This window comes from Mucilaginibacter gracilis, assembly GCF_003633615.1.
Classification (GTDB): Bacteria; Bacteroidota; Bacteroidia; order Sphingobacteriales; family Sphingobacteriaceae; genus Mucilaginibacter; species Mucilaginibacter gracilis.
The window spans coordinates 1,730,142-1,787,812 of sequence record NZ_RBKU01000001.1 but is presented as its reverse complement, the minus strand read 5'-3'; the positions used below and the strand labels follow the sequence as shown (position 1 = coordinate 1,787,812).

At 41.6% G+C, this 57,671-nt stretch carries 58 protein-coding genes (2 of these 58 cut by a window edge); 31 read left to right on the top strand and 27 right to left on the bottom strand.

All coding sequences use genetic code 11. The features are described from left to right. The 20 genes from BDD43_RS07740 to BDD43_RS07645 all read right to left on the bottom strand — a co-directional run. Positions 1–820, bottom strand: partial view of an OmpA family protein gene (locus tag BDD43_RS07740; RefSeq protein WP_121197139.1) — the 5' portion only. Its footprint begins 50 nt before the window's first position; the window shows 820 of its 870 coding nt (coding positions 1–820); its start codon is at positions 818–820; the stop codon falls past the left edge of the window. Between the two features lie 31 nt (positions 821–851). Further along, entirely contained in the window at positions 852–1,514 is a 663-nt protein-coding gene (locus BDD43_RS07735; RefSeq protein WP_121197138.1) for a DUF2461 domain-containing protein, read from the bottom strand. Continuing rightward, complete coding sequence (locus BDD43_RS07730; protein WP_246001492.1) at positions 1,492–1,767, bottom strand: hypothetical protein; 276 nt, start codon at positions 1,765–1,767, stop codon at positions 1,492–1,494. The genes BDD43_RS07735 and BDD43_RS07730 overlap by 23 nt, the downstream gene beginning before the upstream one ends. Positions 1,768–1,944: 177 nt before the next feature. After that, entirely contained in the window at positions 1,945–2,220 is a 276-nt protein-coding gene (locus tag BDD43_RS07725; protein ID WP_121197136.1) for a hypothetical protein, read from the bottom strand. 25 nt (positions 2,221–2,245) lie between these two features. Then, positions 2,246–2,818, bottom strand: a complete 573-nt coding sequence (locus BDD43_RS07720; protein WP_121197135.1) for a DUF420 domain-containing protein — start codon at positions 2,816–2,818, stop codon at positions 2,246–2,248. Between the two features lie 18 nt (positions 2,819–2,836). Then, positions 2,837–3,535 (bottom strand): SCO family protein, encoded by a 699-nt coding sequence (locus BDD43_RS07715; RefSeq protein WP_246001491.1) that lies wholly within the window; start codon positions 3,533–3,535, stop codon positions 2,837–2,839. Beyond that, positions 3,535–3,876 (bottom strand): cytochrome C oxidase subunit IV family protein, encoded by a 342-nt coding sequence (locus BDD43_RS07710; RefSeq protein WP_121197134.1) that lies wholly within the window; start codon positions 3,874–3,876, stop codon positions 3,535–3,537. Before BDD43_RS07710 ends, BDD43_RS07715 begins: the two co-directional genes overlap by 1 nt. 20 nt (positions 3,877–3,896) lie before the next feature. Next, complete coding sequence (locus tag BDD43_RS07705; protein WP_121197133.1) at positions 3,897–4,610, bottom strand: cytochrome c oxidase subunit 3; 714 nt, start codon at positions 4,608–4,610, stop codon at positions 3,897–3,899. An 18-nt stretch (positions 4,611–4,628) separates the two neighbouring features. Continuing rightward, the gene (locus BDD43_RS07700; RefSeq protein WP_246001490.1) at positions 4,629–5,219 is read right to left on the bottom strand and encodes a cytochrome c oxidase subunit 3; all 591 of its coding nucleotides are present in this window, start codon (positions 5,217–5,219) and stop codon (positions 4,629–4,631) included. 3 nt (positions 5,220–5,222) lie between these two features. Continuing rightward, positions 5,223–6,083 (bottom strand): heme o synthase, encoded by an 861-nt coding sequence (gene cyoE / locus BDD43_RS07695; protein ID WP_121197132.1) that lies wholly within the window; start codon positions 6,081–6,083, stop codon positions 5,223–5,225. Next, a complete protein-coding gene (locus tag BDD43_RS07690) occupies positions 6,083–7,144 on the bottom strand; it encodes a COX15/CtaA family protein (protein WP_121197131.1) in 1,062 nt (353 codons plus the stop codon). The genes cyoE and BDD43_RS07690 overlap by 1 nt, the downstream gene beginning before the upstream one ends. Positions 7,145–7,311: 167 nt before the next feature. Further along, positions 7,312–9,195: a cytochrome c oxidase subunit I gene (locus BDD43_RS07685; protein WP_211339663.1), complete on the bottom strand. Its 1,884-nt coding sequence runs from the start codon at positions 9,193–9,195 to the stop codon at positions 7,312–7,314. Between the two features lie 19 nt (positions 9,196–9,214). Further along, positions 9,215–10,405 (bottom strand): cytochrome c oxidase subunit II, encoded by a 1,191-nt coding sequence (locus tag BDD43_RS07680; RefSeq protein WP_121197130.1) that lies wholly within the window; start codon positions 10,403–10,405, stop codon positions 9,215–9,217. A 55-nt stretch (positions 10,406–10,460) separates the two neighbouring features. Then, on the bottom strand, positions 10,461–11,729 hold the full coding sequence (locus BDD43_RS07675; RefSeq protein ID WP_121197129.1) for a quinol:cytochrome C oxidoreductase: 1,269 nt from the start codon (positions 11,727–11,729) through the stop codon (positions 10,461–10,463). Between the two features lie 15 nt (positions 11,730–11,744). Then, positions 11,745–12,326 carry a c-type cytochrome gene (locus tag BDD43_RS07670; RefSeq protein WP_121197128.1) on the bottom strand — a complete coding sequence of 194 codons (582 nt, stop codon included), beginning with the start codon at positions 12,324–12,326 and terminating at the stop codon, positions 11,745–11,747. Next, positions 12,310–12,846: a DUF3341 domain-containing protein gene (locus tag BDD43_RS07665; RefSeq protein ID WP_121197127.1), complete on the bottom strand. Its 537-nt coding sequence runs from the start codon at positions 12,844–12,846 to the stop codon at positions 12,310–12,312. The genes BDD43_RS07670 and BDD43_RS07665 overlap by 17 nt, the downstream gene beginning before the upstream one ends. A 2-nt stretch (positions 12,847–12,848) precedes the next feature. Beyond that, positions 12,849–14,318 (bottom strand): NrfD/PsrC family molybdoenzyme membrane anchor subunit, encoded by a 1,470-nt coding sequence (gene nrfD / locus BDD43_RS07660; protein WP_121197126.1) that lies wholly within the window; start codon positions 14,316–14,318, stop codon positions 12,849–12,851. 31 nt (positions 14,319–14,349) lie between these two features. Then, a complete protein-coding gene (locus BDD43_RS07655) occupies positions 14,350–17,448 on the bottom strand; it encodes a TAT-variant-translocated molybdopterin oxidoreductase (protein WP_121197125.1) in 3,099 nt (1,032 codons plus the stop codon). 39 nt (positions 17,449–17,487) lie between these two features. Then, positions 17,488–18,828 carry a cytochrome c3 family protein gene (locus BDD43_RS07650; RefSeq protein ID WP_121197124.1) on the bottom strand — a complete coding sequence of 447 codons (1,341 nt, stop codon included), beginning with the start codon at positions 18,826–18,828 and terminating at the stop codon, positions 17,488–17,490. Positions 18,829–19,103: 275 nt separating this feature from the next. Continuing rightward, a complete protein-coding gene (locus BDD43_RS07645) occupies positions 19,104–20,087 on the bottom strand; it encodes a deoxyhypusine synthase family protein (RefSeq protein WP_121197123.1) in 984 nt (327 codons plus the stop codon). Between the two features lie 276 nt (positions 20,088–20,363). Between BDD43_RS07645 and BDD43_RS07640 the strand changes: the two genes are divergently transcribed. From BDD43_RS07640 to BDD43_RS07620, 4 genes are all read left to right on the top strand, one after another. Next, positions 20,364–21,278, top strand: a complete 915-nt coding sequence (locus tag BDD43_RS07640; protein WP_121197122.1) for an alpha/beta hydrolase — start codon at positions 20,364–20,366, stop codon at positions 21,276–21,278. Between the two features lie 403 nt (positions 21,279–21,681). Further along, positions 21,682–22,263 (top strand): TMEM175 family protein, encoded by a 582-nt coding sequence (locus tag BDD43_RS07630; RefSeq protein ID WP_121197121.1) that lies wholly within the window; start codon positions 21,682–21,684, stop codon positions 22,261–22,263. Positions 22,264–22,364: 101 nt separating this feature from the next. After that, a complete protein-coding gene (locus BDD43_RS07625; RefSeq protein ID WP_121197120.1) occupies positions 22,365–24,020 on the top strand; it encodes a glutamine--tRNA ligase/YqeY domain fusion protein in 1,656 nt (551 codons plus the stop codon). 373 nt (positions 24,021–24,393) lie between these two features. Beyond that, on the top strand, positions 24,394–24,957 hold the full coding sequence (locus BDD43_RS07620) for a hypothetical protein (protein WP_121197119.1): 564 nt from the start codon (positions 24,394–24,396) through the stop codon (positions 24,955–24,957). Between the two features lie 293 nt (positions 24,958–25,250). Here the strand turns inward: BDD43_RS07620 and pgi are convergent, their stop codons facing one another. Further along, positions 25,251–26,897: a glucose-6-phosphate isomerase gene (gene pgi / locus BDD43_RS07615; RefSeq protein ID WP_121197118.1), complete on the bottom strand. Its 1,647-nt coding sequence runs from the start codon at positions 26,895–26,897 to the stop codon at positions 25,251–25,253. A gap of 264 nt (positions 26,898–27,161) precedes the next feature. On the opposite strand from pgi, the gene BDD43_RS07610 reads away from it, so the two are divergent. The 5 genes from BDD43_RS07610 (at position 27,162) to BDD43_RS07590 (ending at position 32,621) form a co-directional block, all read left to right on the top strand. After that, positions 27,162–27,599, top strand: coding sequence for a hypothetical protein (locus BDD43_RS07610; protein WP_121197117.1), 438 nt, complete (start codon positions 27,162–27,164; stop codon positions 27,597–27,599). Positions 27,600–27,791: 192 nt separating this feature from the next. Further along, positions 27,792–28,881 (top strand): peptide chain release factor 2 gene (gene prfB, locus BDD43_RS07605; RefSeq protein ID WP_121197116.1). Its coding sequence is split into 2 segments (ribosomal slippage): positions 27,792–27,851 and positions 27,853–28,881, totalling 1,089 coding nucleotides; the frame shifts between segments, so codons are not numbered across the junction. A 98-nt stretch (positions 28,882–28,979) separates the two neighbouring features. Beyond that, a complete protein-coding gene (locus BDD43_RS07600; RefSeq protein WP_121197115.1) occupies positions 28,980–30,119 on the top strand; it encodes a BamA/TamA family outer membrane protein in 1,140 nt (379 codons plus the stop codon). 228 nt (positions 30,120–30,347) lie between these two features. After that, entirely contained in the window at positions 30,348–31,265 is a 918-nt protein-coding gene (locus tag BDD43_RS07595; protein WP_121197114.1) for a PIG-L family deacetylase, read from the top strand. Positions 31,266–31,271: 6 nt separating this feature from the next. Further along, entirely contained in the window at positions 31,272–32,621 is a 1,350-nt protein-coding gene (locus BDD43_RS07590; RefSeq protein WP_121197113.1) for an APC family permease, read from the top strand. 30 nt (positions 32,622–32,651) lie between these two features. Here the strand turns inward: BDD43_RS07590 and BDD43_RS07585 are convergent, their stop codons facing one another. Then, positions 32,652–33,272 carry an O-methyltransferase gene (locus BDD43_RS07585; RefSeq protein ID WP_121197112.1) on the bottom strand — a complete coding sequence of 207 codons (621 nt, stop codon included), beginning with the start codon at positions 33,270–33,272 and terminating at the stop codon, positions 32,652–32,654. A 63-nt stretch (positions 33,273–33,335) separates the two neighbouring features. Here BDD43_RS07585 and BDD43_RS07580 point away from each other — a divergent pair, with 63 nt between their 5' ends. From BDD43_RS07580 to BDD43_RS07525, 12 genes are all read left to right on the top strand, one after another. Beyond that, complete coding sequence (locus tag BDD43_RS07580; RefSeq protein ID WP_121197111.1) at positions 33,336–34,205, top strand: transglutaminase-like domain-containing protein; 870 nt, start codon at positions 33,336–33,338, stop codon at positions 34,203–34,205. A 138-nt stretch (positions 34,206–34,343) separates the two neighbouring features. Then, on the top strand, positions 34,344–34,766 hold the full coding sequence (locus tag BDD43_RS07575; protein WP_121197110.1) for a cobalamin B12-binding domain-containing protein: 423 nt from the start codon (positions 34,344–34,346) through the stop codon (positions 34,764–34,766). A 129-nt stretch (positions 34,767–34,895) separates the two neighbouring features. Continuing rightward, on the top strand, positions 34,896–35,459 hold the full coding sequence (locus BDD43_RS07570) for a carboxymuconolactone decarboxylase family protein (RefSeq protein WP_121197109.1): 564 nt from the start codon (positions 34,896–34,898) through the stop codon (positions 35,457–35,459). 5 nt (positions 35,460–35,464) lie between these two features. Next, positions 35,465–36,757, top strand: coding sequence for a sensor histidine kinase (locus tag BDD43_RS07565; RefSeq protein WP_121197108.1), 1,293 nt, complete (start codon positions 35,465–35,467; stop codon positions 36,755–36,757). Between the two features lie 12 nt (positions 36,758–36,769). After that, complete coding sequence (locus tag BDD43_RS07560) at positions 36,770–37,552, top strand: enoyl-CoA hydratase/isomerase family protein (protein ID WP_121197107.1); 783 nt, start codon at positions 36,770–36,772, stop codon at positions 37,550–37,552. Between the two features lie 262 nt (positions 37,553–37,814). Further along, entirely contained in the window at positions 37,815–38,462 is a 648-nt protein-coding gene (locus BDD43_RS07555; protein WP_121197106.1) for a hypothetical protein, read from the top strand. Positions 38,463–38,647: 185 nt separating this feature from the next. After that, entirely contained in the window at positions 38,648–40,078 is a 1,431-nt protein-coding gene (locus BDD43_RS07550) for a sigma-54-dependent transcriptional regulator (protein ID WP_121197105.1), read from the top strand. A gap of 1 nt (position 40,079) precedes the next feature. Beyond that, positions 40,080–40,277: a hypothetical protein gene (locus BDD43_RS07545; protein ID WP_121197104.1), complete on the top strand. Its 198-nt coding sequence runs from the start codon at positions 40,080–40,082 to the stop codon at positions 40,275–40,277. Positions 40,278–40,350: 73 nt separating this feature from the next. Next, a complete protein-coding gene (locus BDD43_RS07540; RefSeq protein WP_121197103.1) occupies positions 40,351–41,403 on the top strand; it encodes an AI-2E family transporter in 1,053 nt (350 codons plus the stop codon). Between the two features lie 76 nt (positions 41,404–41,479). Then, entirely contained in the window at positions 41,480–41,746 is a 267-nt protein-coding gene (locus BDD43_RS07535; RefSeq protein WP_121197102.1) for a YtxH domain-containing protein, read from the top strand. Between the two features lie 106 nt (positions 41,747–41,852). After that, complete coding sequence (locus tag BDD43_RS07530) at positions 41,853–42,203, top strand: phage holin family protein (protein ID WP_121197101.1); 351 nt, start codon at positions 41,853–41,855, stop codon at positions 42,201–42,203. Next, positions 42,200–42,649 (top strand): hypothetical protein, encoded by a 450-nt coding sequence (locus BDD43_RS07525; protein WP_246001489.1) that lies wholly within the window; start codon positions 42,200–42,202, stop codon positions 42,647–42,649. The genes BDD43_RS07530 and BDD43_RS07525 overlap by 4 nt, the downstream gene beginning before the upstream one ends. Before the next feature lie 199 nt (positions 42,650–42,848). Here BDD43_RS07525 and fcl read toward each other — a convergent pair whose 3' ends face one another. Next, complete coding sequence (gene fcl / locus BDD43_RS07520) at positions 42,849–43,790, bottom strand: GDP-L-fucose synthase (RefSeq protein WP_121201915.1); 942 nt, start codon at positions 43,788–43,790, stop codon at positions 42,849–42,851. Positions 43,791–43,874: 84 nt separating this feature from the next. On the opposite strand from fcl, the gene trmB reads away from it, so the two are divergent. From trmB to BDD43_RS07480, 8 genes are all read left to right on the top strand, one after another. Beyond that, positions 43,875–44,525: a tRNA (guanosine(46)-N7)-methyltransferase TrmB gene (gene trmB, locus BDD43_RS07515; protein WP_121197100.1), complete on the top strand. Its 651-nt coding sequence runs from the start codon at positions 43,875–43,877 to the stop codon at positions 44,523–44,525. Positions 44,526–44,530: 5 nt separating this feature from the next. Continuing rightward, entirely contained in the window at positions 44,531–44,872 is a 342-nt protein-coding gene (locus tag BDD43_RS07510) for an MGMT family protein (protein WP_121197099.1), read from the top strand. 102 nt (positions 44,873–44,974) lie between these two features. Further along, a complete protein-coding gene (locus BDD43_RS07505; RefSeq protein WP_121197098.1) occupies positions 44,975–45,589 on the top strand; it encodes an ExbD/TolR family protein in 615 nt (204 codons plus the stop codon). 68 nt (positions 45,590–45,657) lie between these two features. After that, entirely contained in the window at positions 45,658–46,236 is a 579-nt protein-coding gene (locus tag BDD43_RS07500; RefSeq protein WP_121197097.1) for a DNA-3-methyladenine glycosylase I, read from the top strand. Between the two features lie 205 nt (positions 46,237–46,441). After that, positions 46,442–49,252: a DNA polymerase I gene (polA, locus tag BDD43_RS07495; RefSeq protein WP_121201914.1), complete on the top strand. Its 2,811-nt coding sequence runs from the start codon at positions 46,442–46,444 to the stop codon at positions 49,250–49,252. A 76-nt stretch (positions 49,253–49,328) separates the two neighbouring features. Next, the gene (locus tag BDD43_RS07490) at positions 49,329–49,856 is read left to right on the top strand and encodes a Uma2 family endonuclease (protein WP_121197096.1); all 528 of its coding nucleotides are present in this window, start codon (positions 49,329–49,331) and stop codon (positions 49,854–49,856) included. A 292-nt stretch (positions 49,857–50,148) separates the two neighbouring features. Further along, positions 50,149–51,576, top strand: a complete 1,428-nt coding sequence (locus BDD43_RS07485) for a glycogen synthase (RefSeq protein ID WP_121197095.1) — start codon at positions 50,149–50,151, stop codon at positions 51,574–51,576. Beyond that, positions 51,573–52,835, top strand: a complete 1,263-nt coding sequence (locus tag BDD43_RS07480) for a glucose-1-phosphate adenylyltransferase (RefSeq protein ID WP_121197094.1) — start codon at positions 51,573–51,575, stop codon at positions 52,833–52,835. The genes BDD43_RS07485 and BDD43_RS07480 overlap by 4 nt, the downstream gene beginning before the upstream one ends. A gap of 68 nt (positions 52,836–52,903) precedes the next feature. Here the strand turns inward: BDD43_RS07480 and BDD43_RS07475 are convergent, their stop codons facing one another. The 4 genes from BDD43_RS07475 to BDD43_RS07460 all read right to left on the bottom strand — a co-directional run bounded on the left by BDD43_RS07475 (position 52,904) and on the right by BDD43_RS07460 (position 56,183). Further along, positions 52,904–53,581, bottom strand: coding sequence for a metal-dependent hydrolase (locus BDD43_RS07475; RefSeq protein WP_121197093.1), 678 nt, complete (start codon positions 53,579–53,581; stop codon positions 52,904–52,906). A 129-nt stretch (positions 53,582–53,710) separates the two neighbouring features. Then, entirely contained in the window at positions 53,711–54,016 is a 306-nt protein-coding gene (locus BDD43_RS07470) for a YbaB/EbfC family nucleoid-associated protein (protein ID WP_121197092.1), read from the bottom strand. A 44-nt stretch (positions 54,017–54,060) separates the two neighbouring features. Then, complete coding sequence (locus BDD43_RS07465; RefSeq protein WP_121201913.1) at positions 54,061–55,272, bottom strand: serine hydrolase domain-containing protein; 1,212 nt, start codon at positions 55,270–55,272, stop codon at positions 54,061–54,063. Positions 55,273–55,385: 113 nt separating this feature from the next. Further along, the gene (locus BDD43_RS07460) at positions 55,386–56,183 is read right to left on the bottom strand and encodes a hypothetical protein (protein WP_121197091.1); all 798 of its coding nucleotides are present in this window, start codon (positions 56,181–56,183) and stop codon (positions 55,386–55,388) included. 94 nt (positions 56,184–56,277) lie between these two features. On the opposite strand from BDD43_RS07460, the gene pepT reads away from it, so the two are divergent. Further along, the gene (gene pepT / locus BDD43_RS07455; RefSeq protein ID WP_121197090.1) at positions 56,278–57,552 is read left to right on the top strand and encodes a peptidase T; all 1,275 of its coding nucleotides are present in this window, start codon (positions 56,278–56,280) and stop codon (positions 57,550–57,552) included. Between the two features lie 102 nt (positions 57,553–57,654). Then, on the top strand, positions 57,655–57,671 hold the start of the coding sequence (locus BDD43_RS07450; RefSeq protein WP_121197089.1) for a nucleoside phosphorylase. Its footprint extends 862 nt past the window's final position; the window shows 17 of its 879 coding nt (coding positions 1–17); the start codon lies at positions 57,655–57,657; the stop codon falls past the right edge of the window.

Genomic DNA, 57,671 nt, shown 5'->3' with positions numbered 1-57,671 from the left:
TTTCAATTCTCCGGTTTTTTGCCCGCGCTTCGGTGGTTGGCGCAGTATCAATCGGTTGAAACTGGCCCTTGCCTGTAGCAGTTAAGCGTACCGGGTCAATCTTCTCGGTTTCGGTTAAGTAACGGGTAACCGATGTTGCGCGCATTACGCTCAAATCCCAGTTATCTTTTATCTGGCCAAGGTTAATTATCTTTTTATCGTCGGTATGCCCTTCAACGGCGATGTTAATATCGGGTTCTTTGTTTAGTACTACAGCCAATTGTTTTAAAGCAACTTTTCCTTTTTGGTCGATAGTTATACTTCCCGATGGGAAAAGCAATTTATCGGCTAACGAAACATATACTTTACCATTACGGATGTCAACCGTTAAGCCGCTTTCCTGGAAACCTAAAAGTGCTTTCTGTAGTTTTTCTTTCAGGGCATTGGTTGCCTCGTCGCGCTTGCGTAAAATATCCTCAACCTCCTTTAAACGAGCTTCCCGCTTTTGCAGATCAGTAGAAAGCTGACTAACCTTTGAGGTAGTTGCCGAATAATTGCTATTTAACGAAGTGTACTTTTCGTTTAGCGCACTATATCGGTCGTTTAAGCCATTATACCGGTCGTTAAGGCCCCCCAGGTTAGATTGCAGTTCGGCTATCTGCCGATGCAAACGCGCTGTATCGCCTTTTAAACTGGCCACAATACCCTCCAGGGTAACGGTACGGTTTGTAAGCGAATCTTGCGTTGCCAATAGAGCCTTATATTTTTTGTTCGACATTACCTGGCACGAATGCAGAGCTACGCATATTGCCAACAGCAAGAGTAAATATTTTATTTTCATATCTTAACGATAAGGGTATTTGTGTACTAATTTAAGCAATTGCATTATTTAAAAAAACTGTAAGCGGATAAATACTGCCCAATACCCCGGCAACAAGTTTTGGCGAGTTTGGCTTCATTATCTCTTCGTCGGTAAACTGGTGTATGGCCGCAAAGCTTTTCAGCTTAAGTAAGTCAATATTTTCACCGTTGGCATCGTAACCCCGGGGAATGCTTTTTAATTGTTCCTGGCTACGGAAATCGCCAAACAGCTTTACAAAATGAGGCTCATCAATAATCTCTCGCAGGCCGCTGGCATTGTAGTCAATCTCTTGCCTTATGGCCTTCAAATGCTCGGCCTGGGGCATCCAATAGCCGCCACCTGCAAACGAATTGCCGGGCTGTATTTGCACATAATACCCAATTTCATCGGTTTTTGTTCCCGATAAAAGTTTACTGATGCCAAAGTTATTTTTGTATGGTGTTTTATTGAGGCTAAAGCGAATATCCCGGTAAATGCGCATGATGCACTTTTTTGGCTCAATATCGGCATTAAAGGAGGGGTCGGCCTTTTTGAGTTCCTTGAGTAACTCGCCTGTAAAAGCAATTACATTTTCTTTTGCCTCCTCATAGCGGGGTTTATTATCCTGAAACCATTCGCGATTGTTATTTTTGGCGAGGTCTTTCAGAAAATCAAGGGTGGCTGATTTTATCATCTGTATCTAAATGTGGCTGGTAATGTACCTTTGGCGACAACCAATATAACAAAAACACACGCGAGTACCTAAAGTTTACAGGCGAGAGCAAAAAACAACCGCCCAATATAACACTTATATATAGCCAGGGCGATGTTGTATTATGGGTTAACATGTAAGTTGTAAGCCAAAAAAACCCGGCCTGCATTACATTGAGGGTATAGCTTACATACATGGCGGCGTAAAAATAACCGGGCTCTATTTCAAAAAGCATATTGCAATGCGGGCAATGCTCGTTTATACGGTTTGAGCTAAAACTGTATAAAGCACCATTAAACATATTACCACGCCGGCAACGCGGACACTTGCAATGCAACATAGCCCACAATTTTGGAGTTTCGGCCATAGTAAAGTTTAGTAATTTATCCTGTTGCCAGGAGGGTGTGTTTAATTAATTGAGGTTTAGCTTTTCGCTACCCATATTGATGTTTACATCTTTACGGCGGTATTTTTTATACCAAATAAAGCCAAGCACAGCAACCGCCAAATATGGGGCAGCAAGTAAATACATAACACCTTTATTTAGCCCATTACCTTGTATGCCGCCGTTTTTTGCATTAGTTTCTACATTGGTTGAGCAAACAGCGCATTGAGCCTTAACAGCCTCAACACTGCACACCGCTGTGGCTATTACTAACAAAATAACTAAAATCCTTAAGTATTTCATAAACACAAAATTATAAAAATTAAACTCAAAAGTGGTAGTATGGCGATATCAATAAATAAACAATTACACCGGTTACGGTAACGTAAAGCCAAATTGGGTAAGTCCAATGTACCAATTTACGGTGTTTTTCTACCTGCATTTGCAGGCCGTAATAAAAGCTCAACAATACTAACGGCAAAACAACCGCAGCCAGTATGATATGTGTTATTAAAATAAAAAAGTACACGTACCTTAAACTCCCGGCAGCCGCAGCTTCGGCAGGTGATATGATGCCATTGCCATCCAAATCTCCATACCTGGTTTCGGGCGCAAGCCAGTGGAAACCAACGTAAGATAATAGAAAAACTGCCGACAGTACAAATGTTAAAATATTGATGCGCTTATGTATGGCTACGTTGCCATTCATAATAAAATACAGAGAAGCCAGCAACAGCACACTACATGTACCGTTTAAAATAGCGTTAAGTTTAGGCAAAAAATATAAAACAGATGGTATAACCTCTGGCTTAGGCAATATCTTCATGCTCAATATTACAACCAGCACAAAAACTAATATGGATATAGCGGCCACAAAACGAAAAATGAACTTATCTTTCATGCTCTTTTAAATATTAACTTACTCCACACCTTTTATTTTACGGAGTTCCTCGGCTATTTGAACTTTAATCTCGTCGTTAAGTTTGGTTACATCTTTGCTGTCGGTACCTTCATAGTAGCCGCGTATCCGGCCAACGGGGTCTATCAATATCAGTTTATCACTGTATATAAAATCGTCTGCACCAAGCTTTAGCGCATTTACTAAAAAACCCTTCCGAGCAAGGTTATACACCGTAGCTGTATCTCCGGTAACAAAACTCCATTTTGATGCACTAACGTTAAACTGCGAAGCGTATTTTTTTAAGGCTGCCGCCGAATCCCTATCCGGGTCAACGGTGATGGATACAAACCTCAGCATTTTGTTTTTGATGTAACTATGTGCCAGCAAATCCATGTTGCTGTTCATTTGGGCGCAAACGGTAGGGCAATGCGTGTAAAAAAAATTGACCACCAAAATTTTACCGCCAAATGTTTGCAACGATACTGGCTTACCATCCTGATCGGTAAGCTTAAAATTGCTCACCTGGTGAAAAATGGTATCGGCTATAGCCTTGCCGTGGTACTTATGGAAAGTTTTAGCTACAACCCGTGGCCCATAAATAGGCAGGGGTTTGTACCTGTTTTTACCTTTCGCGGTAAGCAAATAATATAAAAATCCTGGTACTGCTAAAATGAGCACCAGGATCACAATTTTTTTTTTACCCTGCAGGGCCGTCATTACCTTAAACTTAACCAGTGGTGGCTCTCGTTAGTTAAAACCAGTATTAAACCGATAATAAACAAGGTTGGTACCGCAACGGCCAAAATCAAACCTTTTTTCTCAAACTTAAGGTGCATAAAAAATGCAACAATGTAAAAAGCCTTTAACAACGTTAAAACAATATAGATTGGATTAGCGGAGTGATATGATAGTATTTGGTGAGGAACCAAGTACAATGCGATAAAGAACTCTACACATGTAATAGCCGATAGGATAAGAGCAACTTTTCCAATACGGCCTTTGCTCATTGTATCTTCGTGTTCGCCTTCGGCGTGAATATGTGGTGTTTCTGATGACATGATTAAATCAGATTAAATAATTAAACTAAATAGAAGAATGTAAATACAAATACCCAAACCAAGTCTACAAAGTGCCAGTATAAACCAACCTTTTCAACCATTAAATAGCTCCCGCGCTTTTCGTAAGTACCTACCAAAACGTTAATAGTTATAATGACATTGATGATAACACCTGTAAATACGTGGAAACCGTGGAAACCAGTAATGGTAAAAAACAAGTTAGCAAATTGATGTGCAGTGACTGTAGATACCGGGTCGGTAAAAAACTCACCAAGTTTCTCGGCATCCGGAATACTTCCCCACCAAAAACCTTCGCTATGTAAGTGGTTCCACTCTAACGCCTGGCAACCTAAAAACATAAAACCGCCAATTACAGTAGCAACCATCCACCAGGCAACTTCCTTTTTGGCATTACGGTGGCCGGCTTCAACAGCCATTACCATCGTTACCGAACTTAATATCAAAATAAAGGTCATGATACCTACAAACACCAGCGGTGCGCCGTGTTCAATTGATGTACCGGGTACCGATTGAAATACCTTATCTGCTGCGGGCCATGTTTTAGCGCTGAAACGTAATGCACCATAAGCCATCAATAACGACGAAAAGGTGAACGCATCTGATAACAGGAAAAACCACATCATCAGTTTTCCGTACTCTACCTTGAACGGTGAATGTCCACCAGCCCAGGGGGTAGTTTTAACTTCGTCAATTTGTGAAACTGCTGTACTCATTGCAATTAATTGTAATTTTTAGTATTGGTTCAAAAGTAAAAAAACATATAGATAAATCCATATAATATCGACAAAATGCCAAAAAATAGAAGCGAATTCCATCCTGAACAAATTCATCGGCTGCCCTATGGTTTTAAAGTTGCGTGTTAGGGTATAAAGCAGCAATGCTAGGCCTGCTACAATGTGTAAGAGGTGCATACCAACAAATACGTAAATAAATGATTGTGATGCATTGGGGTTTGTAAATGGCACCGCCATATCCACCAGCATAATTTTCATGCCGTAAAATTGTAACACCAAAAAAGCAGTTGCCAATGCGGTTGTAATCCATAAAAATAGCCGCTGCTTTTCAAATTGCGATTGTTTTGCCGATCTTCCTGCTAAAAACATAGTAGCACTGCTAATAACAATCACTATAGTACTGTATAAAAACGCCTGGGGCAAAATTATTTTAGTACCATGTACCTTGTTACCGCCGCTGTAAACAATAAAAGCACTTGTTAGGGCTGCAAACATCATAAAAGATGTAAAAATGAACAACCACATGTTGAACTTTTTTGGTGCCAGATCAAGTTTTCCGTTATCTTGTTGTAATTGAGCCATCATCATCCCTTATTTCTTTCCTATAAAATCAAACAATAAAATTAACTGCACCAACGGCAAATAAAAAAACGAGCCATACATCAATTGCTTTGCCGATTTTATTTCGAGGGTTTTAACCAAATTAAACGCCTGGTATATGAACACCAAACTCAATATTAACGAAACCCCACCAATAACATAACCGCCAAAGCCCATATATGTTGGCAATAAACTTACAGGCAACAAAATTAAGGTAAATATTAATGCTATTATAGCACTCCATTTATCCCTTTTGCCTGTTGCCAGCAGCCTAAAACCTGCCAATTTGTAATCGTCATCTAACACCCAGGCAATTGCCCAAAAATGCGGAAACTGCCATATAAACTGTATTCCAAACAACACCAGGGCAATTTTATCTATCTGCGGGTGTGCGGCAACATAGCCAATTAACGGTGGCAACGCGCCGGGTATTGCCCCAACAAAAACCGCTATTGGCGATACCCGTTTTAGCGGAGTATATACAAAAGCATATAATGCGATAGAAAACACCGATAAATAACCTGCGGTAAAGTTAAGCTTAAATAAAAGTGAAGTACCAAATATGGCCATAAACAGGCCTATTACCAATGCCTGCCCGGTTGTCATCTTTCCCGATGGGATTGGCCTATCCATTGTGCGCTTCATTAACTTATCCAGATCCTTCTCTATGATCTCGTTAAAAATATTGGCAGCACCAGTAACCAAAAAACCACCTGCTATTAACATTCCCCAGCTTCGCCACTCAATAAGCCCGTTTACCTTGCTCCCTATTAAAAACGAAATAGAGGCCGAAAACACAACTAAAAAGGTTAGCCTAAACTTTATCAGTTTCGAAAAATCGCTCCACTTCATCAGTTACTTCCCCACACTTTAGCACCCCTGTACAAATTAAGCATCAGGTAAAATTGTGCGCCAAAAACCAAACTTGCCAAAACTATATGTATAGCCTGCGCTGCGGGTGGCAAACCCTGGTATGATAAAATTATACCTGTTACTATTTGCAGCATAATCATTAAAAAACTAAAACTCATTACCTGTTGCTGCACCGAGTGCCTGCTAAAACCACGGCGTATAAGCGCATACAACATCACGTTTGCAACTAACACCAATAACGCCAAATCGCGATGGTTGGTAAATATACTACCGGCATCGGCTATCCAACTTTCTCTGGATTGGCCTTGTAACCTGCCAGATATGGCATCTATACGCTCCCTTACCTCGGTGCCATAAGTAATTTGCACAATACTCAAAAGCAGCGCCGCAAAAGCCAAAAACCGCACTATTGGCTTTGCCGATATTTTATCGCTATAATTATTTAACCGTGCTGCATGGTAGGTGTAAATACAAACCGCCAGTATGGCCAGGGCCAATAACATATGCACGGTAACTATCCAGGCAACAAGGTTTGTTGAAACCACTATGCCCCCTAACCATCCCTGGAAACCTACTAATATCAAGTTAAAAATACTGGCTACTACTATCCGCTTTTTATCCTTTAAATAAGCAAACGAATAAACTACAGTTAACAAAAGCAAGAAGCCCGATACTACGCCAATTAAACGGTTAATATACTCCGTCCATGTTTTTGCAGCGTTAAAATCTTCGGGCAGTAATATCGATTTATCGTTGCGGATGCGGACGGCCAGATCACTAAAGCCAAAAATGTCAAGCGTATGCGCAAATCGTTGGTTTTTTGCAAGCCGTTTCGCAACATACTTGTCTTTATAATCTTTCGGTATTTCGGTAACGCTTGTTGGCGGAATATATTGATCGAAGCATTTTGGCCAATCGGGGCAACCCATTCCCGACCCAGTGCTTCGCACCACACCACCCGCTAATATCAAAATAAAGAGCGCTATTATAGTAGCCTTATTTATAATTTGAAATCGTTTTTTTTCGGGAGAAACCTTCATTGTCAGAACCTAGATGTAAGAATCAAGATACCTTTATGACACGCAAACCATTTGAAAGATCTTCCATCTTGATTCTTGCATCTTGATTCTATTTAAACAATTGGGGTATCTGTTTTAGGAAAATTCCTGCTACAGATACCCCAAAAAATCAAAACGGGTACTATATATTAATTTTCTTCCTTTGGCTTATTTTCTTTTAGCCATTTTGCATAAGCTTCAAGGCCAGCCTCGTTGTCTTCAAAATCATGAGGTAAATTAGAACTCATGGTTTGCGAAAAAGGCACAGTTTGAGGGATAAAATCTTCCTCGGCGCCTGGTTTGCTATAATCATACGGCCAACGGTAAACTGTTGGAATTTCGCCAGGCCAGTTGCCGTGTATACGCTCTACCGGTGTAGTCCACTCTAATGTGTTTGACTGCCAAGGGTTTTGAGTTGCTTTCTTACCAAAGAAAATAGAATAGAAGAAGTTGAACAAAAACGCTAACTGCGCAATTGCCGACATGATAGCTGCCCAGGTAATAAACGTATTTACCGACAACCATTGCTTCATCGATTCAAACTCGGTAAAAGCATAATAACGACGCGGAACGCCATCAAGACCCATAAAGTGCATCGGGAAAAACACAAGGTATGCACCAATAAATGTTAACCAAAAGTGCAGATAACCTAACTTTTCGTCCATTAAACGGCCAAACATTTTAGGAAACCAATGATAAACACCGGCCAACATACCAAATATTGCTGCCGAACCCATTACAAGGTGGAAGTGAGCTACTACAAAGTAAGTATCGTGCAGGTTAATATCTAAAGCTGCATTACCCAAAAATATACCGGTTAAACCACCAGAAATAAAGAATGATACTAAACCAATTGCAAACAACATAGCCGGTGTAAAACGCAGATTACCGCGCCACAGCGTAGCTAAATAGTTAAACGTTTTTACAGCCGAAGGCACAGCGATAATAAGCGTGGTTATCATAAACACACCTCCCAAAAACGGATTCATCCCGGTTACAAACATGTGGTGACCCCAAACGATAAACGACAATACGGTGATACCGATAAGAGAGTAAACCATTGCATGGTAACCAAATATTGGCTTCCTTGAGTTGGTAGCGATAACTTCGGACGAGATACCTAAAGCAGGCATAATTACGATGTACACTTCGGGGTGACCCAGGAACCAGAATAAATGTTGGAACAGGATTGGGCTACCACCTTCGTAAGGCATAACTTTTCCTTGCACAATAATATCCGACAGGTAAAAGCTTGTTCCAAAACTACGGTCAAATATCAACAATACCACACCCGCAACCAATACAGGGAAAGCCAAAACACCTAAAATAGCCGTTAAAAAGAAAGCCCAAATGGTTAATGGCATTTTCCAAAGGTCCATACCCTTGGTACGCATGTTCAACACTGTACTTACATAGTTGATACCACCCATTAGCGATGACGCAACAAACATAACCATACTGATGAGCCAAAGCGTCATACCCTCGCCCGAACCAGGCATTGCTTTTGGCAAGGCAGATAGTGGCGGGTAAATAGTCCAGCCACCGCTGGCAGGGCCCTTTTGTACAAAAAACGAACTTAGCATTACCGTACAGGCTAAAAAGAAAAACCAGTACGAAAGCATATTGAGAAATGGCGAAGCCATATCGCGGGCTCCTATTTGCAACGGTATCAATAAGTTACTAAATGTACCGCTCAAACCTGCCGTTAACACAAAGAATACCATGATGGTACCATGTATGGTTACGAGTGACAAATAAAAGTCGGGACTGATTTTACCTTCGGGAGCAAAACGGCCCAATAGCGTTTCTAATAATGGGAACGATTTTTCGGGGTAAGCCAATTGAATACGAAACATGATCGATAGCAACATCGCTATAACGGCCATCGTAATCCCTGTGATAAGGAATTGCTTGGCAATCATTTTGTGATCCTGACTGAAGATATATTTTGTTATGAACGTATCGTGGTGATGATGTTCGTGATCGTGATCTTGCTGACCAACCTCATGACCGTGAACTGCTAATGTTGACATATTCGCTAATCTTAATATATTAATTATTTAATGCTAATCTGTTTTGAGCCGCTTCTTTTGTTTGGCCGTTATCCGCCAATTTCAATTCCTTCTTCAATGCATCACTTAGATAAGGCTTTTGTTTTGACAGCCAATCATTATACTCTGCATCGGTAACAATACGTACCACTTTTTGCATGTTATAGTGACTGCCACCGCATATTTTATTACAGTATAGCAGATATTCAAATTTAGGGTTATCAACCTTGCTACGCATTTCGCTGGTAGTAATAGTTGGTGTAAATTTAAAGTAAGTAGGTAAACCCGGCACAGCGTTCAACTGTACACGGAAATGAGGCATATAAACCGAGTGTATAACATCCTGGGCCGAGATATTTATCCTCACCGCTCTGTTAACAGGCAAAACCAGCGTATCGGCGTGAAGGTCGTCAAAGCTGTTTTTATCTTTAAAATCAACACCAAGTATGTTGCTGGCACTGTATAAGGTGTATTTTTTTGAACCCAACTTACCATCTTTACCAGGGTAACGTATTTCCCATGCAAACTGGTGGCCGGTAACATCAACATTAATGTCACCCTTCTCTTCGGTTGTATTGGTAATTTCTTTCCAGGTAAAAAAGCCGGTAATTACCAGTATAGTTAATACAATAGCAGGTATTACAGTCCAAATTTTCTCAATGGTATTGTTATGCGGGTAAAAGTAAGCCTTGCGTTTGCCTGTATTACGGTATTTAAACGAGAAGGTAAACAGTAAAATTTGTGTAATTACAAATACAATAACTGTTATACCAAAGGTAACCATAAACATATTGTCGGTTTTTACGCCGTGTATTGAAGCGGCCTCGGGTAACAGCATACTGCCTTGTACCGTAAACGACCAAAATGCACCGTATAAACCAACCGCCAGAAACAGTACGAATAACGCACCCATAACATTGTTCCAGTTTACCGCTTTTTTGCCTTGTATTTGCAGGGTTAAATCGTAAACGCGCAATATTTTACCAATAATACCAACAATGATGCATACCAGCACAAGCAATAAGGAATAATAGCCAACGCTTGTCCACATCGCGCTCTTTGCAGCATCGTCCGCAACCGCTGAATTGGTTGCTGTGGTATCCTGCGCCATTACTGTACTTGTTGCCAAAAGCAACATTCCAGCAAACGCCGATGATAGAGTTTTAAGATTAAATATTTTTTTGAATGCCATTATATATTCTTTTTTGGTATTCTGAAATCAGTTGAATACAAAAGTAAACTATTTATTAAATGTGATGATGTAAGCTTTCCTGTAAAAACGGGTGGTTTTTAGGTGCCAGTGATTTAAAGCTGCTTAACGCTGTTAATGAGCTAAAAACAAATAAACCAACAAAACCAATAGCAATACCAGGCTCAATCCATCCTATCTCGGTAAACCAGTTAGACTGCGGACCAACTGTACCTGGCATAATCATCATAAAATAATCAAGCCAATGGCCCACAAGTAAAATGATACAAACGTATTTTAAACGTGATGTTAAGCGTTTAGCATCTCGCGACATTAACAACAATACCGGCGATGCAAAATTAATAATAATGTTTAACCAAAACCAGGGTTTAAACTCAGGCTCCCACCTTCTGTAAAAATAAACAGCTTCTTCGGGTAAGTTGGCGTAGTATATTAAAAGGAACTGTGCAAACCAAACGTATGTCCAGAAGATAGAGAAACCAAATATTAACTGGCCCAAGCTATGTAGGTGGTTTTCGGTTATCCAGCTAAAGTATCCGTTTTGGCGTAACAAAATTAGTGTTAATGTAATTAGCGCCAAACCGCTAACCCACATAGCAGCAAAATTATACCAACCAAACATGGTAGAAAACCAATGTGCTTCTAACGACATGATGGTATCAAAAGCAAATATGGGGCTGGTAAAACCAAGGATAACCAAAAATATACAAGCCATTTTAAAGCTTTTTGCATAATTGCTCATGCCGCCTAATTCGTCTTCGGTAGTAGAATATTTAACCAACAAATAGCCAAATATGCTGTAAACACCTAAAAACACAACCAAACGACCTAAAAAGAAAGGTATGTTTAAAAAAGAATGTTTACCTGCCAATATAACATCATAGTTAGGGTTACCCTTAACAGCAACCCCTGCAGTTGCCCACAGTTTATATAAATATGGAGCAACGTGTGTACCCGTACCTTCTTCGTTTGGCACAGTGTGGGTAAACACTAAACCGCAACCAATTATCAGTATTAAAAGTGCTGCAGCGTATGGCAATACTTTGGCAAAAGCCTGCGGTACGCGTATTAAAGATGCCGACCAGCCCGCCTGCGCCACATATTGTACAGCACAGAAAAATAAACCGGCTAAACAAACGCAGGTAAAGTAGTAACCCATTAGCAACAGGTTATCAAAGGTACGTTCTGTTTGAGTTAACAATCCGCCTATTACGCAAACTACGCCAATAACAATAGCAATAATGCTGTAGGTTTTGGCTTTGCCCGTAAACTCGAACCTTGCGTCAAAATTATTATGAGTTTCCATCAATCTAAATAATTCTTATAAAGTTTGTAAATGGTGAATATACATTACTACTTTCCAGCGCTCCTGGGGGTTTAGCTGCGAAGCGTATGAACCCATGGCGTTTAAACCGTAAGTAATGGTATGGTATATTTTACCGTCTGTTAAATCTTTCATGGCACCACCACGAGAAGATTGTCCTTTTGAATACGAAGGTGGCGCAGGGTAACCATGTTGAACCACTAAACCATCACCTTGCCCTTTAGTGCCGTGGCACGGCGAGCAATAATGCACAAATAACACCTGAGCACCAGCCGTATCGGCCGCTGTTAAAGGGCTTTTAACTTCAAGGCTTGCAGCCTCGTATCCAACCTTGGTGTTCGGGTAGTCAAAGCGTACAAAGCCAACCGGGGTAGTACCCGCCGGTGGCAATTGAGCTGTTTTACCATCCTTAAAATTCGGATTTTTTTGATCCGGATCGTATGCAATATGTTCGTACATATTAGGGGCATACTCCCAGCCAGTGCTCCGCTTGTCGTGACCACATGAAGTGATAACTACAGAGGCAGCAATAGTAATTACTGTTGCACCTAATATTTTAAATTTATTCATAGCTAACATATTTTCTGTCGTTATGCTTAACTTCTACAGCACCAGCTTCTTTTAATATATTCGTAATATCTGCGTGAGGTATATTGCCTCTGGCATCAATGGCAATAACAAACCTGTCGTCGGTTGCTCTTAAATCCATCACCCTTGGCGCGCGGCCCGGAAAAAGGTGCGTGGCGTAAAAAAACGTTAACACCATACCAAAGGCGGTAAACAACACAGTCCACTCAAACGTAATAGGCACAAAATCGGGTATAGCAAAGTTTGGCTTACCCCCAATGTTATGCGGCCAATCTAAAACCAGCATATAATAAAGCATGCTGAATGCTACCGTACCACCGGTACAACCGAATATAAATGCGGCGTAACCTAAACGCGAATCCTTTATGCCTAATTTGGCTTCAATACCATGGATCGGCATTGGGCTATATACATCATAAATAGGAATGCTATTTTGTTGCAACTTATGGATTCCGTCCAGCATTTCATCCGGATCCTCAAATAAGCCTAATATAAATTTTGTACTACTCATGTTTATGCTTTGTAATCTGCCAGTTCAACACTATCAAATTTCTCTAATGACTCTTTGTAGAATGCCGCTTGTTCGGCGTCAACATGTCCGTGTTCTAACACTTTCTTCTTAGCCTGCTCGCTAGATCCCTTCAGCAACAGCTTAACTTCGCCCATAGCAACCGACGGTAACACGCGGATAAACAACAGGAACAAGGTAAAGAATAAACCGATAGAACCGATGAAGATACTTACCTCAACCCAGGTTGGATAAAACATGGCCCAGCTTGATGGAATATAATCGCGGTGAAGAGAGGTTACAATAATTACGAAACGCTCAAACCACATACCGATATTTACCACTATTGACAGGAACCAAGAGAAAGGTATGCTTAAGCGAAGCTTGCGGAACCAGAATAATTGCGGCGATATTACGTTGCAACTCATCATGCTCCAGTATGCCCACCAGTATGGCCCGGTTGCGCGGTTAATAAACGCGTATTGTTCGTACTCAACGCCAGAGTACCATGCAATAAAGAACTCGGTGATGTAAGCCACACCCACTATAGAACCTGTTAAGATGATGATCTTATTCATCGATTCGATGTGGAACATGGTGATGTAATTTTCAAGCCCCAATACTTTACGCGCAACTAATAATAAGGTTTGCACCATGGCAAAACCCGAGAAGATAGCTCCGGCAACGAAGTATGGAGGGAAGATGGTAGTGTGCCATCCGGGCTCAAGCGATGTTGCAAAGTCCATTGATACAATGGTGTGTACCGAAAGTACCAGCGGTGTTGAGATACCGGCCAAAATTAACGACACGGTTTCAAAACGTTGCCAGGTTTTTACCGAACCTGTCCACCCGAATGAGAATATCGAATAGATGCGGCGGCGTAAACCTGTTGCCCTATCGCGGATAGTAGCAATATCTGGCAATAAACCGGTGTACCAAAACACTAACGATACCGAAAAGTATGTTGAGATGGCAAAAACGTCCCATATTAATGGTGAGTTAAAGTTAACCCATAACGATCCGTATTGATTTGGTAACGGTAACGAGTAAACTGCCATCCATGGGCGGCCCATGTGAGCCACAATATAGGTGGCGGCGCAAATTACCGCAAAAATTGTCATCGCTTCGGCAGAACGGTTGATGGAATTACGCCAGTTTTGGCGGAACAGTAACAATACCGCAGATATTAAAGTACCGGCGTGACCAATACCTACCCACCATACAAAACCTGTAATATCCCAGGCCCAACCTACTGTTTTATTTAAACCCCAAGCCCCAATACCAAACCAAAAAGTATAACTAACTGCAACCAGCCAAAGTAAAGCTCCTAACGAAGCCACGGTGAAACCTATCCACCATGCTTTAGTTGGTAAATTTTCAACAGGGCGCAACACGTCATTAGTAATCTGGGCATAGGTTATATCCTTGCCCGTAATTAACGGTTCCCTTATTATCGATTCGCCATGAGATGCCATATTCTAATCTCTATATATATTGATGTATAAATTAAGCCTCTTGTTCGTTTGTGTTTCTCACCTTAACCTGGTAACCAATACCTGGCTGTACGTTAAGCTCTTCCAACACGTAGTAAGTACGTTCGCTCTTCAATGCCTTGGCAACTTCCGAGTTTTCGTCGTTCAAATTACCAAATACTATCGCGTTAGTTGGGCAGGTTTGTTGGCAAGCTACCTTGATGTCGCCATCTTTTACAGGGCGTTTTTCAATTTTAGCTTTCAATTTGCCAGCTTGTATACGCTGTATACACATCGAACATTTTTCCATTACCCCACGGAAACGTGTTACAACATCCGGGTTTAATACCAATTGTGTATGCTCGTTGTTAAGGTAGTTATCAAAACGGCTATCGTTCCAGTAGTTAAACCAGTTAAAGCGGCGCACTTTATATGGGCAGTTGTTTGCACAGTAACGTGTACCAATGCAACGGTTATAAGCCATGTGGTTTAAACCTTCGCTCGAGTGTACGGTAGCAAGTACCGGGCAAACTGTTTCGCAAGGCGCGTGGTCGCAATGTTGGCACAACATCGGTTGGTACACTACAGATACATTATCCATATTGCCCATCTGATCTTTATTGGCCTGTAATACGTTGATCTCTTTTTCTTTAGTAACCGCCTTTTCGCCACCTTCGTTAAAGCTGTAGTAACGATCAATACGTATCCAGTGCATTTCGCGGCGACGACGAACTTCGTCTTTACCAACTACGGGCACATTATTCTCGGCACTACAAGCTACCACGCATGCACCGCAACCGGTACAGGCATTTAAATCGATAGCCATTACCCAGTTGTACTGAGGGCGCTCGTACTCATCCCAAAGGGTATAAGTTTTGTGTTCGTGTAAGCTGCGGTTGCCCGATTTAGCGTCTTTCTTATATTTTTCGAAAGTCGTTTCCTGAATTACAGTACGGCCCTCGTAAGAGTGGTGTGTTTGAGTTTGAGCCAAAACAGATTTATCACCTGTTTTCTCGAAAGTTGCAGCTGCTGATACCTGGAAAGTACCGTTACGCAAGCTTAAGAAAGGGAAAGCGTTTTGTCCTGCTCCGTTACCTACCGGCCCGGCCAATGTGCGGCCATAACCAACAGCTACCGAAATAGTGCCCTGAGCCTGCCCCGGTTGAAATAATACCGGAAGAGCTACAGTGTACCCGTCAACCGTGATCTTGATGATCTGGTTTTCTTCGATACCTAATTTATCAGCAAATTTTGGTGCAATGGCTGCAAAGTTTTCCCACGTTGCTTTAGACACCGGATCGGGAAGTTCTTGCAACCAGGGGTTGTTTGCCTTTTTGCCATCGCGCATTACCGAGCTTTGGTAAACCTGCAACTCAAGCTGCGATTCGCCTTTGGCTGCAACCTGTCCGCTATGTGTTAATATGGTTTGTGCAACAGCATTCAAATCTTTCGAGAAAGTGTATGAACCTGCCGGCTTATCTGCAACCTTAATAAAACCGGTTTGCAATAATGTTTCCCATCCTTTTTGGCCAGATAGTGACCCTTTTGCCAACAAGGTTTTTTCCCAGTTATTTTTTACGTAGGTATAATATTCTTTTACCGCGTTATCGCTCCAAATCAGCAAGCTTTCTTCGGCCTGGCGGGTGTTGTATACAGGGCGTATAGCTGGCTGTACTATTGTGTAGTAACCTTCTAATACGCTTGCATCGCCCCATTGCTCTAAATAGTTGTGGTTTGGCGCAACAACATTACATAACGACGATGTTTCGTCGCCAATAGTTGATACGCCTTCGCCGTTACCACCATGATCTGAGAAGGAAACTTTTAGTCTAACCTTGGTAAGGGCATCGGTAAAATCTTTAGCTTTAAAGTAATCGTAAGCTGGGTTAGCATCCAAAAAGAAAACTGCATCAACCTGTCCGCTCTTCATATCAGCTATTAACTCAACCATTTCGGCATCGTTACCTGCATATTGGCGGGATGGATTATCCAGATCAATAGTATTACCGTAACTACCTAATAAAGAGTTAATGGCGTTAACCAAAACTTGTGTAGCTACATCGTTTGAGCCTGCAACAACTAATGCTTTGCCTTTAGCTGCCTGTAACTCCTTAGCAGCAATCATGATAGATTTCTCTGCTGCCGAATTGTTAGTTAGCTTTTGGCTGCCAGGTAAAGTTGTGCCGGAGATTGCGTTGTATAGGTTAATGATTGCAATACCTTCTTCCGACGGTTTAACCGGGATACGAACATCGGCATTTGAACCTGTTAAACTCATACCGGTTTCGAACTGAATGTGGCGAGACATTTTTTTGCTTGCCAGCGATTTTGAGTTCCGGTTAGAAACGTACTGATTCATAAACTCGGCCTGCGATATCCATGAACCTAAAAAGTCGGCGCCAAAGCTTACAATAACATCGGCTTTATCAAAACGGTAGTGAGGCAATACTGGTTTGCCAAAGCTGTTTTGGTTAGCCTGGATGATACCGGTATAAGACACGGCATCGTAATTGATATGTTTTGAATTTGGATATTGCGCAACAAAATCAGCAATAACAGCTAAGGTAGATGGGCTGTTTACGGTTGAAGTAACCAAACGTATTTTTTTGCCACCTGCTTTAATCGCCGTCAATTCTGATTTTACAAAGCTGTCAACATCGCTCCAGGTAGTTTCAGAACCATTCTTAATCGGATTTTTTAAACGATTTACATCGTACAAATCCAACACCGAAGCCTGAGCCTGTGCATTTAACCCGCCTTTTGCTAATAAATCGTTAGGGTTGCCTTCTACTTTAATAGGGCGGCCCTCGCGGGTTTTAACCAAAATTGCGTGTCCGTCAAAAGTTGAGGTATAGTAGTTAGCTATACCGGGTGTAACTTCTTCTGGTTTTATTAAGTATGGTATAGATTTGTGAACCGGAACTTTTTGACATGCAGCCAATGATACAGCACCAACGCCAAAACCAACAGCTTTTAAAAAGCTACGGCGGGGGGTTTTATTCATCAAACCGGTGCCGCTCAATATCTCTTCAATTGGTATAGGCTCCGCAAACTCGTTTTTGTTTAATTCAACAAACTCCGGGCTCTTGTTCAGCTCTTCTAAACCTTTCCAGTATTTCTTATTGCTTTCCATTTAAGCTATTAACTGTGATTGTAAGTTTAAATCCTTTTATTAATAATGACATTTACCGCACTCAATACCACCTAATGCCGCAGCGGTAACTTTCTCTCCACGTTTAATCCTATCGTGTATTTGTAACATGTTATCATAATAAGCATTGCCTTTATAATCAACCTCGGTACGTTTGTGACACTGGATACACCATTTCATTGTTAACGGAGAGTATTGCTTAACTTCTGCCATTTCCTGGATAGGACCGTGGCATGTTTGGCATTTAACTTTACCAACAGTTACGTGTTGTGAGTGGTTAAAGTAAGCCAAATCGGGCAGGTTATGTACCCTTATCCACTGTATTGGCCTGGCCTTGGTAGAATCGTATTTTGTTGTTTGAGGATCGTAACCCAAAGCATCATATATTTTATGAATTTCGGGCGATTCGGTTTTAACTACCTTATGGCAGTTCATACAAACGTTTAACGATGGTATGGTAGCATTTTTTGATTTGTAAGCACCACCGTGGCAATACTGGCAATCAATTTTCATGGTACCGGCGTGTAACTGGTGTGAGTATTTAATTGGTTGTACCGGCTGATACCCTGTATGCACGTTAGTGTTCCAAAGGGTTGTCCACTGCCAGCTTCCGCCTGCTATAGTTGCACAAAGTAAAAAGAAGAATACCAGCTTTTTATTTTTAAGCAACTTTTTAAAGGCTTCTTTGCGTGCAGCAGCTTTATCTTCACTTCCGCCTTCAACCTCTTCGGGTAATAAGCCTTGTTTACCTAACAACAAACGCTCTAAGCTGCCAATAACCTTATTAAGTACCAGTATAATGATAAAGGCTAAAATAATAACGGCTATTAAACCAAAGATAACCAAATCGCTCGGGCCTGAGTCAGCAGCGGTTTTAGATCCGTCTGCCACAGTTGTTTTTGGCGCAGCCTGCATGGTTTTCCATTCCGTGCGAACGTAAGCTATAATGTTTGCCACATCCCCGTCAGAAAGATCGGCAAACACAGTCATCCCTGCCTGGTTATACTCGTTATAGATTTTAAGAGCCTTAGAATCTTTAGCGGTTATTAGCGCCTGGTTGTTTTGTATCCACTTGGTTAACCACTTGTCGTCAGTTTCGGATGTAATGATTGGACCCAAGGCCGGGCCGGTCATCCTTGCTTCAATTTTATGACAGGCAGTACATTTGGCTTTAAACAAAGCTTCACCCTTAGCAGCATCGCCAGTTCCCGCTGCTGCCGCCGGAGCGGGTGCTGTTGCCGTTGTAGCCGCCGCTGCGGCAGGTGCTGTTTGTGCATCGGCAGAGAATCCCCATGCAGCAACAGCTGCAATGAGTACTACCGACCTGGAAAATTGCTTAATAATCAATGAGATATTTCTCATAAAGTGTATTTATGCTGAATAATATTTGTTTTTAAGATGTTGAAATTGTTGAATGGCTCGCACCTTTCGTATATTTCAGTCCACAAAAGTATAATTTATTAAACAATGGCTGACAAAGAAATGACAGTTATATCTAATTTATAAACATTCTAAATTAAGGTTAAAAACGCGTTAAATTTTATTAAAATGGCGTTTTTGTTAAACCATTGAATGTGATTGTTATCACATTAATTAACCACCGTATACAAAATTTGCCGCCCCTGGTTGTAATTAAATTATTGTTTTAATAGCCAAGCAAATATAAGCGGCGCAACAATGGTGGCATCGCTTTCTACTATAAATTTAGGCGTGTTGATATCAAGTTTACCCCAGGTAATCTTCTCGTTAGGTACAGCACCCGAGTACGAACCGTAAGATGTTGTTGAATCGGAAATTTGGCAAAAATAGCTCCAGAAGGGAATATCCTGCATCTCCATATCCTGATAAAGCATCGGCACAACACAGATAGGGAAATCGCCGGCTATACCACCGCCTATCTGGAAAAAGCCTATACCCTTGCCACCCGAATTTTTAGGATACCAATCGGCCAGCCATGCCATATACTCAATACCACTCTTCATGGTTGAGGCTTTAAGCTCGTTTTTAATAACGTATGATGCAAAAATGTTGCCCATCGTACTATCTTCCCATCCGGGTACTACTATCGGCAGGTTTTTTTCGGCAGCAGCCAGCATCCATGAGTTTTTAGGGTCAATCTCATAATACTGCTCAAGCACACCGCTCAACAGCATTTTGTACATATACTCGTGCGGAAAATAACGTTCACCTGCGGTATCGGCATCCTTCCAAATTTTGTGGATGTGCTTTTGTAAGCGGCGAAAAGCTTCCTCTTCGGGTATACAGGTATCAGTTACGCGGTTATAGTGGTTTTCTAACAAATCCCACTCATCCTGCGGGCTTAAATCGCGGTAGCGCGGCACGCGTTTGTAATGTGAGTGCGCCACAAGGTTCATAATATCCTCTTCAAGGTTGGCCCCCGTACACGATATAATATCTATTTTTCCCTGGCGTATCATCTCGGCCAGCGATATTCCTAACTCGGCTGTGCTCATGGCACCACCAAGGGTAACCATCATTTTTCCGCCTTCAAGCAGGTGTGTTTCATACCCTTTAGCTGCATCCATTAAAGCCGCAGCGTTAAAATGCAGGTAATTTTTTTCTATAAATTGCGAGATGGGCCCTCTTTGAATATCGCTCATATTAGTAAGTGTTGATTTTTTACGGTGCAAAAGTATGAAAATGACTTAATGTGCGAATGAGAAAATGTGCAGATGGGTAATTTAGATGTGCGAATGAGTAAATGTGCAGGTGTGCAAATGATTGGAACAATCAATTTAACAATCTATAATTTGCACATCCGCACACTTACTCATCTGCACATTTCTTCATTTGCACACCTGCACATTTACTCATCTGCACATTTACTTATTACACATTAATTTTTTTTATAAATTTAGGCACCAATTTTATCTGTTATGAATTTTAAGCAACTGATTTGCATTTTTACTTTAGCAGCTACCGCACAAATGGCTTTTGCGCAAGAAAAACCTATTAAATTATATCCGGATAGTGTGCCCAATTCAAAAAAGGCACCGGCTACTTATGTTGAAAAAACCGAAAACAACCGCACCAGCATGGTTACCGACCCGGTGCTTATCCCCTTTTATCCTGCTAAAGACAAAGCTAACGGCACTGCAATTATTATTTGCCCCGGTGGTGGATACGCACGCTTATCGATGGATAATGAAGGCGTTAACATTGCCAAAAAATTTAATGAGATTGGCATAACGGCCTTTATTTTAAAATACCGTTTACCCAGCGACGAGATTATGAAAGATAAAAGCATTGGCCCTTTGCAGGATGCTCAACGCTCCATCCAATTAATACGCCAACGCGCTGCCGAATGGGGTATTAACCCCACTAAAGTAGGTATTATTGGGTTTTCGGCGGGTGGGCATTTGGCCTCAACCGCGGGTACGCACTTTTACAATGCAGTTATTGAGCAGAAGGACACAATAAGCCTTAGGCCCGATTTTATGATGCTGCTTTACCCGGTTATCAGCTTTGGCGAAATGGCTCATAAAGGATCGATGCATGCCCTGCTGGGCGATAACCCAACACCTGAGCAGATAGACCTGTACTCGAACGAAAAACAAGTAAAAGCTACCACCCCGCCTACATTTATTGTGCATGCCGAAGATGACAAAACCGTACCCGTGCAAAACAGCCTGATGTTTTATTATGCCCTGCTGGCCAATAAAATACCTGCCGAATTGCATATTTACCCTAATGGAGGCCATGGTTTTGGGCTCAACAATAAAACCACTAAAGACTATTGGTTTAACAGTGCTACAAATTGGCTGGATGCCAACGGCTTGTTGAAGAAATGAGTTTTAGGGCGCACAAGTTAATCGTGTAATGACGGGATAATCTTTAGCCACAAGTCTTAAGTTCTGAGTCAAAAAAACAACAAGGGCATCCTGAAAAACATCTTTAGCCTCATCAAAACTTCCGCCTATTTTGGCAACATAACGGGCAACCGCAGGGAATGCCTTTTATAAAGCGCCATAGAAACCGCTTCACGCTGCTGCCTGTTATTGGTAATTTGCGACATACAATTGTGTTGTTTTAATGATAAGTGCTATTTAACAGCAAAATATCACCCTAAATTTGAGCTTTTTTTTTGAAATATGCTTGCGTGCGCAAGCCACTTTGCAAGCCAAATGCTATTTATAACCGCCTATAGCGTGCATTTAAAAAATTAACTTATTTTGGCTTTACAAATAAACGCATATGCACAAAGGCCGCTTAGAAGCATTAAGCGATGGCGTTATAGCCATTATTATTACCATTATGGTGCTGGAAATGAAAGTTCCGCATACTGATAACCTGCACGACCTTAAAGAATTATGGCCCGTTTTTTTAAGTTACATATTAAGTTTTATTTATGTAGGTATTTACTGGAACAACCATCACCACATGATGCAGGCCGCACGTACTGTTAACGGCGCCGTGCTTTGGGCCAATTTGCACTTGCTGTTTTGGCTGAGCCTGGTACCTTTTGCCAGCGGCTGGCTTGGCGAAAACCATTTTACTGCATGGCCTATGGCGCTTTATGGCTTTGTGTTGATGATGAATGCCATTGCATATTCCATACTGGTAATAACGCTGCTGCGGCTGCATGGTAAAGATTCGTTACTGGGCCGGGCAATTGGTAAGGATTGGAAAGGCCGCCTATCGGTTATAATTTATGCTGTGGCTATTGTTTTAACTTGCGTTGCACCCTGGCTAAGTTTGGGCCTGTACGTTGCCGTTGCAGGTATTTGGCTGGTGCCCGACCGTAGAATTGAAAGCAAGATAACCGAACAGGACTGAAGCGGCCAATTGTGCGTACACTATTGTGCTTATTTTATAGTGTGATTGTGAATAAGTGTGAATTTTTGTGAACTTTTGTGTATTCTTCTAACTTTGCCGACATGAGCGAAGAACGATCATTAAATTTTTTAGAAGAAATTGTTGAACAAGATATCAGTAATGGTAAAAACGGTGGCAGGGTTTTAACACGCTTTCCGCCCGAGCCTAACGGGTATTTACATATAGGCCATGCCAAATCAATTTGTTTAAATTTTGGACTGGCAAAAAAATACAACGGCAAAACCAACCTCCGTTTTGACGATACCAACCCCGTTACCGAAGACACCGAATATGTTGATAGCATTAAAGAAGATGTAAAATGGCTTGGCTTTGAGTGGGCAAACGAGTTTTACGCTTCGGATTACTTTGATAAAATATATGCATTTGCGGTGAAGTTAATTGAGGCCGGACTGGCGTATGTTGACGATAGCACCGCCGAAGAAATTGCCGCGCAAAAAGGCACACCTACCGAGCCTGGCGTTGGTAACCAATACCGCACCCGCAGCGTGGAAGAAAACCTGCAGTTATTTACCGATATGAAGGAAGGTAAATACCCCGATGGTGCCAAAGTATTACGCGCCAAGGTTGACCTCGCTTCGCCAAATATGCTAATGCGCGACCCTTTGATGTACCGCATTAAGCATGCCCACCACCACCGCACGGGGGATAAATGGTGTATTTACCCGATGTATGATTTTGCGCACGGGCAAAGCGATTCGATAGAGGAAATAACACACTCCATTTGTACGCTGGAATTTGTATCGCACCGCGATATGTACGATTGGTTTATTGAGAAGCTTGGCATTTTTGCATCGCACCAATATGAGTTTGCCCGCCTTAACATGACTTATACCGTGATGAGCAAGCGCAAACTGCTGCAACTGGTTAAAGAAAACCATGTTGAGGATTGGGACGACCCACGCATGCCAACCATTAGCGGTTTGCGCCGCCGCGGCTATACACCCGCTTCGATACGTGAGTTTTGCGAGCGCATTGGCGTTGCCAAGCGCGAAAACATGATTGATGTTAGCTTGCTTGAGTTTTGCATTCGCGAGGATTTGAACAAAACAGCCTGGCGCCGCATGGCAGTGCTTGATCCGGTTAAGTGCATCATCACCAACTTCCCCGAAGGGCAGGAAGAGAATCATTTTGGCGAAAACAACCCCGAAGCCGAAGGTGGCGACGGTGGTCGCGATATTCCGTTTAGCCGCGAAATTTGGATAGAACGTGAAGACTTTATGGAAGAAGCTCCTAAAAAGTTTTTCCGTTTAGGTCCGGGTTTAATGGTTCGCCTCAAAAACGCTTATATTATTAAATGCGACAATTTTGTTAAAGATACCGACGGCAACATTACCGAGATACATTGCTCGTACATTCCCGAATCGCGTTCGGGTAGCGATACCAGTGGTATTAACGTAAAGGGAACCATCCATTGGGTAAGCGTTGCGCACGCCAAAACAGCCGAAGTGCGCTTGTACGACCGTTTGTTTAAAGTGGAAGACCCATCAAACGAAGACGGCGACTTTAAGGACTATTTAAACCCCGACAGCCTGAAGGTAATTAACGCTTTTGTTGAACCCGACATGATTACTTTGCCAACAGGGAAAGCCGTTCAGTTTATACGTAAAGGATATTTTTGCCTGGATAAAACCTCCACTGCCAATAAACTGGTATTTAACCGCACCGTTACTTTAAAGGATGGCTGGGTGAAGAAATAACTGCGCTATATTGACTATGGAGCCCTGTTCTGATAAAAAAAAACAGGGCTTTTTGTTTTATTACAAGGCTGTTTATAAATGGTTAGCGTATTTATACGCGCCCTGTTTCTGTTTTTTGCCGCGCGCTGGTTAACCAAACCCGGTTGCTATTGCGAGTTTTTGAAACGAAAAATGTAAGCCTTGGCCGGATGATATGCAGGCACCCGCCCGCAGCTTTTGCCGTATTAAATTAGATTTAGCCTTAATTATTCTAAAAAAATTAGCATTTTAAGCTATAGAAAGCGTGTAAAAAGCATCAAAATTACGATTTGCTAAAATATTTGGCATTTTAAATTTTATGCCTATATTTATCGAAAATAAAATATATTAAAATATGAAAACCTTAAAACTAAGCCTTATCGGTTTGATCGCGATTGTATTAACAGCCTGCCACAGTCCCCAAAAGGATTCGGAAAGTGCTACCAAAGATTACATTAAAGCTAAACTGAATGACCCATCAAGTTATGAACCAGTATCTTTCAGTAAAATTGACACCGTTTATACCACCTTTGAAACCACTACCGGTAAAGAAATAACCAAATCGTTTGATGACCTGGTTGAGGAGGTAAAAGCAAACAATAAAACATTTGATAATATTAAAGAAGCTAATGATTTAGGTATAATTAAATATGATTGGTACCACGGCAGTAAATTTGACATTGCCGAACGCAAATCGATGGATAGCTTGCTTACCTTAAGCAAGGCCCTTTTAGGCAAAGCCGAATTGGTAGAAAAAAAGAAAAAAGAGATGGAAGCATCGTTTAAAAAACAGCCTGATGGCTTTTCGCTAATTCATTCCTTTAGAGCAAAAAATGCTCTGGGCGTGTTAATGTTAGACAAATATAAGGTTACCCTTAACAAAAAATTTGAAGTTATTGGTGCAGAAACTATTGAGTAGTAAGAGTAACTAAACCCGTAATTTATCATAATTAAACCAACCGGGCAACCAAGTGAGTTTTACTTGCTCATGTGTTTGTCCCGGTTGGTTAGCATAAAACATTGCTTTGACATAAAATATAGTGGATATTGCATGTTTAAACCGAAAATTACATAATAATATCAATAATACCGTGGCTGTATAAAGCGAGTAACGCCCGTTCAGGCGTCGGCGCCATCGCGGGCGGATATTCTACAAAACAACATAAAAAAGCCCCACATCGCTGTGAGGCTATAACACAATGTTCTAGTTTCCTACCTCCAACTCTTAAACTTATTAATCAACCCATTGGTACTTGCATCGTGGCTGGTTACTTCATCGTCGTTGCGTAGTTCGGGTAGTATTTTGCCGGCTAATTGTTTGCCAAGCTCTACGCCCCATTGGTCAAAGCTGTAAATGTTCCATAGTATGCCTTGTACAAATATTTTGTGTTCGTACATGGCTATGAGCGAGCCTAAACTGCGCGGGGTAACTTTTTTAAGCAGTATGGAGTTTGTTGGGCGGTTGCCTTCAAATACTTTAAAGGGCGCAATTTCGGCTATTTCGGCTTCGGTTTTGCCGGAGGCTTTTAGTTCGTCGGTTACAATATCTAAGGCTTTACCGTTCATCAGGGCTTCGGTTTGGGCGAAGAAGTTGGATAGCAAAAGTGTATGGTGCTCGCCAAGCGGGTTGTGGCTTTGGGCCGGGGCAATAAAATCGCAAGGGATAAGTTTGGTGCCCTGGTGTATCAGTTGGTAAAAGGCGTGCTGGCCGTTGGTGCCCGGTTCGCCCCAAATAATGGGGCCGGTTTCGTAATCAACATCTTTACCGTTACGGTCAACATGCTTGCCGTTACTCTCCATATCACCTTGCTGAAAGTAGGCGGCAAAGCGGTGCAGGTATTGGTCGTAAGGTAAAATAGCCTGTGTTTGGGCATCAAAAAAGTCGTTATACCAAATACCCAGCAATGCTAAAATAACGGGTATGTTGCTTTCAAACTCGGTATCTTTAAAGTGATTGTCCATAGCATGGGCACCGGCCAATAACTCTTTAAAATTATCAAAGCCAACACCTAAGCAAATAGATAGGCCAATCGCGCTCCATAAAGAGTAGCGGCCGCCAACCCAATCCCAAAAGCCAAACATGTTTGCGGTATCAATACCAAACTCGCTTACGCCTTTGGCATTGGTTGATAAGGCAGCAAAGTGCTTGGCAACGTCGGCCTCTTTTGCACCTGCGGCTAAAAACCAGTCGCGCGCGCTGTGGGCGTTTGCCATAGTCTCCTGCGTGGTAAAGGTTTTTGACGCAATTAAAAATAGCGTGGTTTCGGGGTGTATGTTTTTAAGAGTTTCGGCAATATGAGTGCCATCAACGTTGGATACAAAGTGAAGGTTAAGATGAGTTTTATAAGCTTTTAAGGCTTCGGTAACCATAACCGGCCCCAGGTCCGATCCGCCTATGCCAATGTTTACCACATCGGTAATAGGTTTGCCGGTATAACCCTTCCACTCGCCCGATATTACCGCTTCCGAAAATTGTTGCATATGGTTAAGCACCGCATTTACATCGGGCATCACATCTTTACCTTCTACCAAAATGGGGGTGTTGCTTTGGTTACGCAGTGCTATATGCAGCACCGGGCGGCCCTCGGTAGCGTTAATTACCTGCCCAGAAAACATAGCAGCAATTGCATCGTTTAACATACACTCCTTGGCAACCTGTATCAATAAAGCAAGTGTTTCTTCGTCAACACGGTTTTTAGAGTAGTCGAGCAAAATATCCTCAAAAAGCACCGAAAATTTATCAAAACGGGCACTGTCGGTTTTAAACAAATCTTTAAGATCGGTTGCAATCATTTTTTCAAATTGCTCAGGCAGGTATTGGTACGCCTTGGTTTGGGTTAAATTTATCTTAGGCAGCATATTTGTTGTGTTTGTTAAAATTTATTAAGTAAACCTACGCTTAATACAATTTAATTGGTAAAAAGATTCAAAAAATATTCGGGATAGTGTTAAAAATACACACGTAACTTAGTGTAAATCATACACCTTAAAATTAGGAATATCCTAAAAAAAGTTACAAATAATTTACATATTTAGAATATCTATTTACTACATTTGAATTATCAACAACAAAATTGATAAAAAATAACAAATTTTATAAATGCACTTTTAAACTGTTTAGCCATGTTTGAAAAACTTTTTTTACTCGTAAAAAATAACGCCGGGAAGGCGGTTATCGAAAATCCGGAAATTGCAGCAAAAGACCGCGAAGCTGTAATTACCGAAGCATCAAGCACAATTATTGATGTTTTAAAAGCGCATATAGAAACGGGTAAAATGAAAGATTTGGTTAGTTTTTTTCAATTATCGGGTGTTTACAATAACCCTTTAGTTAACAGCATGGTTAACAAATTTGCCAACAGGCTTAATAAATATTATGGCATTACACCAAACGTTGCTTACGTAGTTGCCGATGAATTAATACCAACCGTAATGGTGCAATTGGTACAACAAAGCAAAAACGAAACCAAGGAGTTTGGCCTGGGCAGCATGTTTTCTAAACTTACCGGCAACCGCACCGATTTAAGCGGACTGGTTAACAACATGCTATTGGCATCGTAAGCTAAACAACTCATTGTTAAACTATATAATGGCTTATGCATTATCCCCCAAAAAGGGTAAATGTGTAAGCCATATTTTTTTGGCCTCACCCCGGCCCTCTCCAAAGGAGAGGGAGCATTAAAACCAGGTAGATTTTTCAAGTCCTCTCCTTTGGAGAGGATTTAGGTGAGGCTTTTTATTTATATTTGCCACATGACTAAAGAACAATTGCAGGATTTGAGGGATAGAACAGCTTCCCTGAGGAGGCATCTTTGACGTTGACCTGAAACTTGACGAACTACATACCGAAGAAGCCATAACTATGGCACCCGATTTTTGGGACCGCCCGAAGGATGCCGAAAAAGTGCTGGCATCGATGAAAGCAAAAAAAGTTTGGACCGATGGTTACCAAAAGCTGGAAGCCGTTGTTGAGGATACTGCCGTAATGTTTGAATTTCAGCAAAGCGGAGATGCATCGCCCGAGGAGGTGGAGGAACAGTACCAGCTTGCGCTGAAGGCTACCGAGAACCTGGAATTTAAAAACATGCTTTCGGCTGATGAAGACCAGTTGAGCGCAGTAGTACAAATAACTGCCGGAGCAGGCGGAACGGAAAGTTGCGACTGGGCTAGCATGCTAATGCGTATGTACATGATGTGGGCGCAAAAAAGCGGTTACAAAATTACCGAAATAGATTACCAGGAAGGTGAAGTTGCGGGCATTAAAACCGTTACCCTGCAATTTGACGGCGATTTCAGCTATGGCTACTTAAAAGGCGAAAATGGTGTACACCGCCTGGTGCGTGTTTCGCCGTTTGATGCTAATGCCAAGCGCCATACCTCGTTTGCATCGGTATACGTTTATCCGCTGGTTGATGATACTATTAATATTGACGTTAACCCCGCCGATATTGAGTTTGAAACCTTCCGCTCGGGCGGAGCGGGCGGGCAAAATGTAAACAAGGTTGAAACCGCTGTACGTTTATACCACAAACCATCAGGCATTATTATTAAGAACCAGGAATCGCGTTCGCAGTTGCAAAACAAAGAAAACGCTATCAGGTTGCTTAAATCGCAGCTCTATGAGGCCGAAATGCGCAAGCGTATGGAAATAAGCGACGCTATTGAGGGTAACAAAAAGAAGATAGAGTGGGGAAGCCAGATACGCAACTATGTGTTACACCCCTACAAATTGGTTAAAGACATCCGTACCAACCACGAAACAAGTAACGCGCAGGCTGTGCTTGACGGTGAGCTTGATGAATTTTTAAAGGCTTACTTAATGGAATTTGGCGGAAAAAAATAATTTTGATTTCGGATGTCGGATTGTCGATTTCGGATTTGAAAATTAGAGAATTAATGATTTGAAAGTTTACATTCCGAAATCGAAATCCGAAATTCAAAATGAAAAAACGCACCCGCTGCCTCATCTTACTGGTGTTTTTTACAACTGCGGCAAATGCCCAAATGAAGTTTTTGCCGCAGTTTTTACGCAAGATACTTTTTGTAAAAGATAGCTCGCGCCACAGCAGCATAGCCCCATTGCCCGTGTTAAGCAGCGCGCCCGAAACCGGCGTTGAGGTAGGTTTATCGGCACTGTACTCTTTTTATACCGATACCGTTAACAGGCAAACCCGTGTATCAAATGTGTTTGCTTACGGCACCGTTACTACCAAAGGGCAAAGCCGCATTAGTTTAAGTACCGATTACTGGCTCCCTAAAAACACTTTTCACTTTATTGCCGGCATTAGTTACATTAACTTCCCCAGCAATTTTTATGGTATTGGCAGCGATACACGCAAGGCCGATGCCGAATTGATAGGCCAAAAAAGATTGCGTTTAAATTTGAGCGGCGAAAAGCGCTATGGCAAATATTTTTACCTCGGCTTCCAATCCGGCCTTTATAAATACAATTTTGCAGGCGCGGCGACACCCGGCATTTTTGACACCGGCCCAAACCTGCAATACCGTAATGGCGGCACCAGCGTTTATTTGGGCCCCAGCTTTACCTTCGATACCCGCAACAATAATACCTATACCACCAGCGGTATGCTCATTGCCACCAAATACAGCATTTACCAAGGGCTGGGTAAAATGAATGATTATACGGGCGGCCTTTTCACCATAGAATACAGCCAGTACCAAAGCCTTTGTAAAAAGCTTGTTTTAGCCTGGGATGTTTACGACACCAACATGACGGGTGGCCAGTCCCCGTTTTTTTTGATGCCTACTCTGGGTGATGACGAACTGATGCGCGGCTATTACAACGGGCGTTACCGCGACAGGGACTACACCGCCGCCCAAACAGAACTACGCTATCGTATTAGCGACCGCATTGGTATAGTTGGCTTTGTTGGCACAGGTTCAGTGTACCACAACGGACTTGACTTGACTCAACTTAAACCCAACTACGGGGGCGGATTACGGTACTTTTTTGATGTAGAAAAAGGCCTAAGCGCCAGCTTTGACTATGGCATTGGCGAGCAGCGCCCCGGCGAAAACAGGCAAAGTGGCTTTTACATCAGGCTGGGCGAAGCATTTTAAATTTACTTCGGTATTTACATTAAACAAACCATTGGGCAGGGCTTGCAAATGCATAAGGCTTGCTATTGAACCTCATCTATGGGATAAACGGCCATTTACCCTTATTTATTTGCAAATTTTCAAGTTAAATAAACCACGCATGGCGGTTTGTTAGGTAAAAACTATATTTTTATAGGGAAAGATTTGAAATTAATGGGGCTGGTAATATTGATGTAAAAACAACCTTATATGGCTGAAATTAAACTTTTTACTGCGTTTTTTTATTTCTTGCTTTTCAATTTATTGTGGACGGCTGCTGCAGCCCAAACCCAGACCACTCTGCCGCATGTGTTGGTGGTGATGGCCCATCCCGACGATGAAAGCGTGTTTTCGGTAGCGTTATATAAAATTGCTAAAGAGCATCATGGTATTGTTGATATATTAACCGTTACCAACGGCGAAGCCGGTTACAAATACTCTACCCTTGCCGAAAATTTTTACGGCGTTGAATTGACCAACGAAAAAACGGGCCGCGCCAATTTGCCGCGTATCCGTAAGCGCGAGGTAATGAATGCCGGTAATATATTAGGCGTTAGCCAGTATTATTTTCTGGATCAGTTAGATTCGCACTATGGCATTAACGAGCGGGAACCGCTTGATACAAGTTGGGATGTATCGATGGTTAAAACAAGGATCAAACAGCTTTTGATAAAAAACAAATACGATTTTGTTTTCACCCTTTTGCCCGAACCCGGCACCCATGCCGGGCACAAAGCGGCAACCCTCTTGGCACTTGATGTTATTTCGGAGTTGCCCGAAGGTGGCCGACCCGTTGTTTTGGGAGGCATAACCCATAATAAAGTCGATTCTGTTTTTAAGTTTTCGCACTACGCCAACTACCGCAACACGCAAACCGTGGGCGATACCAGCATGTTTGCGGTTAACCGGCTGGCCGCTTTCAGCTATAAAAACAGGGTTAATTACAAGGTAATTGTAAACTGGGAAATTGCCGAGCATAAATCGCAAGGCGTGATGCAAATGGCCATGAACGATGGCGACTACGAGCAATTTTGGTACTTTGCCATTAGCGGAAAAGCCGGTATAGAAAAAGCCGCAAAGTTATTTGCCGATTTAAAAATTACACCTTACGTGCCAAAAAAATATTAATTTACAATGACCAATATTGCTGCAAAACTCGATCGCGGTTTATCGCTAACCCAAGCTACCTCCATCAACATGATAGATATGGTAGGTATAGGGCCATTTGTTACCATACCTTTTATTGTTGGTGCCATGCAGGGGCCGCAGTGCGTGCTGGCCTGGTTATTAGGCGCGCTGCTGGCCTTTTTAGATGGTTCGGTATGGTCGGAGTTGGGGGCGCGGTGGCCAAAGGCGGGCGGCAGCTATGTGTTTTTACAAAACATTTACGGCAATAGCAAATTTGGTAAAATGATGTCGTTTTTACTGGTTTGGCAAACCATAATACAAGCACCGTTAGTTGTGGCCAGTGCAGCCATTGGGTTTTCGCAATACCTCACTTATTTGGTTACGCTAACCGCAATACAACAAAAAATGGTTAGTGGCGCGTTGGTTATATTGGTTACGGTGTTGCTTTACCGCAATATACGCAGCATAGGCAAAATATCTGTTTTGTTGTGGATAATAACCGGGGGCACTTTTTTATGGCTCATCGGGTCGGGCTTTCGCAATTTCAACCCGCATTGGGCATTTTCTTACAGTTCGGATGCGTTTAACCTTACCCCTATATTTTTTATAGGCCTGGGCCAGGCTACATTAAAAACGGTTTACTCGTATTTAGGTTATTACAACGTTTGCCACTTAGGCGGCGAAATTAAAAACCCCGAGAAAAACATACCCCGCAGTATATTTATTTCGGTTGCCGGGATAGCAGTATTATACCTGGGTATGCAAATTATGATATTGGGTGCTATGCCCTGGCAAAAAATTGCAGGTTCCAGCTTTGTTATAAGTGCCTATTTTGAGCAATTGTACAACCCTTTTGTGGGCAAAATTGCCACTCTGTTAATTTTGATAATTGCAGCATCATCATTATTTGCGGTAATGCTGGGCTACTCGCGCATACCTTACGCCGCCGCTACCGATGGTAACTTTTTCAAAATATTCAGCAAGGTACATCCTACAAAACAATTCCCATATGTGTCGTTACTTTTTTTAGGTGGCATTGGCTTTGTTTTTAGCCTGCTGTTTAAAATGAAAGAAGTAATAACGGCTATTATAACCATGCGTATTATTGTGCAGTTTGTAGGGCAATCGGTAGGTGTGCTGTACTGGCACTGGCACAAACCTACAGACGAACGACCTTATAAAATGTGGCTGTTTCCGTTACCGGCAGTTATTGGTATCATCATTTGGCTATTCATCTTATTCAGTAGTCCGTGGGTGTATATTGCGGGGGCTGCAGGCATTATTTTATTGGGCGTAGTTGTTTATACCACAGTATTGCTGCCGCAGAAAGAAAAACAAGCAGCAATAGTTAACTAAGCAACAATTAGTTATGTAAAATAGGAAGGGTTAAAACTTTAGTTTATAATGTTCCTTTGCCAATTCGTCACTAAAAAAAACGAGTTGGAGCCAAAATAAATCAACCGTTGCGGTAACGCGCGGATGTAGTTTTATGGACTGGAAATTTTGCTTTGCCTGCGGCGAGCCGTAAATATTGCATATCACCAGCACGCTATCGTTATTAAAGCGGGGCAGCAGCATCTCAAAGCAATTAAATAATTCGGCAGGGTTATAGTAATTGATAAAGGCAAAATCAACCGTGTTTATTTTTGAGGCAATGTGTTTAAAGGCTCCGTTTTGCTCAAAGCTGTTAATGGCTGCATTAGGAACTGCCCGGCTTAGGTATTGTTTGCTTATACCCATGCCGGTACCAATTTCTATTACGCGTTTAGGGTTAAAGTGGCAGGCCAGGCGATAAAGCAACTGATCGGCCTTGGGGCGGTTACCTCGGCGGCGGTTATTGGGCAACAGTTTACGCTTATTATTTTCAATATCGGTATAAACCGGGCAAGGGTCAAAATTGTAAATAACGTTGTTAAGCAGCTTGTAAACAAAGGGCGAATTTATCACTTGGCTATTTCTGGTGGCAAGCCTATGCCGCACGTAATCTTTCACAAAACTGAAAATCATAGGCGCAAAAGTTAGTAACGTTTGTATTACTAAACAAAGCTTAGTAATTTAGTGTTTCACAATATGGTTAATAATTTAGAAATAACATCACTTATCCGCCTGCTTGACGACCCCGACAAGGAGATTTTTGAGCATGTGCATGATAAATTATTAAGCTACGGCACCGATGTTGTTGGGCATTTGGAAACAGCCTTCGGCGATGCCTTTGATGCCATACAGCAAGAGCGTATAGCTAATTTGGTGCATGAGATACAGTTTCGCGAACTTAAAAACGAGCTTAACCTGTGGTATCATGGCGGTGCTTTTGATTTGTTGCAGGGTGCGCTTATTGTTAACAAGTATCAGTATCCAGATCTGGATGAGCAAAAGGTAGTAAATTACATTGAGAACATTAAGCGCGATATTTGGCTGCAAATGATGCATGAAGCCAGCCCTGCCGAACAGGTAAAGCTTATTAACCATGTTTTTTATAACATTTATGGCTTTAGCGGCAATACCTCCAATCATCAGGATCCGCAAAACTCGTTCTTGAGCCAGGTTATTGATAGCCATCGTGGCAACCAAATATCGCTCGCCATTATTTACAGCGTTATAGCGCAGCGGCTTGATATACCAATTTACGGTGTTAACCTGCCCCAGCATTTTATATTGGCTTACGTTGATGAATCGATGCAGAGCGACACCGATAACGGCGTGCTTTTTTACATCAATACGTTTAGTAAAGGCTTTATTTTTGGCCGCCGCGATGTTGACCACTTTTTAAAACAACTTAAACTTAAACCCGAGCGTCATTTTTACGAACCCTGCAGCAATGTAGATATTATTAAACGTGTGCTGCGCAATTTGATAAGTGCTTACGAAAAACTAAACTCGCTCGAAAAAGTTACCGAACTATATGAACTGCTACGAATATTGAGCGAAGAAAGAGCCTGAGCAGGAAGTTGCAACATCAAGATAATTTAAAACCGAGCAACCAAAATGGGTTATGTTGCCACTAATAGTATGCAGGTGCTGTTCAAACTCACACACTTCTCCCCAAAAATTGTTAGCTTCGAACAATAACATGCCTTTATGAGTACTCAGCCATTTAACCGTCCTATTCGTGTACTTGTAGCCAAAGTAGGGCTCGACGGGCACGATAGGGGCGCACGCATTATAGCCACAACCTTACGGGATGCCGGCATGGAAGTAATATATACCGGTTTACGCCAAACACCGGAGATGGTAGTAAATGCAGCTCTGCAAGAAGATGTAGATGCTATTGGCGTATCTATTTTATCGGGAGCCCACATGACGGTTTTCCCTAAAATTATCACCCTGATGAAACAAAAGGGCATGGATGATGTATTGGTTACCGGAGGCGGAATTATTCCGGAGGCCGATATGGATGAACTGGGTAAACAAGGCGTTGGTAAGTTATTCCCACCAGGAACCAACACCAAAGACATTGTACAATACATTACCGAATGGGTTAAGGCAAATAGAAACTTTTAGTGCTTTTACACATCCTATTTAGCTTGCTTTTCGTATTTAGGATTTTAAACTTGGCTTATTAAAAAAACAAATGAATATATTTGTTATACAGCAAATACTGTTCCCTTCAATTAATTTAAAAATAGGATAATGACTAAAGGATTTAGGGTTGTAGAATACAACCAGGCAACCGATGAAGTAAAAGCTATTTATAACGAAACAATGAAGGAACTTGGCGTACCGTTTGTACTTAACTGGTTTAAATGCCAGGGCAGTAACGCCACTATTTTACGCGGAAATTGGGAAAAATTACGCTGCACCATGCTTTTGGGCAATGTACCTTTTATTTTAAAGCAACTTATTATTTACAACATCTCTAAAATTAAAGGCAGCAGCTATTGCGCCCACACACATGGTATTATTGCCAATAGCATGAGCAAAACCTTAACCGGTAGCGATGAAATAAAGCTTACCGAAAACATGGAGAGCGATTACATACCTGCCGCTTATAAAACAGCTATACAAATTGTTACCAAGTGTGCATTAAACCCTAAAAGCACCAGCGATAATGACTTTGGAGCACTTGCAAACGACGGTTATACTTTAGATGAAATACAAGAGTTAATGGCTTTGGCCGATTTAACCAATATGCTAAACTCGCTGGCTGATATTGCGGGCATCCAGATTGATAACGAGTTAATGGAAGTACAATAAACAAGGTGGATCAAAATATTGAAATACTGCAAAATGCTCAAAGGCTTCGATATGAAGCCTTTTCGCGTTTTGCCACTGATCTTAATAAGTGTACAGAATATAGCGACATCGCTAAAATATTATCAACACAGTTAAAGTACATTATCAACTCGTTTATTTTTAGAGTTTATTACCGTAACGAGAACTCGCAGGTGGCTTTTCAGGGTTTTATTGGCCAAACATTTTTTTTTCAAAATGCCGACAAAATAAGTTACTCTTTTGAAGAAACAGCCCTGGCAAATGGGTTGCCGATTGAATATCCAACCGAAAAAATATTTTCGGACCCGGCCTTTGCGGAAACCGTTTTTACACATCAAAAAGTTTATTCGTTAGTAACCATACCTGCTGTTTATTCGGCCAAGCACCAAATAGTTATTACCATTGCAACCACTCAAGACAAGCAAATTGTAAAACCCGATTACAAATTTATACAGCTCATAAGCGATTTTTTAGCAAACAAGCTATCGCAACTATTGGTATTGGAAGCCATAGCCAAAACCAATAAAGAACTGGAAATAAACAACAAGCAAATTAGCAGCCTTAACCAATACCTGGATGCTACCGTTAAAGAGCGCACGCTCCAATTAACTAATACCAACACCGAGTTAAAAACATTATTATATCGCACCACACACGATTTTAGGGCTCCTTTGGCCAATATTATGGGCTTATCAAACCTGGGGACCACAATGGCCGAAGACCCTGAAACATTGCTGCTTTTTAAGCACAGTAAAACCGTGGCCCAAGGGCTTGATAAGATGCTCACCAAGCTAAACGGCGCAGTAATAGCCGATGATGAAAGCAACAAGAAAGAGCCGATAATTTTTGCAGATATTATAAACCCCATAAGGCACAAACTACAGGCGCTACTAACAGCAAATGCCTGCAACATTACTTTAACAGAAAACGTTACCCAGCCTTATCATAGCTATCAAAACATATTAACTGTTATTTTTGATAACCTGATTGATAACAGCATTAACTTTAGGAACCCCGAAAAGGAAACCCAAATACGCATAAATGTGTTAAACCAAACAGGGCACGTTGTGGTTACCTTTACCGATAACGGCCAGGGAATTGATGCCGAAATTATTCCTAAAATATTCGACATGTATTACCGGGGCAGCGCAAATTCGGCAGGGCATGGCTTGGGGTTGTATATTGTTGCTAAATTAGTTAAGTTTTTAAAAGGCGAAATTAAAGTTGAGAGTGTGTTAAATGAATATACTACATTCACTATTCAATTACCGTTATTCTAAATCATTATTAAAATGAGCTTCCAAAATCTTTTAATCAACCACGCAGGGCGCGTTCAATACATTATCATTAATCGCGAAAGCAAATTAAATGCTTTAAATAAAGCAACCCTGGCCGAGCTTAACGTAGCCGTAACTGATGCTTTTAACAATGCAGCAGTTGGCGGTATAATTATAACAGGTGCGGGCGAAAAGGCATTTGTTGCCGGTGCCGATATATCCGAATTTGCATCGTTTAACGTTGAACAAGGGCGGCAACTTGCTCAAGACGGCCACACCAACGTGTTTAACCAAATAGCTAATGGCAGCAAACCCGTTATTGCAGCTATTAACGGCTTTGCGCTTGGCGGGGGTTTAGAATTGGCTATGGCCTGCCACATCCGCATAGCAAGCAACAACGCCAAATTAGGCTTGCCCGAGGTAACATTGGGCCTAATACCCGGCTACGGTGGCACACAACGCTTAACCCAACTGGTGGGCCGCGGGAAGGCAATGGAAATGATTATGACTGCCGATATGATAACTGCAACCGATGCTTACCAATACGGACTGGTAAATTACGTAGTAGCGCCAACCGAACTTTTACCCAAAGCCGAAGAAATATTAAACAAAATACTATTACGTGCCCCATTGGCAATAGCATCGGCAATAAGGGCTGTTAATGCTTCGTTAAGCCACGATGAAAACGGGTTTGACACCGAAATTGCCGAGTTTGCCAAATGTTTTGGCACCGAAGATTTTAAGGAAGGCGTAGCCGCATTTACCGAAAAACGGAAACCCGCCTTTAAAGGGCAATAGCATAAATGCTAAACAAGTTTTTAAATTTCATACCACACTTTGGTTAATTTACCGGCTGGTAACAAGGACAAAGTTTTCAATATTTTGCTGTTTTAAGCCTCCCATGACAATAAACTGACTTAATTACCCGATTAGTCAAAAAATAAAAAGCTGTTAATCAATCGATTGAATAGTGTTTACTTTGGGATGATAAATTATTTAAGTTTTGTGATGTTACTTTGTTGCGTGATTTGCAAAACACAACAATTAATAGTAACAAAACATGAAACCATCGGGAGCTAAAATTAACAAACCAAACCCTCCGGATGGCTTCATTAACATTAAAAAAAACAATACGATGAAAACTACATTCAAAATTTCGGCCCTTGCATTAGCATTTGCAGCATTATCATTTGGCGCCAAAGCACAAACAACAAGTACAGCTACTACCACCACAAACTCTGGCATTCGTTTAAGCATTGGTGTTGACGCCGGCGTACCGGTTGGCAATTTCTCCGACGCTTACAACTGGAACCTTGGCGGTTCGGTACAGGCAGATATACCTGTTGTTAAACAATTATTTGTAACCGTTAACGCCGGATACGACAACTTTTTTGGCAAAACCGTTAGCGGCGTTTCGGCTACTAACATTCAATTAATACCTGTTAAAGCTGGTTTAAAATACTTCCTGATTGATAATTTATACATCCAGGGAGAAGCAGGCGCATCATTTTTAACCAACAAATCCGACTTTAGAGGTGCAAACTCTACCTTATTTACTTACGCTCCACAAGTTGGCATACAGTTCCCTGTTAGCGGCAAAAGCTTTATCGACGCCGGCGTACGTTTTGAAGGAAACAGTGCCCTTGTTGATAACGGCAACAAGTTAAACTTTATTGGTTTACGCTTAGCCTACGGCTTTGGCTTATAATTTTACCCTTTACAAATACACCTTTTAAACAAGAAGAGAGCGACCGGTTGGTTGCTCTCTTTTTTTTGCTTTAATTATTGGTTAGCCATATAAGCCGGTTTTATTTGTTTTTTAATAATGTGTAGAAATTATTTCCCATTTTACAAACTTTATGTAACTTCAAATAAATTTTCCACCTAAAGAATATGAAAAACATCCTCATCATTGACGATGAAGTGAACGTGGCACTTTTGCTATCAAAATTTTTAACGCGCAACGGTTTTAGTGTTTCAACAGCATCAAGCGGTTCGCTCGCTTTTGAGCATTTAAAAAACCAGCCATTTAATTTAGTGCTATGCGATTACCGCCTGGAGGATACTGATGGACGCGAAATACTCAAAAAAATAAAAGCCGAATACCCGCAAACCGGTGTAATTATCATAACCGGATACTCGGACATTAAAATGGCTGTTGAGCTAATTAAGCTGGGAGCCTACGACTATATTACCAAACCTCTATATCCCGACGAAATATTATCAACCATTAATAAAGCATTAGAAATGCAGAATGCTTTAATGGATAATGCTACCGAAAGTGATGCAGCCTTGTTGCGCGAATCGAAAACGCAAAAAAAACAAATTGCTGCCCAGGATTTTGTGATTGGTACCAGCAGAGCATCCAAAGAGCTGGTACACCAGATAGAACTGGTTGCCCCCACCAACTACAGCGTAATTATAGTAGGCGAAAGCGGTACGGGCAAAGAATCGGTAGCTAAAAGCATACATATGAACAGTAACAGGCGAGATAAACCTTTTATTGCGATGGATTGTGGGTCGCTTACCAAAGAGCTTGCCGGAAGCGAATTTTTCGGTCACGAAAAAGGTTCGTTTACAGGCGCATTAAATTTAAAGATAGGCCACTTTGAAATGGCCAACGGCGGCACTTTATTTTTAGATGAGATAGCAAACTTATCATACGATATTCAGGCTGCATTGTTGCGCACCGTTCAGGAGCGAAAGGTTAGGCGCATAGGAGGCTCCAAAGAGATTGATTTGGACGTGCGCATTATTATAGCCACTAACGAAAACCTTCAGGATGCCATTAGGGCAGGTAAATTTAGGGAAGACCTTTATCACCGTTTTAACGAATTTAGCATCAACATGCCGCCCCTGCGCGAGCGTGGTAAAGATATTATATTAATAGCCGAATACTTTTTAGCATTAGCCAACGCCGAACTGGGCCGTAAAGTAGTTAGTTTTTCGCCAGATGTAATAGAAAGTTTGATTAACTACCGCTGGCCTGGCAACATCAGGGAGCTAAAAAATGTGATACGCCGTGCCGCCTTATTAACCGAGGGCGAAGAAGTACAGGCTAAAGCACTTCCGCTCGAAATTTCTAACTACGCTAAGATTTTATCGCACGAAAGTACACCGGCTAACTATAACATTCAACCCGCTCCTTCCCTACCGCCGCCACCTAAGCACGATTTAAAAAATGCCGCCATGGAAGCCGAGTATCAAACTATTTTACGCGTATTACAAGAGGTTAACTTTAACAAAACCAAAGCTGCCGAAATTTTAAACATAGACCGCAAAACTTTATATAATAAAATGAAGGCCAATAATTTGGACAAATAACATGAACAAAGATGAACCCCTTGACGATAAAGCTACGCGGATTTTTAAGCACGATATTAAAAACCAACTGTCAAACATTACACTGGCCCTGGGGCAACTGCGCTTTGAAATACCACCAGATAATGCCGAAACACAGTTTTACCTTGATACTATTTTAGGCAGTTGCAAAAACATTGATTCTCTTTTAGACAATTTATAACATAACGTTTATGTAAAGCAAACATTAGCTCCATAAATTAGTTATTGAGAGGTATTATAATTAATGAGGCCCAATGTCAATATTCAACTATAAACAACGCAACAACATCATCCTGATAGGTATTATCATATTGGGGTGCTTTTTGGTAATAGCCTTGCGCGGCTTATCAAGCTCTATATTGGGGGCTATAGTTTTATATACTATTTTCCGGCCCATGTATATACATTTGGTTGATAAAAAAAACTGGAGCAAAGCATTGGTAGCCACTCTTATCATTGTTATTTCCCTTGTTGTTATTGTGATACCGTTTCTGTCGCTCAGTATCATGGTTATCAATAAAGTAAGCAGTCTCACTACGGCTAACTTCCCTATTCAAAAATGGCTTGCATCTATCGATGCCTTTGCGGGTTCGCATCTTAACCAGCCCCATTTTATTGCCAATATTAACATTACCCAAAAAATAGGCTCGTATGCTGCCGAACTTTTCCCATCAATACTGGGTAGCGCGGCCGATATATTTTTAACCTTGCTTGTATTATACTTTCTGTTGTATTTTATGTTTACACAAAACAGGGAGTTTGAGGCCGGGCTAATTAAATATGCTCCGTTTAGGGAGCAGCATGCACTTAAATTTGCCGAAGAGTTGCGTATATCAACCTATTCAAACGTTTTGGGGCAAGGTATTATATCGCTATCGCAAGGTATTATGTTTGCCGTAGGTTTAAAGATTGCGGGCGTTGAAGACCCTATTTTTTGGGGCGTTATAGGTACATTTATTTCGTTTTTACCTGTTGTTGGTGTGCCTACGCTGGCCATTCCGTTCGGCGTTATTTTATTACTTAACGAAAAAACCTGGCAGGGCGTTTTCATCCTCATTTACGGTGTACTGTTTATAGGCTATATTGACCAATTTTTGCGATTTATTATTAATAAAAGGGTTGCCAATACACACCCGCTAATTACCGTTATAGGTGTTATTATTGGTATACCATTATTTGGTATTTTAGGTTTGGTTTTTGGGCCTGTACTGCTATCGTACTTTTTGCTGTTGGTTGAGATATACGAAACTAACCGCCTTGCCGCAGACAGACTTGAAAGAATACAAACCAACAGCGAAATGGAATAATTTTAAACAATATAGGCAACGTTGAGTTATATTTACAGCATATAGAATAACGAACTTTAAATTTAATCACAAAAAGATGAATGATAACACAAAAGTAGTTGTAGCCCTGCTTGCCGGACTTGCAGCAGGAGCAGCATTGGGAATTTTATTTGCACCAGAATCGGGAACGGAAACTCGTGATAAATTATCAGAATCACTAAAAAATCTGGGCGACTCGATTAAAGAAACAGCAGCTTCGGAAATTGATAACCTTAGCGGCCTAAAGGATAAAATCATCAATAACTTCAAATCGAAAATTGCTGATGCTCAGGACGAATATCAGGATGATGTTGAACATGCATAAATAAAAACACGATCTCAAAAAATAAAAAATAGCCACAGGCGCTGTACTAATAAGCCTTAACTAAGTTTTATTTTTTGAGATAGCTTTTATTATAACAATACCCTTTATGGAAGAACAAAAAGAAGAGCAACCGGGTTTAACCGATCAGCTTAAAGAGTACGTTGAAACCCGCATTAAACTGGCTCGCTATCAAGCTATTGATAAGGGAACATCGTTTTTTGCCAATTTAATAACCGAGGTTTTTGTATTAATTTGCATGGGGCTAACGTTTTTCTTTGCAACAATTACCTTAGCTTTATTTTTGGGCCATTTAATTGGTTCGTATTGGATAGGTTTTGGGTTGGTAGCACTTTTATATTTAATTTTAGCCATAGCGGTATCGTACACTAAAGACAAATATTTAGAACCGCGCATTATCAACTTTTTGCTTAGAAAAATATTTAAACCCAAAAAATGATGGAGCCCGTTATTAACAACATCAGCGATTTAAGGGCCGAAATAGAATTACTTAGAGCCTCAAAACACGTACAGGAAGAGGCTATTAAAAGTCATTTCAGTACCCCGGCTGCAATTTTCCATACGGTTACATCATGGTTTAAAAGCTCGCCATCAACTGACAAATCCAGTACGGGTATATTAGGCGGCGGCCAGGATATGGTGAGTTTAATATCGCGTTTTGTGTTGCCGTTTGTACTCAACAAAACACTTTTCAGGGGTTCAAACTTTATTATAAAAGCCATTGTAGGGCTGGTATCTCAACAAGCTTCGGGTTTTATCAACGAAAAAAGCGTGGCTTCAGTTTGGGGTAATCTTAAATCGGTTATACCTAATTTAATGCCCAAAAAGAAAGTAAAAAAGACACCCGTTGATTACGGCATCCCACCTTATAGCGAGAGCTATTAATTATTCAATGTGGTTTAGTTAATAGGGGGCCCATCGGCGTCGTAGGTCGGTAGCAAAACGAATTAAATAAAAAATTGTGCCAAAGGTACAAAACTGGATAAGTGGCATACCTACGGCATGCATACTGGCTATTGTTACTTCACTACCAACCTTTTGCACCGATGGTGCATTTTTAAAGCACCTAACTAAACCAAATTGATTAATTATTAACCAATTCCTGTTTCTGCAAAAAATCCTGATAGGCCAATTTAATACCTTCTTCCAGTTCGATAGTATGTTTCCAGCCTTTGCTATGCAGTTTTGATACATCCATGAGTTTGCGCGGTGTACCATCGGGTTTTGAAGTGTCAAATTGTATCTCTCCCTCGTAACCAATTGTTGTTTTGACTAGCAGTGCCAAATCTTTAATAGACAGATCTTCGCCGGTACCAATATTTACCAGGCCCGGTTCATCGTAATTCTGCATTAAATAATAACAAGCGGCGGCCAAATCGTCTGCAAACAAAAACTCGCGCTTAGGCGATCCTGTTCCCCATATGGTAACAGACGGCACATTGCCGGCCTTAGCCTCATGGAAACGGCGTATTAAAGCGGGCAGCACATGTGAGTTTTGCGGGTGATAATTATCGTTATAACCATACAAATTGGTAGGCATTGCCGATATATAGTTACAGCCATATTGCGCGCGGTAAGCATCGCACATTTTAATACCCGCAATTTTTGCAATGGCATAAGGTTCGTTAGTTTCTTCTAATAAACCGGTAAGTAAATACTCTTCTTTTAAAGGCTGCGGTGCCATTTTAGGATAAATACAGCTCGAACCTAAAAACATTAATTTTTTAACGCCGGTTATATACGAGTTGTGGATAACGTTGTTCTGTATCATCAGGTTATCATACAAAAACTCGGCGCGGTAGGTGTTGTTGGCAACTATACCGCCTACTTTAGCGGCTGCTAAAAAAACATAATCGGGTTTTTCCTCGGCAAAAAAATCGGCAACTTGTTTCTGGTCGCGCAAGTCAAGCGTGGCGGATGTACGGGTAACAAAATTGGTAAACCCCTCTTTTACAAGCTTACGATGAATAGCCGAACCAACCATACCCCGATGGCCTGCAATGTAAATTTTAGCTTCTTTTTCCAAAATGTTATCCTTTTTCCAAATATATGCAAACTGCAAATATTTGGAAAAAATAAAAGTTATTTTTGCACTCGTTAAACAATTAGTGTGGGAAAAGATAAACTAAGGCGATTCTCGGAAATCGCAACATTTGCTAATGTTTTGCAGCTTGATGAGGGGAAACCCATGTTTGGCCAATGGAGCAAAACCTTTTTTAAAAACGATAATCCGCTTGTGCTGGAACTGGCCTGCGGCAAAGGCGAATACACGGTAAACCTTGCTACCTTGTTTCCGGATAAAAACTTTATTGGTATTGATTATAAGGGCAACCGCATTTGGCGCGGCGCCAAAACAGCACTTGAAGAAGGTATTAACAACGTTGGCTTTTTACGCATACAGATAGAAACCCTGCTTACTTATTTTGCACCCGGCGAGGTTGATGAAATATGGATCACCTTCCCCGACCCGCAACCGCAATTGAGCCGCGAAAAAAAACGGCTTACATCGCCCCGCTTTTTAGATATGTATAAAGTGGTTTTAAAACCCGGCGGCAAGGTTAATTTAAAAACCGATAATGATGGCCTGCACGCTTATACTGTCGATAAGGTAACTGAATTGGGTTTAAACAAACACGTACAAACCGAAGACCTTTACCACTCGGAGTTTGCCAACGAAGTACTATCTATCAAAACCTATTACGAGCGTAAATATTTAAAGGACAATAAAAACATCAACTACGTTCAGTTTTCGTTTGATTAACCCTTATGGCCGGCGAATCATTTTACGATAAGGTTTACCACATTGCCCGGCTGGTGCCCTATGGCCGCGTAACATCATACGGAGCTATAGCCAAATTTTTAGGTACCGCAGGCACCGCCCGTATGGTGGGCTATGCTATGTTGCATGCCGGTAGTTTGCAACCGCCAGTACCGGCCCACCGGGTTGTAAATAGCCGCGGCATGTTAACGGGCCGCTTTCACTTTGCTACCCCAACGTTAATGCAGCAAATGCTCGAAAACGAAGGCGTAGTAGTAGAGAATGACGAGGTGAAAAACTTTAAGCAATTACTATGGGATCCGGCTATTGAATTGATGGACGGTTATTAATCGCTGCGTTGTTGAATACAGGGACCCGTTGAGCGAAATTACTGCTTAATTAACTATTGTTTTGTTGGTTAGTTTTTTATAGCTTTATATAAAAACCTAACAATGAACAAACTACGGCCTTTACGTTTTAAAAACATGGCGGTTGATATGACGGCCATGTGTGATGTTGCATTTTTACTTTTGGTTTTCTTTGTAGCAACATCACAATTTAAGCAATGGGAGCCGATGAAAATAAATATGCCCGTTACTCATAAGCGCATTGTTGATGTGCCTAACCAAAACCTGGGCATTATATATATTGCCGATAACAAAGTGATGTATCAAATAGTTGGTAATGCGGTTCGTGCAAATACACTGATGCAAATGAGCAACCTGTATCATATTCCATTTTCAAATGCCGAGGTAAAAAAGTTTATTAATTCGCCTATCATCGGTGCTCCTATTTGCAGCTTAAAGGAATACGATAATCAATATATGGATTGGGAAGGCAAGGTAAACAGGCCGGGTATACCTTGCGATTCTGTTAATTCCGAATTATTTGATTGGATAAAGCAATCAAGAATAGCCGACAGGGCTTTATCTAACCGCGACCTGCGAATTATTATAAAGGCTGATAAATCGGTAGAATATCCTATTGTAAAACAAGTGATTGCTATTTTGCAAAAGCAAAAAGTAAATAAGTTTTCACTGCTGACGGACACGAGGCATTTGGAATAATTTACTAAATTATTTAGTTTTTTGTTTGATTAGTTTTATCTTCACCACTTCAAAAGCCGATCAGCAAAATGAACTCACTACAAAACCTAACCCGCTGCAGATGGTGCGGAACCGACCCGCTTTATATGGAATACCATGATAAAGAATGGGGCCGCGAAGTTCACGACGATAAAACGCTCTTCGAATTTTTAGTTCTGGAATCGGCACAGGCGGGTTTAAGTTGGATAACCATTCTGCGTCGTCGCGATGGTTACCGCAAAGCTTTCGCTGATTTTGATGTGGAAAAGGTGGCCAAGTTTGACCAGAACGACATTGACCGCCTTTTGCAGGATGCAGGTATCATCCGCAACAAACTCAAGGTAGCATCTACCATCAGTAACGCGCAGTTGTTTATTGATATTCAAAAAGAATTTGGGTCGTTTAACAAATACCTGTATAGCTTTATGCCAAACGGCAAATCTATCAATAACAGCAACACTCAGGGTCACACTATCCCTGCACGTACCGAAATTAGCGATGCCATTGCAAAGGATATGAAAAAACGTGGTTTTAAGTTTTTTGGCACCACTATTTGCTACGCACACATGCAGGCTACAGGTATGGTGAACGACCATGCGTTTGATTGTAGTTTTAAAACCGCTGATTAAACTGACTTGTATGATTTCGCAGATTTTTATATAGCCTCCCAATAATTGTTTTTTGTGTTTTTGAAAATCAGCGAAATCATAAAAATCAAACCAAATCAACGGTCGATTTTTTTTCCGCTAAGTTTCAATTGTTAACTTTGATGTTTACATGTATGTCGGTTGCCTAATCAGCGACATCAAACAAATCAAAACAAATCAACGGTCGATGAAGAAATTATTTCTGTTAGATGGTATGGCCCTAATTTACAGGGCGCATTTTGCGTTAAGTAAAACACCCCGCTTTACATCGGGCGGGTTAAATACTTCGGCAGTAATGGGCTTTACCAATACTTTGCTTGAGGTTTTGCGCAAAGAAAAACCAAGCCACATGGCTGTGGTTTTTGATACCGAAGCACCTACAGAGCGCCATACCGAGTTTGCCGATTATAAAGGCCACCGCGAGGCTATGCCCGAAGATTTATCAAAGGCTTTACCTTATATTTTTAAAGTAGTTTTAGGTTTCAATATCCCGGTTATTACATCGGATGGTTTTGAGGCCGATGATATTATTGGCACGCTTGCCAAAAAAGCCGAACAAAAAGGCTACCAGGTTTACTGCATGACGCCCGATAAAGATTTTGCCCAACTGGTATCCGACAATATTTTTATTTACAAGCCCGCCCGCATGGGTAATGACATGGAAATATTGGGCGTAAAAGAAGTTTTAGCCAAATGGGAAATTGAGCGCGTTGAGCAGGTTATTGATATTTTGGGCCTTTGGGGAGATGCGGTTGATAACATACCGGGCATACCGGGCATTGGCGAAAAAACGGCTAAATCGCTAATAAAAACCTATGGCTCTATGGAGAATATCATTGCCCACAGCCATGAGTTAAAGGGTAAACAACGCGAAAATGTGGAAGCTTTTGCCGAACAGGGTTTACTTTCTAAAAGACTGGCAACCATTAACCTGAACGCCCCGGTTGAACTTGACGAAGCCGGTTTAGAAATGTGCGACCCAAACCGCGAATTATTGGAGCCGCTTTTTGCCGAATTAGAGTTCAGGACGCTGGGCCGCCGTGTGTTTGGTGATGGTTCGAGTATTACCGAGATCAAGAATGTATCTATTCAGCACGATTTGTTTAGCAGTCCGCAATCGCAGGAAGGTACAACCACCATGACGGTTGACGTGACCGACATTTACGAAGAACCTGCGGGCCCGCTACAAAACATCAGCAATACCGAACACCAATACCACCTGGCCGATACCTTTGAAAAACGCGCCGAATTAATTAAGCTACTAAGCGCACAAAAAAGCATTTGCTTTGATACCGAAACTACCGGTACCGATGCTAACCAGTGCGATTTGGTGGGCCTATCCTTCTCCATAAAAAAAGGCCAAGCCTGGTATGTACCCGTACCAAAAAACTGCGACGAGATACAGCCCATAGTTGATGAGTTTAAAGAGCTATTTGAAAACCCGGCTATTGGTAAAATAGGCCAGAATATTAAGTTTGATATGCTGGTGCTCAAGTATTACAACGTTACCATACAGGGCGAACTTTTTGATACTATGCTCGCCCATTATATTATTGACCCCGATACCCGCCACGGCATGGATGTTTTGGCCGAAAACTATTTGGGATATTCGCCGGTATCTATTACCGAGCTTATTGGTGCCAAAGGTAAAAACCAGGGCACCATGCGCGATGTGGAAATAGAAAAAATAAAAGATTACGCTGCCGAAGACGCCGATATTACCCTGCAACTAAAAGAGATATTTGAGCCCAAACTGGAGCAGGTTGGCGGGACGGTGCTGGCAACAGATATTGAAAACCCACTGGTATACGTTTTAGCCGATATTGAATTTGAAGGTGTACGTATTGACCACGATACGTTAAAAGAGTTTTCGAAGGAACTGGAAACCGAAATAGGTAAGCTGGAAAAAACCGTGTACGAAAAAGCGGGAGTACGTTTTAATATTGCATCGCCAAAGCAATTGGGCGAGGTGCTGTTTGAAAAATTGAAGCTTGACGAAAAAGCCAAAAAAACCAAAACCGGCCAATACCAAACCGGCGAAGATGTGTTACTTGCCCTGGCTAATAAAAGCGACATTGTGAGAGACATTCTGGATTTTCGGCAGATGCAAAAACTCAAGTCAACCTATGTTGATGCATTGCCGTTAATGGTTAACCCTAAAACCGGGCGAGTGCATACATCATACAACCAGGCTGTGGCCGCAACGGGCAGGTTAAGCTCCAACAACCCCAACCTGCAAAATATACCTATCCGTACCGAACGTGGCCGCGAGGTACGCAAGGCCTTTATCCCGCGTAATGAGGACCACGTGATTATGTCGGCAGATTATTCGCAGATAGAGTTACGCATTATAGCCGAGATTAGTAAAGATGCCAACATGATGGAAGCATTTGTACAAGGCGTTGATATTCATACAGCCACGGCAGCAAAGGTTTACGGTAAAACACTTGATGAGGTTGACGGTACCATGCGCCGCAATGCCAAAGCGGTAAACTTTGGTATAATTTACGGGCAATCGGCATTTGGCTTATCGCAAAATTTAAACATTCCGCGTAAAGAGGCTGCCGATATTATTGAACAGTATTTTGCGCAATACCCGGGCATTAAAAACTACATGAACGACACCATGCACTTTGCCCGCCAAAACGGCTATGTACAAACCCTGATGGGCAGGCGCAGGTATTTACGGGATATTAACTCGGCAAACCAAACGGTGCGCGGTTATGCCGAGCGAAATGCCATTAACGCGCCTATACAAGGCTCGGCAGCGGATATGATTAAAATTGCCATGATTAATATTCACCGCGAATTTAAGGCCCATAAATTTGATAGCCGAATGACCATGCAGGTGCATGATGAGTTGGTTTTTGATGTACATAAAAGCGAGATAGAAATGGTGAAGCCCATTATATTAGATAATATGCGCAATGCTATTAAAACCGTTGTGCCCATTGTTGTTGAAATAGGCATGGGTAATAACTGGCTTGAAGCGCATTAATTGGCAACATAAATGCCGTAAAATATTTTACGGCATTATTTTTATTGTTAAATTAGCATAAGATAATAGGATTGTTATGTTAACCGATATACCAGCAACAGCTATCGACATTTACAGAATGCTGCCCGAAGGCACCAGGTGCGAGGTAATATTTAACGAATTAAGTATGTCGCCATCCCCTTCTTCTGAGCATCAGTTGTTGCTAATGGACCTATCAGCCCAATTGTATAACTTCTTAAAGCAAACACAAGCAGGTAAAGTTATACCCGCGCCAATGGACGTTTATTTTGATAATATGTTATCGGTTGTTCAGCCCGATATATTAGTATTGTTAAACGAGCATTTGGATTATATTAAACCAGATGGTGTGTATGGCGCACCCGATGTGGTTATTGAAATATTATCGCCCAACAACCGCTTACACGATACGCAAAAGAAAAAGTTACTCTACGAAAAGGGTGGCGTTAAAGAATATTTTATAGTTGACCCTACCAATAAAGAAGTGGCCTTGTTTGTACTAAACCATACCGGCCAGTATAACGATGGCTACCAGGCAAAAAAATTAATCAAATCGGCAGTGCTTGGCTGCAATATCGAATTTTAATTTAGTTCGCCAGAAGCCGGTAAATAAGCCCCCCTACCCATATACGCCCGTTTTTAGCATGAGCAATTTGTTAAGAAGATGTTAAAACGCAGCCCATTCTATTAAATCGATACATTTTAACCGCCGTAACCAGTATCAATTATTAAACAAAATGCCGCCATATCATCAATGGTTATACTGTTAAAAGGCATTTTTTAAATTACCTTTAAAAATCATCACAAAAACTATTTTTAGTTGTTATTGGCTTTTAAGTTAGCTTATGTTTCCCTAATTTGAGCCAATAATTCTCCCAATGAAAATTTTCCATTTGAGTGCCGAATGTTACCCGATTGCCAAAGTTGGCGGCCTGGGCGATGTAGTGGGTGCGCTTCCAAAATACCTTAATCAGGCAGGTCACCAGGCTTCGGTGGTGCTGCCTTTTTACGACCGTAAATTTACCCGCGAAAACGAATTTGATGTTGTTTTTGAGGCGTCATCGCGCCTGGGCAACAGGCGTTACGAGTGGCAGGTACTAAAAGAAAAAACCGATAAATTAGGCTTTGAGTTGTTTTTAATTAAAGTGCCGGGCCTGTTAGATCGTGAAAATGTTTATAGCTACCCCGACGAAACAGAACAGTTTGTTTTTTTCCAGATCGCTTTTTTAGATTGGCTGAACTGGAGCCAGCAAACTGCCGATATTATCCACTGCCACGATCATCATTCGGGGTTGGTACCGTTCCTGTTGCAGCACTCCGCCTTATATAGGCGAATACATACTATACCCACCGTGTTTACCATACATAACGGCCAATACCACGGTGCCTTTGGTTACGATAAACTACACTATTTGCCCGAAGTTGATGAACGTTTTATTGGCCTGCTTGATTGGCGGGGCGGCATTAACCCCTTAGCATCGGCAGTAAAATGTGTGTGGAACTACACAACCGTATCGCCAAGTTATTTGCATGAATTAACCATACAATCAAACGGGTTAGAATATTTATTTTGGCTGGAACGTGCAAAAGGCCTGGGCATTATTAACGGCATTGATACCCAGGTTTGGGACCCTGCCACCGACCCTATGCTGCCTGTTAATTACAATATTAAAAAAGTTGACACAGGTAAATTGGCTAACAAAACAGCCCTGTGCGAACGCTTTGGCTTATCGGTTGATAAACCTTTGTTTACCTTTATAGGCAGGCTGGTTGGCGAAAAAGGGGCCGATTTGCTGCCTGGCATCATTAGGCGCACGCTGGATGAGCATCCCGATGAGGTTAGCTTTTTAATTCTTGGTTCGGGCGAGCCCGAAGTTGAAACGGATCTTAACCATCTAAAAGATCAGTTTGCGGGTAGGTGCAACGTGTTTATAGGTTATGATGAGGGCCTTGCCCACCAAATATATGCCGGGGCCGATTTTTTGCTCATGCCATCGCGCGTGGAGCCTTGCGGCCTTAACCAATTATATGCCTTGCGTTACGGCACGGTGCCTATTGTGCGCAGCACTGGCGGCCTAAAAGATACCGTTATTGATTTTGGCACCGAAGAAGGTTACGGCATTACCTTTAATAATGCACTTGCCGACGAGGCTTGCCATGCAGTTTGGCGAGGATTGCAACTTTATAAAAACACTGAGCACTTACAACTGTTACGTAAACGAATGATGACCCTCGATTTTTCGTGGGACAAATCGGCGCAAGAATACATCAGCTTATACGAAAGCCTTAACTCTAAACATATATGACATCGAAAGTAATTTGCATTGTACTTGGAGGTGGCCAGGGGAGCCGCCTTTTTCCGCTCACTGCCACGCGTTCAAAACCGGCTGTGCCCATTGCCGGAAAATATCGTTTAGTTGATATCCCCATCTCAAATTGTTTACACTCGGGTATCGACAGGATATTTGTACTAACGCAGTTTAATTCGGCGTCGCTAAACAAGCACATTAAAAACACCTATCACTTTAGCAGTTTTAGTAAGGCCTTTGTTGATATTTTGGCTGCCGAACAAACCCCTACAAGTGTTGCCTGGTTTCAGGGTACTGCCGATGCTGTGAGGCAAAGCCTGCACCACTTAAATGTGCACGACTTTGATTATGTTTTGATCGCTTCCGGCGATCAGCTTTATCAGATGGATTTTGAGGAAATGGTTGATAACCACGAAAAAAGCAACGCCGATATTTCGATAGCTACCATACCCGTGGTTGCAGCGGATGTACCGGGCTTTGGTATTTTAAAAACCGACGAAAATAACTGGATTACCCAGTTTGTTGAAAAGCCGAAAAAAGATTTTGAGTACCTACAATCAGAAGTAGGCGACGAAATGAAAAAAGCGGGCCGTGTGTACCTTGCATCAATGGGTATATATGTATTTAACCGCAAGGTTTTGTTTGATTTGTTGCAAGGGAACGACCGTACCGATTTTGGTAAAGAGGTTATCCCACAATCAATTGCCGATCATAAAGTAATGAGTTACCAGTACACCGGTTACTGGGAAGATATAGGTACCATTCCATCGTTTTTTAACGCCAACCTTGAGCTAACCGACGATATACCGAAGTTTAATTTGTTTGATAAAAACCACATCTACACCCGGTCGCGCATGTTGCCGCCGTCTAAAATATCGGGGCCAAAATTAAAAAACACTATTATATCTGATGGTTGCATTATTAACGCCAGCGAAATTACACGCTCGGTAATAGGCATCCGTACCCGTATAGGTTTTGATAGCATCATTGATAATTGCTATATTATGGGAAGCGATAACTATCAAACGCTTGAGCAGATAGAAGAATCGCGCTCAACCAACACGCCTATAATGGGTATTGGCGATAGGTGCCACATTAAAAATGCCATTGTAGATAAAAACTGCTACATAGGTAATGATGTTAAAATTAATTGCGGTGGCCCCCTGGCTAACGGCGACTACGATAAATATACCGTTATGGACGGCATAGTGGTTTTGAAGAAACGCGCCGTAATACCCGATGGTACAGTGATTTAAAAAAATTAGAGATAAGCAAAAGCCTTTCAAATTTGATTTGAAAGGCTTTTTTTGTTACCGCATATAATTTACAACGATAAAGTTTCACCAACGGCAGGGAGTTTAAGCACCAGGCCGGCCTTAATAAATTTATCCATTGCCTCGTTTTTATCTATTTTGATAACCGGGAACGAATCGTAATGCACGCCTATTACGTTTTTGCAGTTGAAAAATCCTGTAGCTTTTATGGCATCATCAATACCCATGGTGTAGTTATCGCCAATGGGTAAAATTGCCCAATCCAGGTTTTCATCTTCCAAAAGTTTCATATCATAGGTTAATGCTGTATCGCCTGCAAAGTATATCTTTTTGCCGGCAGCGTAAACCACAAAACCAGCTGGGTTTCCACCGGGAGTGCCGTCGGGCAGGGTGCTTGAGTGTACGGCGTTTACCATTTTTACACGGCCAAATTCAAAGTTAAATGCGCCGCCAATATTCATACCATGTACATTGGTAACATCTTTTTTTGATAGCCAGTCGGCAATTTCGGCTATGCATACAACTTTGGCACCGCTGTTTTTTTGGATGGTAAACAAATCGGCAATATGGTCGCCGTGCCCGTGCGATACCAAAATAAAGTCGGGTTTCAGGCTATTAACGTCAACGTTTTTAGCCAGGGGGTTGTGCGTAATAAATGGATCGAAAAGAATTTTAACCCCGTTAATTTCAAGTTCAAGGCACGATTGGCCGTAATAAGTTACTTTCATAATGTTGAAGCCCCCTCTAAATCTCCCCCGGTAGGGGTGACTTTTGATTTGCATTTTTTTTAGTTGTATTTCTTTAAATCTATGTTTATTAAAAGCATTCCCTACCAGTGAACGCTTGGGCCAAGCTTATTACTTACCAAATAAACCGCCCAAATCGCCAAACATATTTTTGGTCATGGCAGCCATTTCGGTTTGGCTTGCGTTTTCGGCTTGTTCAAGGGCCTTATTAACGGCTGTAAGTATTACGTCTTCCAGCATTTCAATATCGCCTTCTTTAAGTACAATAGGGTTAATTTTTATAGCTTGTATTTGTTTGTTGCCATTGGCCGTAACCACTACTACTCCCCCGCCGGCACTACCGCTTACGGTTATACCATCAAGGCGTTTTTTTACTTCACCGGCCTGTTGTTGCGCTTGTAATATTTTATCAAACATGGTATTCTTTCTTACTTCTTGATTCTAACTTCTTGATTCTCTTTTTATTGATCTTCGTTGGTATCACCGGCACCATTATATGCACTTTTGCGCACTATTGGCATACCTACGGTTTTAAACAAATCGTGGAGCTTTAGCAAACTGCCATTGGCCAGGTTGGATAACAATACAACGGTAATATCGTTTTTGAGGTCGCGCAAATAAATATGCCTAAAACCATGCCACCAGCCCGTATGATATATAACCTGCTGGCCCTGAGCCTCAAACAAGCGCCAGCCATAGCCGTAACTAAAGTGACCGTGTAATAAAGGATTGCGCGGTACGTAGGCCGAATCCATAGTAGCTTTTTTGAGTAATACGCCTTTACGCAGCGCATAATCAAACAAGTACAAGTCGGCAACGGTACTGTAAATGCCCTTATCGCCCACCGGGCCGTCTAAAAAGTTTTGCGCTACCGAATACCTCCACTGCCCCCTATCGTGGCCCACCACATCAACCGGAATTTTATTGTAAACCGCTTTGGAGTAAACTGCGGTATGTTTCATCATGGCAGGTATAAAAATATTCTCCTTCATAAACTGCGAATAGGGCATGCCGCTTACCTTTTCAATAATGGCTCCAAGTACCATAAAGTTGGAGTTATTGTAATGGAAAGCAATATCGGGCTTATTAAACCTGGCTGGTTTGTATTGGGCAATCATGTCCATCACTTGCTGGTTTGTTATGCCCTTGCGCTGGTCGCGGTGTTCTTTTCTAAAAACATCATCCACAAAATAAACATAGTTCATCATGCCCGAACGGTGCGATAACAGCAGCTTTATAGTGATACCATCGTATGGAAAGTTAGGGAAAAAATCTTTTACATTTTGGTCCAGCTTTAGTTTACCGCGCTCCATCAACATTAAAATTGCGGTAGAGGTCATGGTTTTTGATACCGAGGCCAACTCAAACTGCGAACTTAGCTTCAGGCTGTCACGGCGCAGGTAATCGGCCCAGCCTATAGCTTTTTCGTATATTATTTTGCCTTTTTTAGCTACCAGCACGTTGCCGTTAAAGCCGCGTGTTTTGTAAAGTTCTTGCATTACGGCGTCAATCCGTTTATCGGCATTTTTAGGATTGTAGGCCAATATGGCAGTATCCATTTTAGCCGTTTGCGCCGCAGGCGGTAGCGTAGCGTTATTAGTACCGTGTGAACAGGATTGGAATAAAAAGATAGAAATTGCAGAAACCAGAAAGCTTTTGTGAACCAAATGCATAAGTGTAAAAAAAATCAAATAAAACAACAGGCATAAACTATTTTATGCTTACAATGCAAAATGGCTTTAAACATTTTAACAATAACACAGTTTAACTGTGCTATAACAATAAATTAATGTATTGGTTTGCGGTATGATGTAACATTGCCAAAGTTAAACTTGAGGCCAATGTGAAAACCGCCAAAGCGTTCAAAATTACGGCTGGTAAAATCCGGATCGGCATAGCCATCTAAGCCGTAGCCGAAAACATAATTCATTTGGTAACCTGTTTCAACCAATATAAAGGGCTCGTCGTAAGCGTTATATATTTTAAACTGGTAACCTAGCCTAACAGGTATAAATACATTGTTACTCTTATCAATAACGCCGTATACGCGGGTACTATCGTTATTATAGCGGTTAATTTGCACTATATTATTGTAAATCATCCCTATACCTGTACCAACGTATACATTACGCAATACTTTATTTAAAAAGCCGCCGTTTTCGTAATCCAAAAATTCGCCAAGCTGTACATCCCCATGCAGAGAGATACTTTGGTAATTATTGGTAAAGTAACGCCTATATGGGTCAACAGTGGCTTCGTAAGCTGCCGGTAAAGCAGCTATTACGGTTGCGTAACTTGAATTTTTTGAATCGAGGTTTTTTACAGCATCGGTATAAAAGTTACTATACCCACCGGTTAACTGGCCAAACTCGTACACAATAGAAAAATTGGTGTATGGTGTTGAGTTAAACGTGATGTTAAAATTTACTGCCGGGCCATGAGCCGGATATGGAACATCGGTTGTGGGCGATACATAACTGTAGCCTGCGCCTAAACTGTATTGCGCAAAGTTGTAACCAAGTTGAGCTTTTGCTGTAAAAACCAATGCTGGCAAAGCAATTAAAACGAGTATAGCTTTTTTCAAAATAAATATTTATTAGCAGGCTAAATTGTTAAAAAAATCAACTAATTTTTTTTGCCTATGTTTACCAAAAATAAAGTTTCATTTGTTAATAATCATGACTTCTTTTAAAAAATCTGATCTTAATTTTTCTGTTGTAGAACGCTTTTTTCGTTACGTAATTGTGGACACCCAATCCGATTCATCTTCTTTAACCCATCCGTCAACGCCCAAACAAAAAAACCTGGGTAAAATACTGGTTAATGAGTTATTAGAAATTGGCGTTACCGATGCCCATATAGACCAATTTGGATACGTTTACGCAACTATACCTGCAAATACAACAAGGCCAAATGTACCTATAATTTGCTTCTGTTCGCATATGGATACTTCGCCAGATTGTAGTGGTTTAGATGTAAAACCTATTATTCATGAAAATTACCAGGGCCAGGATTTGATTTTGCCCGATGATGCCACGCAAATATTGCGCATGGCCGAACACCCCGACTTAAAAAACCAAATAGGCAACGATATTATAACCGCCAGCGGAACAACGCTTTTAGGTGCCGATAACAAGGCCGGTGTGGCCGAAATTATGGACGCCTGTTACCATTGGATGAACCACCCGGAAATAAAACATGGCACCATAAAAATATTATTTACGCCCGATGAAGAAATTGGCCGCGGGGTTGATAAGGTTGACATTGAAAAATTAGGGGCTTATGCCGCTTATACAATTGATGGCGAAAGCGCGGGAACAATGGAAAACGAAACGTTTTCGGCAGATGGTTTAAAGCTAACCATTAACGGCATTAGTGCGCACCCCGGCTTTGCCAAAGGCAAAATGCAAAGTGCTATAAAAATTGCTGGTGCTATTGTGGCCTCGCTGCCGCACCAGCTATCGCCCGAGGGAACATCTGGCAAGCAGGGCTTTGTACACCCGGTGGCTATTGAGGGCAATGTAGAGCAAGCGATTGTTGAATTTATTGTTCGCGATTTTGACGACAACTTATTAGTACAGCACGCCGGGGTAATTAAACAAACCACCGAAACCATTTTAAGCAATTACCCAAATGCCACTTATACCATAGAAGTAAATGCCCAATACCGCAACATGAAACAAGTGCTTAATGAGCACCCCGCCATTGTTGATAACGCTATGGAAGCAATTAAACGTGCCGGTATGGAACCCCGTTTGCGCAGCATTCGTGGTGGCACAGATGGTTCGCGGTTATCATTTATGGGTTTACCCTGCCCCAATATTTTTGCGGGCGAACACGCTTTTCATGGTAAGCAGGAATGGGTATCGGTACAGGATATGCAAAAGGCAGTTGAAACCATATTGCATTTAGGTGAGGTTTGGGAAGGGGCCTCACCCAACCCTCCCCGGTAGGGAGGGCGTTTGAAAATCATTCATTTTATATTTATCAAGCCCTTAGATCAAAAGTCTCCCCTACCGGGGGAGATTTAGAGGGAGCTTTTTAGTACTTTTTTTATGACAGATCGCATAGC

Coding starts and splice junctions, on each gene's coding strand:
- BDD43_RS07735 (WP_121197138.1), bottom strand. CDS start 1,514: ATGATAAAATCAGCCACCCTTGATTTTCTGAAAGACCTCGCCAAAAAT.
- BDD43_RS07730 (WP_246001492.1), bottom strand. CDS start 1,767: ATGCTTTTTGAAATAGAGCCCGGTTATTTTTACGCCGCCATGTATGTA.
- BDD43_RS07725 (WP_121197136.1), bottom strand. CDS start 2,220: ATGAAATACTTAAGGATTTTAGTTATTTTGTTAGTAATAGCCACAGCG.
- BDD43_RS07720 (WP_121197135.1), bottom strand. CDS start 2,818: ATGAAAGATAAGTTCATTTTTCGTTTTGTGGCCGCTATATCCATATTA.
- BDD43_RS07715 (WP_246001491.1), bottom strand. CDS start 3,535: ATGACGGCCCTGCAGGGTAAAAAAAAAATTGTGATCCTGGTGCTCATT.
- BDD43_RS07710 (WP_121197134.1), bottom strand. CDS start 3,876: ATGTCATCAGAAACACCACATATTCACGCCGAAGGCGAACACGAAGAT.
- BDD43_RS07705 (WP_121197133.1), bottom strand. CDS start 4,610: ATGAGTACAGCAGTTTCACAAATTGACGAAGTTAAAACTACCCCCTGG.
- BDD43_RS07700 (WP_246001490.1), bottom strand. CDS start 5,219: ATGATGATGGCTCAATTACAACAAGATAACGGAAAACTTGATCTGGCA.
- cyoE (WP_121197132.1), bottom strand. CDS start 6,083: ATGAAGTGGAGCGATTTTTCGAAACTGATAAAGTTTAGGCTAACCTTT.
- BDD43_RS07690 (WP_121197131.1), bottom strand. CDS start 7,144: ATGAAGGTTTCTCCCGAAAAAAAACGATTTCAAATTATAAATAAGGCT.
- BDD43_RS07685 (WP_211339663.1), bottom strand. CDS start 9,195: ATGTCAACATTAGCAGTTCACGGTCATGAGGTTGGTCAGCAAGATCAC.
- BDD43_RS07680 (WP_121197130.1), bottom strand. CDS start 10,405: ATGGCATTCAAAAAAATATTTAATCTTAAAACTCTATCATCGGCGTTT.
- BDD43_RS07675 (WP_121197129.1), bottom strand. CDS start 11,729: ATGGAAACTCATAATAATTTTGACGCAAGGTTCGAGTTTACGGGCAAA.
- BDD43_RS07670 (WP_121197128.1), bottom strand. CDS start 12,326: ATGTTAGCTATGAATAAATTTAAAATATTAGGTGCAACAGTAATTACT.
- BDD43_RS07665 (WP_121197127.1), bottom strand. CDS start 12,846: ATGAGTAGTACAAAATTTATATTAGGCTTATTTGAGGATCCGGATGAA.
- nrfD (WP_121197126.1), bottom strand. CDS start 14,318: ATGGCATCTCATGGCGAATCGATAATAAGGGAACCGTTAATTACGGGC.
- BDD43_RS07655 (WP_121197125.1), bottom strand. CDS start 17,448: ATGGAAAGCAATAAGAAATACTGGAAAGGTTTAGAAGAGCTGAACAAG.
- BDD43_RS07650 (WP_121197124.1), bottom strand. CDS start 18,828: ATGAGAAATATCTCATTGATTATTAAGCAATTTTCCAGGTCGGTAGTA.
- BDD43_RS07645 (WP_121197123.1), bottom strand. CDS start 20,087: ATGAGCGATATTCAAAGAGGGCCCATCTCGCAATTTATAGAAAAAAAT.
- BDD43_RS07640 (WP_121197122.1), top strand. CDS start 20,364: ATGAATTTTAAGCAACTGATTTGCATTTTTACTTTAGCAGCTACCGCA.
- BDD43_RS07630 (WP_121197121.1), top strand. CDS start 21,682: ATGCACAAAGGCCGCTTAGAAGCATTAAGCGATGGCGTTATAGCCATT.
- BDD43_RS07625 (WP_121197120.1), top strand. CDS start 22,365: ATGAGCGAAGAACGATCATTAAATTTTTTAGAAGAAATTGTTGAACAA.
- BDD43_RS07620 (WP_121197119.1), top strand. CDS start 24,394: ATGAAAACCTTAAAACTAAGCCTTATCGGTTTGATCGCGATTGTATTA.
- pgi (WP_121197118.1), bottom strand. CDS start 26,897: ATGCTGCCTAAGATAAATTTAACCCAAACCAAGGCGTACCAATACCTG.
- BDD43_RS07610 (WP_121197117.1), top strand. CDS start 27,162: ATGTTTGAAAAACTTTTTTTACTCGTAAAAAATAACGCCGGGAAGGCG.
- BDD43_RS07600 (WP_121197115.1), top strand. CDS start 28,980: ATGAAAAAACGCACCCGCTGCCTCATCTTACTGGTGTTTTTTACAACT.
- BDD43_RS07595 (WP_121197114.1), top strand. CDS start 30,348: ATGGCTGAAATTAAACTTTTTACTGCGTTTTTTTATTTCTTGCTTTTC.
- BDD43_RS07590 (WP_121197113.1), top strand. CDS start 31,272: ATGACCAATATTGCTGCAAAACTCGATCGCGGTTTATCGCTAACCCAA.
- BDD43_RS07585 (WP_121197112.1), bottom strand. CDS start 33,272: ATGATTTTCAGTTTTGTGAAAGATTACGTGCGGCATAGGCTTGCCACC.
- BDD43_RS07580 (WP_121197111.1), top strand. CDS start 33,336: ATGGTTAATAATTTAGAAATAACATCACTTATCCGCCTGCTTGACGAC.
- BDD43_RS07575 (WP_121197110.1), top strand. CDS start 34,344: ATGAGTACTCAGCCATTTAACCGTCCTATTCGTGTACTTGTAGCCAAA.
- BDD43_RS07570 (WP_121197109.1), top strand. CDS start 34,896: ATGACTAAAGGATTTAGGGTTGTAGAATACAACCAGGCAACCGATGAA.
- BDD43_RS07560 (WP_121197107.1), top strand. CDS start 36,770: ATGAGCTTCCAAAATCTTTTAATCAACCACGCAGGGCGCGTTCAATAC.
- BDD43_RS07555 (WP_121197106.1), top strand. CDS start 37,815: ATGAAACCATCGGGAGCTAAAATTAACAAACCAAACCCTCCGGATGGC.
- BDD43_RS07550 (WP_121197105.1), top strand. CDS start 38,648: ATGAAAAACATCCTCATCATTGACGATGAAGTGAACGTGGCACTTTTG.
- BDD43_RS07545 (WP_121197104.1), top strand. CDS start 40,080: ATGAACAAAGATGAACCCCTTGACGATAAAGCTACGCGGATTTTTAAG.
- BDD43_RS07540 (WP_121197103.1), top strand. CDS start 40,351: ATGTCAATATTCAACTATAAACAACGCAACAACATCATCCTGATAGGT.
- BDD43_RS07535 (WP_121197102.1), top strand. CDS start 41,480: ATGAATGATAACACAAAAGTAGTTGTAGCCCTGCTTGCCGGACTTGCA.
- BDD43_RS07530 (WP_121197101.1), top strand. CDS start 41,853: ATGGAAGAACAAAAAGAAGAGCAACCGGGTTTAACCGATCAGCTTAAA.
- BDD43_RS07525 (WP_246001489.1), top strand. CDS start 42,200: ATGATGGAGCCCGTTATTAACAACATCAGCGATTTAAGGGCCGAAATA.
- BDD43_RS07510 (WP_121197099.1), top strand. CDS start 44,531: ATGGCCGGCGAATCATTTTACGATAAGGTTTACCACATTGCCCGGCTG.
- BDD43_RS07505 (WP_121197098.1), top strand. CDS start 44,975: ATGAACAAACTACGGCCTTTACGTTTTAAAAACATGGCGGTTGATATG.
- BDD43_RS07500 (WP_121197097.1), top strand. CDS start 45,658: ATGAACTCACTACAAAACCTAACCCGCTGCAGATGGTGCGGAACCGAC.
- polA (WP_121201914.1), top strand. CDS start 46,442: ATGAAGAAATTATTTCTGTTAGATGGTATGGCCCTAATTTACAGGGCG.
- BDD43_RS07490 (WP_121197096.1), top strand. CDS start 49,329: ATGTTAACCGATATACCAGCAACAGCTATCGACATTTACAGAATGCTG.
- BDD43_RS07485 (WP_121197095.1), top strand. CDS start 50,149: ATGAAAATTTTCCATTTGAGTGCCGAATGTTACCCGATTGCCAAAGTT.
- BDD43_RS07480 (WP_121197094.1), top strand. CDS start 51,573: ATGACATCGAAAGTAATTTGCATTGTACTTGGAGGTGGCCAGGGGAGC.
- BDD43_RS07475 (WP_121197093.1), bottom strand. CDS start 53,581: ATGAAAGTAACTTATTACGGCCAATCGTGCCTTGAACTTGAAATTAAC.
- BDD43_RS07470 (WP_121197092.1), bottom strand. CDS start 54,016: ATGTTTGATAAAATATTACAAGCGCAACAACAGGCCGGTGAAGTAAAA.
- BDD43_RS07465 (WP_121201913.1), bottom strand. CDS start 55,272: ATGCATTTGGTTCACAAAAGCTTTCTGGTTTCTGCAATTTCTATCTTT.
- pepT (WP_121197090.1), top strand. CDS start 56,278: ATGACTTCTTTTAAAAAATCTGATCTTAATTTTTCTGTTGTAGAACGC.